Consider the following 57671-nt stretch of genomic DNA (forward strand, 5'->3'; position numbering starts at 1 on the left):
CTTGCCCTGGTCGTAGAATACCTGGTAGTCCTGGCCTTCGGTGAGCAGCGTCGAGCCCGAGTACACGCGCACCGAGCCCTCGGGAATGCGGATGCCCGGCAGGCTGATTTCGTCGGTGGCGGTGGCGGCGTAGCGGCCCTTCAGGAAGAACTTGTCCTTTTCCTGCCGCTGCTGCGCGTCGCTCTGCACCTGCACGTAGAGCTCCGGGTACACGTACTTCTGAATCAGCGCCTGCTCGGTGGCCGCGTCGAAGCGGGCCTGCAGGTAGCTGCCGAAAGGTTCGAGCACCGGGAAGATGATCTTGCCCAGCTCCGGGTCGATGGTCAGGCCCGTCAGAAAGTCGAAGTTGCCGTCGGAGGGCCGGTCGTTGTTCGGGTTGACGTTGTCCAGGTTCAGCACCTGCGTCAGCGGCACGTTCTGCAGGTTGCGGCCTTCCTTCAAGGAAAGCAGGTCCACGCCCGTCGCGTCGTCCTTGTAGACGATATCCATGCGGAACTGGTCGCGGCTGAGCTGCGAGGCGTTCAACGCGTAGATGTTTTTCATCATCAGGTCGAACACTGGCAGATTGGTCGTCGCCAGGCGGTTGTTCTGCGGGTTCTGGGTGGGGTCGGCCAAGCCCACGCCGGGGTTGGTGCCGCGCAGCAGCTTCAGGTACACCACGCCCGTCTCGGGCACGTTGGAGTAGTCTTCCTGGGCCAGCTCGCCCACGCTGTAGGGCTTGCCGTTGAACGTGTACTGAAACGACACGGCCAGCACCTGCTCGGGCAGCAGCGGCGTGTTCAGCGAGATGTAGCCCAACTGGGGGTTGATGGTAAACTCGCGCGGATCGAGCCGGCGCGCCCGCACCCGTTCGTAATCCACGGTCTTCTCCAGCCGCAGGCCGGCCGAGTTCTGCAGGTAGTCATCGACCTGCTGCACGTCGCGGGCCCGCGACGTGCCGGTGGTGCCCAGCGGCAGCACGGTTTCCAGCAGCGCGTTGACTTCGTTGTCGGCGGGCTGGCGCTGGCGGCCGGGCTTCAGGAAACGCTCCCGGTACGTGCGCAGCGGCTCGCCCACGTCCTGCAGGGCCACCACGTTGCGCAGCGCCTCGGGCGAGCGGTTGTCGTTGGTGATGTACACCTCCACCCGGCGCACCTCGATGCCGCTCTGCACGGTGGGCAGGTTGCGGAGCACCTGGTCGTACCGGTCGCGGAAAAACTGCGAGAGGAAGAAGTGGCGGTTGGCTTCGTACTGCGAGGCCTTGATTTCGAAGTTGCGGCTTTGGGCGCCGTTCTGCACGCGCACCTCGTCGGCCGTGCCGCGCAGCTGAGCCGCCACGCTGGTCACGCTCAGGCGCCCAAACTGCATCTGCGTCTTCACGCCGAAGAGGTTCTGGCCGCCCTGCACCAGGGAGTTGTTCAGCGGCAGCGACACGTTGCCCATCTCCACCTTGCGGATGATGTCCGTGTCGTAGCCCGTGAAGTCGGCCTTGATCTGGTTTTCAAAATCGAAGGCTGCCCGCGTGTCGTAGTTGAACAGGATTTTCAGCTTGTCGCCGATCTGCCCGTTCAAGTTCAGGTTGAAATTCTGCTGGAAGTTGAAGTCGCCATTGCGGCGCTGCCGCAGCGTGAGCGAGGGGTTGTCGTTGAAGTTCTGCCGCCAGCCCAGCGCCACCGTAGCCGAGCCGTTGGGCCGGATGTCGATGAATTCGCCGCCGAAGATGCGCCCCAGGCCCGGCGCCAGGTAGATCTTCGGAATCAGGCGCTTGGCCGTGGCCTCGCCGCCGGGCGCGCCCGCCACGCCGCCTTCCGCCTTGTTGCGGAAGTAGTTGCGGATGGCCTGCTGCTCCTGCAGGCGCTGAAACTCGCTGTAGGAGAGGCGGGCCGGGTCTCGGAAATCGATGTCCGTACCAACGTTTTCCTCCACGTCCACGTAATCCAGGGAGTCGCTCAGCGTCACTTGCGGCTTCACGTTGGAGGGCAGGGGCAGCACCAGCGGCGAGCGGCGGCGCCGCTCGGAGAGGAAATTGCCCGACCGGTCCTGCGGGGCTACGCGCGGCCGCCGGCTGGGCCGGTAGCGCGTCGTGTCGCCGGCTACCGGGCGCGTGGTGTCCGGCGGCGTGAGCAGCGGCATGTGGGGCCGAGTCTCCAGCCAGCTCCACAGCGACGAAAACGCGAACGTATGGCCACCGACCGGCTCCGCCTGTGACCACCAGGTCAGCAGCGACGCAACAACGACGGAGGAAAGGGTGGTGAGGGACTTAGTACCGGTGGTCAAGCAAGCAGAAAGCGAAAGGGCCCGAAGGCCCGCGAAAACCTAATTCGACTTAAGAGCAAATTTAATTAATTCCTCCACGCTCAGGTCGTTGCCGTGTTTCTGCTGAATACCATCCAGCGTCTTCTCGGCGGCAGCCCGCGCAAAGCCCAGTGTCACTAGCGCGGCTAACGCTTCCGCCCGGTTGGTATTGTGCTGGCGGGCCAGCGGCACGGTCTCCACGCCCGCTTTGGCCAGCAACTCGTCCTTGCGCAGCCGGTCGCGCAGGTCCAGCACGATGCGCTGGGCGGTTTTGGGCCCCACGCCCTTGATGGCCTGAATCGAGCGCACGTCTTCCTGCACGATGGCCTGCCGGATTTCGCCCACCGACATCGACGAGACGATGACAATGCCCGTGCCCGGCCCGATGCCCGACACCGAAATCAGGTGCATGAACAGCGCCTTTTCGTTCGGGTCGAGGAAGCCGTAGAGCGCCTGCGCGTCCTCCTTGATGTGCTGGTAGGTGTAAAGCTTGGCCTTTTCGCCTTCGGCCGGCAGCTTGGCGTACGTGGCCAGCGAGATTTTCACTTCGTAGCCCACGCCCTGCACATCAATGATGGCTTGTGCCGGGTCTTTGTAGGCCAGTTTACCGTCGAGGTATGCAATCATACGCTTGCTAAAGAAGTTAGGAAGTAAGGGCCGGCAGCTGGGAAAAATAGCTGCCCGGACTGCCGGCCGTAACTCGCAACGCAGGTATTGCAGCGAGAAATTCCTTGACGCAATACCTTTTTCAGGACGCTAAAAAAAGTAGCCATGGGCTGAGCGGAACGTCCTTTCAGCCGCTTGAGCAGCAACTGGTTACAGCGGCTGGTTATAGGTCTGCGCGTCCGATACGGCAATGGCCGTCATGTTCACGATGTCGCGCACCGACGCACCGAGCTGCAGGATGTGCACCGGCTTGCGCATGCCCATCAGCACCGGCCCGATGACCTCGGCCCCGCCGATTTCCTGCAGCACCTTGTAGGCGATGTTGCCGGACGTGACACCGGGGAAAATCAGCGTGTTGGCGCCTTTCTCGGCCAGCTCCGAGAAGGGGTAGTGCTCCTTCAGCAGCTGGTGGTTCAGGGCCGTGTTGGCCTGCATCTCGCCGTCGAGCAGCAGGTCGGGGAAGCGGCGCTTGGCCAGCTCCGTAGCCCGGCGCATCTTGTCGGGCAGCGGGCCCACGTTCGAGCCGAAGTTGGAGTAGCTCAGCACCGCGATGCGCGGCTCCGTGTCGAAAAAGCGCACCGCGCGGGCCGTCAGGCCGATGATGTCCACCAGCTGCTCGGCCGTCGGGTCGATGTTTACGGTGGTGTCGGCGAAGAAGAACGGGCCCTTCTTGTGGAGCACGATGTACATGCCGGCGGCGCGCTGCACGCCGTCTTCCACCCCGATGATCTGCAGCGCGGGCAGGATGCTCTTGCCGTAATCCTTGGTGAGGCCGGTGATGTAGGCGTCGGCTTCGTTGTTGTCGAGCATCATGGCCCCGAAGTAGTTCCGCTCGCGCATCAGGCGCTTGCCTTCGTAGAGCGTGATGCCCTTGCGCTGGCGCTTGCGGAACAGCAGCTCGGCGTACTCGTTGCGCTTCTGCTCGTCCTGCAGGATATCGATAATCTCGCAGCCCTCCAGGTCCAGGGAGTTCTGGCGGGCAATCTGCTCGATTTTTTCGCGGTTGCCGAGCAGGATGGGGTGGGCAATGCCCTCGTCGTGCACGATCTGGGCGGCCTTGAGGATCTTGTAGTTGTCGGCCTCGGGGTATACCACGCGCTTGGGGGCCGAGCGGGCCCGCGAGGTGATGCGGTTCATCAGCTTCTGGTTGACTCCCAGGCGCGCGCGCAGCTCGTCTTCGTAGGCGTGCCAGTCGGTGATGTCGCGGCGCGCCACGCCGCTTTCCATGGCCGCCTTAGCTACCGCGAGGCTCACGGTGGTAATCAGGCGCGGGTCCAGCGGCTTCGGAATCAGGTAGGTGCGGCCGAAGCTCAGCGTGTTGTCGCCGTAGGCCTTGTTCACGATGTCGGGCACGGGCTCCTTGGCCAGCTCGGCCAGGGCGTGCACGGCGGCCAGCTTCATGGCCTCGTTGATTTCGGTGGCGCGCACGTCCAGGGCCCCGCGGAAGATGTAGGGGAAGCCCAGCACGTTGTTGACCTGGTTCGGGTGGTCGGAACGGCCGGTGGCCATGATGATGTCCTCGCGGGTGGCCAGGGCCAGCTCGTAGGCAATTTCCGGATCGGGGTTGGCCAGGGCGAAGACGATGGGGTTCGGGGCCATCTTCAGCAGCAGCTCGGGCGCCAGCACGTTGCCGGCGGAAAGGCCCAGGAAGAAGTCGGCGCCCTCCAAGGCTTCGGCCAGCGAGGTAATGGGCCGCTGGGTGGCAAACTGCATCTGCAGCTCGGCCAGGTTGGTGCGCTCTGCGTTGATGATGCCGTCTTTGTCGAACACCACCACGTTTTCGCGCTTCAGGCCCAGCTCCAGGTACAGGCGCAGGCAGCTGATGGCCGCCGCGCCGGCGCCGCTGACGACCACCTGAATTTCGTCGATTTTCTTGCCGACCACCTCCAAGGCGCTCAGCAGGGCTGCCGACGAGATGATGGCCGTGCCGTGCTGGTCGTCGTGCATCAGCGGAATGTTCATCTGCTCACGCAGGGCCTTCTCGATGACGAAGCACTCCGGGGCCTTGATGTCTTCCAGGTTGATGCCGCCGAACGTGGGCTCCAGCGCCTTCACCACGCGGATAAACTCGTCGGGGTCGGTGGCGTCGATTTCGATGTCGAAGCAGTCGATGCCGGCAAATTTCTTGAACAGTACGCCCTTGCCTTCCATCACGGGCTTGGAGGCGGCGGGGCCGATGTTGCCGAGGCCGAGCACGGCCGTGCCGTTGCTGATAACGGCCACGAGGTTGCCCTTGGCGGTGTACTTATAGACGTCGTCGGGGTTGGCGGCAATGGCCTTGCAGGGCTCGGCTACACCCGGCGAGTACGCCAGGGCCAGGTCCAGCTGGGTGCTGACGGGCTTGGTGGGCACCACCTCAATCTTGCCGGCGGGGTTTTGCAGGTGGTAGTTAAGCGCGTCTTCCTTGTTTATTTTCAGCATAGGGGCAAATCAAAAGCAAAACGGCGCCACCCGCTGAAGGCAGCGCCGTTAAGCAAGTTGGGGCGAAATTAAGCGGAATCAAAACCCCGGCCATTGTTGAACGGGCTATATAGCGCCATCCGCCTGCTTGGCCCGCGGGCCGCACCGCCCCGCGCGCGGCCCTAGCGCAGCACCAGGTTTTCGAAGCTGCCGCTCACCGTGATGCGGCAGCGGGCCTTGCCCTGATCGACGGGAGCGGAATTGAGCGGGTCGGCCACGTCGGGCACGAGCACGCGGTAGGAGCCGCTGATCAGGCGTTGGGCCGCGTCGTACTGGCTGATGGTGAGCGTGCCCTCCAGATCGGTAAAGCTGCTGGCGTACGTGCGGCCCCAAGCCGTGCTGCCCGCGCGGCCGGTGAAGGCGTAGCGCACCTGCGCCGTGCCGCCCGGCACGCTGGTCGATTGCAGCGTGTAGGCGTGAGTAAGGCCGGGACGCAGCTGCCCCGCTTCGATGGTGAAAAACAGCATATCCTGCTGCGCGTTGCCGTCCTGGGTAAACTCCAGGCTGAGGTTTTCGCGCAGCAGGCCGCTGCCGCGCAGCTCCGCCGGGGCGTAGCTGATGGCGCTGGTCATCGTCGAAGCGGGGTAGTGGAAGGAGCGGTTAAGGGCGTAAGCCGGGGCCGGGGGCAGTGCCGGGGCGGGCTGGGGCTCGGTGGCGGGGTCAGAGCTGCAGGCCGAGCCGAGCAGCAGGAGCAGGGTGCCGGCGGTGCCGAGCAGAGGGGCGGAGAAGCGTTGTTTCATAGTTCAGACGGGCAGAAAAGTGCGTGGCGGGCACTTTCAATCGGTGTGCCACGGCTGGGGTCCCGGTGATGCTTTGCTGCGGATAAATATTAACGCGCTGATTACTAGACTTTACAAAAGATGTGATTGATCCGGAGCCGTGGAACGCTTACGGAAGCCGTTGAAGCTGCCGGTGCCAAGCAGATCCTGGGGCCAAAAAAGAAGTGTGTTGACCACTCCGGATAGCTTCCGAAGCTGCCAACACACTTGTAGGGGACTAGCCGCGCCCGGGCGGGGCTTAATCGGCGGATGTTACTTGACGATGGTCAACCGCTGGGTCAGCGTCCGGCCGTTCTGGCTAAGGCGGCAGGTGTAGAGACCCGCCGGCAACGGGCGTCCGTCCAGCGTCAGCTCGTATTGCCGTCCGGCCTCAGCCACTTGGTCGTAGAGCGTGGCCACCAGCTGGCCCATGGCGTTGTAGACGACCATGCGGGCCGCGCCCGACTCCTTGGAGCGGAAGCGCACCGTCGCCCGCTCGCCCACCGGGTTCGGGTAAGCCATCAGCTGCAGCTGCTCCGAGGCCGTGCCGCCCGCTGCCACGCTGGCGCGGGCAGCGCCCGTCGGGGCACAGCTGCCGAGCTGGTCGCCGGAGTGGTTGCCCAGGTGTGCCGGCACGGCGCTCGGGGCGATGCACAGCAGCTGGCCGTTGTGGCACACCAGCACCTTGTCGTTTTTATTGCCGCAACGCGCGTCCACCACGGTCAGCGTTACCTGGGCCGTGGCGGTGCAGCCGGTGGGGCTAGTCGCCGTCACGGTGTAGGTGTACGTGCCGGGGGCCGTGGCCTGGAAGACTGGGTTGGCAATGGCCGCGTTGCTGAGGCCCGCGGCCGGGCTCCAGCGGTAGGAGGCGCCGTCGGTGGCGGTGAGCGTCAGGCTCTGCGGGCCGTAGCCCAGGTAGAGCATGGCGGCCACGCCGCCGGTATACACCGCGCTGGCCGGCGTCACGCCGATGGTCGGCTGCGGAATGCTGCCCAGCACCGTCACGGTGGCCGGGGCGCTGGCCGTGTTGCCGTGGTTATCGGTGGCGGTGAGCGTCACCACTTGGTCGCCGATGCTGGTGCAGTCGAACGTGCTGCGGTCGAGGGTGAGCGAGGCCAGGCCGTAGGCGTCCGAGCTGCCGTTGTCCACGTCGGCGGGCGCGATGGTGGCCACGCCGCCGGCCAGGGTCACGGTAATGTTCCGGGTCAGCACCGTCGGCGGCAGCTGATCCCGGGCCTGAAACGACCATACCGCGCCGGTGGCTACTTCCCCGTCGCGCACGGTGTCGCCGTCTTTCACGGCATCTACGCGCCAGTAGTAGGTGCCCAGGGCCGTGGTGCCGGCCAGCGTGTACTCCGAGGGCGTGATGCCTTCGGCCACCAGCTGCAGGGTGCCGGGCGAGGTGCCCACAAACACGTTGTAGCGTTCGGCCGCGCCCTCCCAGTCGAGGCGGATGTCGTCGGCGTGCACGCCCGCGCCGTTGCCGGGGGCCACATTGGCGACTTGGTTCACCCAAGGCGCCGCCACGGCGCTGGTCAGCGTGATGTTGTACGTGGGAGCCGTCATGCCTTCGCCCAGGTAGAAGCTGGGGTGCGGCGGCTGGTTGTAGGCCGAGTTTTGCAGGGCCACCTGCGCGCGGTACTGCGCGTCGTGCATGAGCGTGGGCAGGCGCACGCCCGTGGGAATGGTGGTGGTGTAAATTAGCAGGCTGCGGTTGTCGGCCGAGCGCAGCACGAATTCCTCGCGCCAGTCGCCGAGCAGGTCGGCGGTGATGCACGCATTGGCTTTGGTGGTGTTGTTGGTCTGGCCGCCGCCGTTTTCGGGCAGGCTGGGCGTGAGCAGGCGGTCCGAGCGGTTGGCGGCGTAGTTCCACTTATCCAGGCGCACGGTGCTGAAGTCGGAGGTGGCGTTGTACGACGACTCCAGCAGCTCGCGCTGCAGGTCGCCGTCCCACCACAGGCCGAAGTTGACGCTGGGCCGGGTCGTGCCGATCTGCTGGCCGGTGCAGGTGTACAGCCCGCCGGTGGAGCCCCACATTTCGTAGCCGGGGAAGCGCGGGTCGATGTCGGCGGCCATGGCCCGGCCGATGTCGCCGGTGGAGGCCACGCCCCAGATCAGCTGCCCGGTTTGCGCGTCGCGCAGCTGGAGCCCGCCGCCGCGGGTGGTGTACTTGGCGGGTTCTTCTTGGCACTGCCACACTTCCTGGCCGGGGCGGGTGGGGTCCATGTCGGTCATGTGCAGCGCGTCGCCGTGGCCGGAGCCGTTCGCGTACAGCCCGCGCCCGTCGTCGTCGATGGCGCTGGTCCCGTTGCAGACCTCGTCTTTGCCGTCGCCGTCCACGTCGCCCACGGTGAGCTGGTGGTTGCCCTGGCCGGCGTAGGCGCTGTTGCCGGGCGCGTTGCTGTCAAACACCCAGCGGTTGGTAAGCTGGCCGTTGCGCCAGTCCCAGGCCACGCGCACCAGGCGGGTGTAGTAGCCCCGGCCCATCACCAGGCTGGGGCGCTGCCCGTCGAGGTAAGCAATGGCCGACACGAAGCGGTCGACGCGGTTCCCGTACGAATCGCCCCAGCTCGACACCGCGCCGCGCTCGGGCAGAAAGTTCGTAGTGGCCATGGCCGCCCCGGTCTGCCCGTTGAAAATGGTCAGGAATTCCGGCCCCGACAGCACGTAGCCCAGGCTGGTGCCCGACGTGGTCACGCGGTAGTCGGCGGCCGGGTTGCCGATGACGGCTCCAGTACCGTCCACCGTGCCATCGGCGGTTTTTACGGCTACTTCGGCTTTGCCGTCGCTGTCCAGGTCATACACCATCAGCTGGGTATAATGCGCCCCGGCCCGGATGTTGCGGCCCAGGTCGATGCGCCACAGCCGGGTGCCGTTCAGCTTGTAGGCGTCGATGTACACGTTGCCGGTATAGCCGGCCTGGGAGTTGTCGCGCGCGTTCGACGGGTCCCACTTCAGCACGATTTCGTATTCCCCGTCGCCGTCGAGGTCGGCCACCGACGCGTCGTTGGGCGAGTAGGTATAGGCCTGCCCGTTGGGGTAGTCCTCCACCACGCGGTTGTTGGTGACGCGGTACGGGGCCGTCACGCCCGGGGCCGGCACCTGCAGCGGAATGCTCCTAAACTGCCGGGCCCACGTAGAGGCCGAGGCCGAGGCAGCCTGCTCCACGCCGCCTACCACGGGCCGCACGGTGTACACCGCATCGGCCGCGGCCTGGTCGACGAAGTTGGTGGCGCCCGTCAGCGGTGCCGGGGTGACTTTTTGCCCGTTGCGGTACACGTTGAAGGCAATGCCCGCCGGGTCGGTGCCGAACAGGCGCCAACCTACGTACACCTCGCCCGGGTTGGTGCGCACGGCTACCACGCCGCGGTTGAGCTTTTCCAGGTGTTTCTGCGCGTGCGCCGGGGCGGCGAGCAGCAGAGCGGCAATACCGCTTACTAAGAGCGGACGAATACGCGGTAAGCTTGTAAGCATACAGGATGAATTGGAAGTGGGGGTGCATCCAGCGCTGCAGTCTGCAGGCGCCGGCTCGGGGGCTCCAGAGCAGCGTAAGCTCCCACATCCCACAGGCGCAAGCGTCCTGTACCGTCCTGAATTATAGGTGAAAACCATTGGCAGCATCAGGTGTGGCCCGGATGCAGAAGAGCTGGGCGCCATCCAAAGGCCGCAGCGCAGCAAAAGCTACCCTGCAACAGGCTACTATACTGGCTCCGCCGCCGGTTTCGGCGGCCGCTGTGCGTGCCAGCAACTCTGGTGAAGCAAGTCGCCCAACCCTTGCCGGTTGCTGTGCTGCCCTGTCCTGTTGGCGGGTTGAAAACCGTCTGCCCGGCCTGAACGAGCGAATGGCCCATCAGCAAAACGGCTCCGCCTCTGCAGGCGGAGCCGTTTTGCTGATGGGCCAAAGGCGTTTAGCTAGCCACAATGAGTTTTTGTCCGGGCTTCACCTCGTCCGATTTGAGGTGGTTGAGCTTGCGGAGTTGCTCCACCGTCAGGCCCTGGTAGCGGCGCGAGATATTATAGAGCGTATCGCCGGGCTGCACGATGTGCACGCGCTGCTCAGGAAACGGCGCGGGCTTCTCTGCTTTCGGCTTCGGGGCCGGGCGGGACGCGGAGGTAGGCTTCACGGGCTCGGCGCTGGCAACGGCTTCCGCGTCGGCCGGCGGCGTGAGGCGCAGCTTCTGCCCAGGCGTGACCACCTCTGAGCGCAGCTTGTTCCAAGCCATCAGCTGTTCCACCGACAGGCCCTGCTCGCGGGCCAGCTTGGTGAGGTGGTCGCCCCGGCGCACCACGTAGTCCGTGGCTGCGGCTACGCGGGCGGTGGCTTGCTCCTTGGCCGTTTCCACGGCGCTTGGCTCATTGACCGGTGTCGTCGCTGCGTCCTTTTCCAGTCTGGCCGGGCGTGCGGTCGTGCGGGCTACGGCTCGGGGCTCGGGCGCCACTACGGGCTCCTCAGGGGCATTATCCACGGCAGCCAGCTCGGGCTGCGTTTCCACCGGCTTGGCTGCTACCGGGCGCTTGGTAACTCTCACGCCCATTTCGGCGGGCGTGCGCGGCGCGGCTGCCACGGCGGGCGCGGCGGCCGGGCGGGTTGCCACGGCGGTAGGGGTGGGGTCCGATTCCTTGGCGGGCAAGAACACCACCAGCTGTTGCTTGGGCTTCAGGACCCGGCCCTTGGCCAGGTTGTTCCAGCGGCGCAGCTGCGCTTGCGACACCCCGTACCAATCGGCCAGCTCGGCCAGCGTCTGTCCGCGCTTCACAGTATGCACCTTGCGACGCGTGCGCGGCGCTTCGGTGGCAGCCGCTGAGGTTGTTTCCGGGCGGGAGCGGCGGCTGGTGTTGGCTGCCATCAGCGCCGTGGGGAAGGGTTCCACGCCTTCCAGGCGGGGCGGCAGCGGCGCTATCGGCGTAGGCAGCGAGGCCTGGGGTAGGCAGTAGGTAAACAGGGTGCTGCGGTCGACTTCCTGCAGCTGCGGCCGCAGCGAAGCCGGAAACTTCACGGCGTAGGGGCGGTAACCCAGGGGTAGAAAAGTCCGGCGCAGTTCGGGGTTGAAGCGCCCGATGGCGGCCGAATCAAGGCTCAGCGCCTGGCTCAGGCGCATCACGTCGAAGGGCTGCCCGTTGAGCTGCAGCGTGTCCATGGGCTGCGCGTACTGGTACTTCAGCTCCGGCGAGTGCAGCTGGTGTTGCTGCGCGTACTTCATGGCGTACATGATGGCCGTGAAGGAGGGCACGTAGTTGCGGGTTTCCTTGGGCATGTACGGGTACATATCCCAGAAATTGCGCTTGCCGGTGCGCTTCATTACCCGCTGCACGTTGCCGCCGCCCCAGTTGTAGGCGGCCAGCACCAGCTCCCAGTCATGAAACATGCCGTAGAGGTAGCGCAGGTGCTTGCAGGCGGCTTCGGTGGCCTTTTCGGGGTCCATCCGCTCGTCCACCCACTCGTCGCGGCGCAGGCGCAGGTCGCCGGCCGTGGGGCCCATAAACTGCCACAGCCCGGTGGCGCCTACCCGCGACTTGGCCGTCGGAATCAGGGCCGACTCCACCACGGCTAGGTACTTCAGGTCCTGCGGCAGGTTGTACTTGGCCAGGTACTTCTCGAACAGCGGGAAGTACAGGTTTTCGCGCTCCAACACCCGCTGCATGTAGTTGCGGTTGCGCAGCGTGAAGTAGTTGATGTGGGCCAGCACCGTGCTATTGACCGCGTGTGGGGCCTCCGTATCGAAGCACGATACCCGGTCGCAGATCAGGTCGCGCACTTCGGGCGGGGCCTGCAGCCAGGCCAGCCGCACCGAGTCGATCTGCACCGGCTCGGCGGCCAGCGAATCGGGCAGCAGCTCCAGGCTCACGCGGCGGGTGGTGTCGTCGCTCGCGCCGGCCTCCGGCATCACCAGCGGCGGCAGCGTCGTCTGAGCAGCCGCGGAGCGGGCAAAGGCGGCTGCCATCAACAGGAATGCGGAGGCACGGAGCGTTTTTTTCATGCGACTACGGGGCTACGGGGGCGGCGGCTCCCACCGATTCGGTCAGGTGTTTGGCAAAGGCCAGCATCTGGGCTTCGCGGAACGCGCCGCTGAGCACCTGCAAGCCAATGGGCAAGCCCTGCTGATCGTGGCCCACGGGCACCGACACGGCCGGTACCCCTGCCAGGGAAGCCTGAACGGTAAAGATATCAGCAAGATACATAGCCAGCGGGTCTTTCGTATTCTCCCCGATGCGGAAGGCCGTCGACGGCGCCGTGGGCAGAATCAGGAAGTCGTACTGGCGCAGCAGCTCGTCGGTCTGCTCCTTGATGAGGCGCCGCACGCGCTGCGCCTTGGTGTAGTAGGCGTCGTAGTAGTCGGCCGACAGCACAAAGGTGCCCAGCAGAATACGGCGCTGCACCTCCTGGCCGAAGCCCTGGCTGCGCGATTTTTTGTAGAGTGACTCCAGATCGGTGGCGTCGCCGGCGCGGTAGCCGTACTTCACCCCGTCGTAGCGGCCCAGGTTCGAGGAGGCCTCGGCCGTGGTCAGGATGTAGTACGTGGGCACCATGAAGTCGAGGTAGGGAAAGTCCACCGCGTCCACCACGTGGCCCTGGCCGCGCAGCTGCTCGATGACGCCTTCCGTGGCCTGCTTGATGGCGGGCGCGAGGCCCGGGCGCTCCAGCGTGTCGCGGATGTAGCCGATGCGGTAATGCGCCTGGGGCTCCAGCAACTGCGAGTAGGCCGGCACCGGCTCCTGGCTTACCGTCGAGTCGAACTCGTCGGGCCCGGCCATTACTTCCAGCAGCAGGGCGGCGTCGTCCACCGAGCGGGTGATGGGCCCGATCTGGTCAAACGACGAGGCGTACGCCACCAGGCCGTAGCGCGACACGCGCGAGTACGTGGGCTTTAGGCCCACGACGCCGCAGAACGAGGCCGGCTGGCGTACCGAACCGCCGGTATCGGAGCCGATGGAGGCCAGGCACATATCGGCCTGCACGGCCACGGCCGAGCCCCCCGAGGAGCCGCCGGGCACGCGCTCCGGGTCGATTTCGTTGCGGGCCGGGCCGAAGTAGGACGTCTCGTTCGAAGCGCCCATGGCAAACTCGTCGCAGTTCTGGCGGCCGATCAGGATGGCGTCCTCGTCGAGCAGGCGCTGCACGGCCGTGCCGGTAAACAGCGACTTGAAGCCGTCGAGGATGTGCGAGCTGGACTGCAGGGCGTGGCCTTCGTAGGCCAGCACGTCCTTCAGGCCGATAACCATGCCGGCGAGCTTGCCGGCCGTGCCGGCCGCCAGCTTCGCGTCGACGGCGTCGGCCTGCTGCCGGGCTTCGTCGGGCCACACTTCCAAGAAGGCATTCAGGTGCGCCTTTCGGTCGATGTTATCCAGGTAATACTCAACGAGCTGACGGCAGGTAAGGGTACCGGCGGTCAGCTCGTTACGAACTTCCGTGAGGGAGTTAAAGCGTTTCATGTCGTAGGCCAAACAATCCGCGGCGCGCGGCAGGGCTGGAGGGAAAAGGCTAGGCCGCCGCGGGGTACGCGGCGGCCGTCAAAAGTCAGGAGGCGAAAGTTCGAAATTAAATCGACTTGGCCGAAGTATTCGATTCGTGGGGCAGGCCGGCGGGCGTGACCGTGGGCTGCTCGGGGGCAGCTACCGGGGCCGCATCGGGCTGATCGAGGCCGGTGGGCTGGTAGGCGATGGGGGCGGCCGCCGTGGGCGGCACCTGCGGCGCGGCCGGCTGCTGGTAGTTGTTTTGCGGCTGGAAGCCCGGCTGGCCGGCGCTTTCGATTTCGCTGCGGATTTCGCGGGAAGCATCCTTGAACTCGCGGATGCCCTTGCCCAGGCCCCGCGCCAGCTCCGGAATCTTGTTGGCCCCGAAGAAAATCAGGATGACGACCATGATGAGCATAATCTCACCACCTCCAAGGTCGCCTAGGAAAAGCAAAAAGGGTGTTTGCATGACAGACGAAGCTTAGCGGTTAGGAACGCGGCTGCTGCGGGTCGCGGTAGTCCGGGTTTTGGTCGCGGTACTCGGGTTTTTGCTCCTTGGAAGCGTCCTTGAACTCGCGCATGCCCTGGCCCATACCGCGGAACAACTCCGGAATGCGCTTGGCACCGAACAGCAAAATGATGATGAAAACGATCAGCAGAATCTCGGTCGTACCGAAGTTGCCGATCAGGAAAAGCGAATTGAGCATGGGAGTCCGCAGTGGGTGTTTGGCTATAACAGGCTTACGCGCTTGCCTGTCATAGGGATTGGTAAAGGTACCCGATAATTTTCAAAACCGGTCCGGGCAGGGCGGGCGGCCAAGGCCCGCACGCGGCCTGCGGCTGCTAAAACCGCCGCTGGCCGTTGGGAAGTTCACCCAGTAAAACAGTAAGTTTGGCTAGCAAAATTTATTATTCAACGCGAAAAACCGGTTAAAGGCAGGGCTGCGTAGGTACCCTTCGGCGCGCTTTTTCCGTTTGAAAGCATTGCACCTTCGTGCAAGCCTACTTGATCAAAATTCCGCTTGGTATGAACGTGCGTGCTCTTTACGTACCCCCCACCTCTGACGCTTTGATGACCAGCACCGAGGAACAGCGCTTGGATGCGCTTCGGGCTTACGACATCCTGGACACTGCGCCAGATGCTGATTTTGACGCCCTGACGCGGTTGGCCGCCTATATCTGCGGTACCCCCATTTCTCTCATCTCCCTGGTCGATGCCAACCGGCAGTGGTTCAAAGCCAACTACGGCCTGAATGGGGTAGCGGAGACGCCGCGGGAGCATTCATTTTGCCAGTATGCCATGGTATCGGGGGGCGTGTATGAAGTGGAAGACACAACCGTTAATCCCATCTTCATGGCCAATCCGCTGGTGACCCAGGACCCGAACATCCGGTTCTACGCCGGGGCACCGCTGGTGACCCCCGCAGGCGAACCGCTCGGTGCCTTGTGTACTTTGGATACCCGACCGCGGCACCTCAGCGAAGAGCAGCGCGACGCCCTGCGTACGTTGGCGCGCGAAGTCGTTTCGCACCTGGAGTTACGGCGGGCCCGCATTCAGTTGGAAAAAGAACGGGACAAGATGGATGGCCTGTTGCGCATGGCTAACGACAAGGCGGCTCACCTGTACTCGGCTGAGCGCGAAGAAATCTTCGTGAAGCAGGACCACAAGCTGGTGCGGCTGCACACGGCTCAGATTTCCTACTTGGAAGCTTTGGGCGACTACGTGAACATTCACGTAGGCAGCGAGCGGTACACGGTGTACACCACGATGAAGGACATGCTCACGCGCCTGCCCGCCCGCGACTTCGCACGGGTGCACCGCAAATACATCGTGCGCATCAGCAGCATCGTGGCCATTGATGGCGACTCGCTGATTGTCGATGGTGGCCGGGCCTCATCCGTGCCCATTGGCAATTCCTACAAAGCGGAACTGATGGGCCGCCTGAACCTAGTTTAATTCGGCTGGTCAGATCGGCACACTCAGATAGTAAAAGCCTCTCTTGGTCGACAAAATTCTGAATTTGGACGAAAACCGCATGACCTAAAACCGATAGACCTCGTATCTTTCGGCTGTTATCGGGGGATTAATCCTTTGGCGCCGGGGCTCAGGCCCTGCCAAGGAGGGATTAACTGATAGCTAAGTTTGTTTTCATAGCTCAGAAAGGCACCGTACGCTGTACGGTGTTTTTTTATTTCCGGGCCGGTCAAAATTGGCAGTTATCGTGTAGCAACAGCTATTTGCGGCCCAGCCACTGCTCCGGGTTGAGGTTGGTGCTGTTGCGCCACACCTGGAATTGCAGCTCGGTGGTGCCCTCGCCGTTGGTGTACACCGTGCCGATGGGCTGGCGCATTTTCACCTGCTGGCCTTCGCTTACGCTCACGGTGCGCAGCTTAGCGTAGACCGTGAAGTATTCGCCGTGCTGCACCATTACCACGTTGTTCATGCCGGCAATGTTGGCTACAGTCAGCACCTTGCCATCGAATATGGCGCGGGCCGATTCGCCGGCCGTGGTCTGAATATCCACGCCGCGGTTGTCCACCGTCACATGTTTGAGTACGGGGTGGGGGTGACGCCCGAAGCGCTGGGCAATGAAGCCGCGGGCCACCGGCCAGAGCAAGCGGCCGCGGTTATCGGCAAAGGACGACGACAGCTCGGCCGTTTCGGGCGTAAGCGGTACCCGGTCAACGCGGGTGGTGGCCGCTTCCTCGGCCGCTTCGGCCGCCACGGCGGCTTCGGTGGCTTCGCGCTTGGCCGTGGTGCGCTCGGCAGCCGTGGCGTCGGGGCGCTCGGCTCGCTCGGCGCTGGCCTTGGCGGCGGCTTTGGCGGCGGCGGCTTTGGCGGCGGCGGCACGGGCCGCGGCGCGGGCCGCCCGCGCAATTTCCTCGCGCACGCGCTGGGCAATCAGGTTGTCGAGCTTGCGTACGGCCTGCTGACGGGCGGCCAGCTCCTTTTGCAACTGCTGCTCCTGCTGGCTAAGCTGCCGCACCACCTGGTCTTGCTGGGTGCGCATGCTTTCCAGGTTGCGGTTTTCGTGCAGCTGATTGGTCAGCAATGAGCTTTTTTCCTGCTTTTTCTCGGTCAGGTCGGTGAGCTGGGCCGTGAGTTGCTGCTGGGTGCGCAGAATGCCGCTGACCTGCTGCCGCCGTACTTCCGAGTACTGGCGCACGTAGCGCAGGCGCAGCATGAACTCGTTGAACGACTCGGCCGCAAACAAAAACATGATGCGGTTGTAGGCATTGGCCGATTTCGAGGCCGCGTAGATCAGCCGGGCGTACTCCGCCTTCAGCCGCTCCAGCTCGGCCTTGGTCAGCTGCACGTGCGTGGTGGTCTGCTTGACCCCCGTTTCGATGTAGCGCAGCTGCGAAGAGGTCGATTTGATAACCTCCTTCTGCACGGTAATCTTTTCCTTGATGGCGTTGAGCTGGCCCAGGGAGCTTTGCTTTTTCTGTTGCGTCTGCTCCAAAATCTTGCTCGTTTCCTGAATGCGGCGCAGGTTGTTGCGCCGCTCTCGCTCCAGCTGGGCTTTGGTTTTGGGCGCTTCCTTGGCCGGCCGGCGGCGCTGCTGCGCGGGCGCCGCCGACAGGGCCAGCAGCAGTACCGCCGCCAGCAGCCAGGTCGGCCCCGACTTACTTGCGGTTCTTACGCCCATACTCGGCCGGCACGGAGAAGGGAAAGGAGAGTTGCTCCTTGTCCAGATCCACGTTGCGGTAATTAATCATTACGGTGGCGGGCTGCCGGCCCGGCTGCTGGGCCTGCACCAGAATACCATGGGCGAACGGTTGCTCACCCGGTTGCAGCGGCTGAAAGTCGTTGTAGGTAACGGTCAAGGTGCTTTGCGACTTGGGGTCGGCCACGTTCAGCTTTTGCAGGCGGGCCCGGCTCAGCTCGATGAACTGCTCGACCAGGATGCCGGTTTGGCGGTATTCCACCCGCTGCACCGGGCCCTCGGTGGTGGCAGTCAGCGCCGAGTCGCGGGCAGCGGGCACGTAGTCACCCAGAAGCATAGCCTGTAGCTGGGTGAAGGTCACGGGCACGTTAAACTGGCGCTGCAGATAGTCAAAATTGCCCGCGTAGTAGGTCTTCTCCAGCATGTTGACCACCTGCACCGAGTCGGGCGTAATCAGGGCGCGCACGCCCAGGCCCAATACCGAGGCCTGCAACCAGATGACGCTGTCCTTGCGCATGCGCACGTTCAGGTTGACGGAGTATTTCTCCCCGTTGGCGTCGATCTGCGCCTTGCCCTTGGCCGCGAGGTAGCGGAAATCCAAGTTGCGGGCGCGCACTTCGGGCGCCGGCGGACGGGCGGGGGTAGTGGCCGATTTGGCAGGAACGGCGCGGCGGGTACAGGCACCCAGGCTCAGGCTGCCGATGAGCACCAGCAGCAGAGGCCAGCGTCTATTCATAGAGTTTTCGTTCTTTGATTTTGCGGTCGATGAATGTGGAGGTACCGCCGGCCTTTTTGGCCTGCTGCCAGTGCTCCACGGCCGCAGTCGGGTCGCCCAGTTGAAACAGAACGTCGCCGTAGTGCTCCAGCACGGTGCCGTCTTTGGAGGTGCGTACGGCTTTTTCGAGGTATTGGCGGGCGCCGGAGTAATCTTTCAATTGATACAATACCCAGCCGTAAGTGTCGAGGTAGGTGCCGTTGTCGGGAAACAGCTTCACGAGCTTGGCGGCCATGTCGCGGGCCTTGGGCAGGTTTTTGCCGCGTAACGACAGGTAGTAGCTGTAATTGTTCAGGGCCTGCGCATTATTCGCGTCGAAGGTCAGCGCCGCCTCGTAGGCCGCATCCGACTTATCGTACTCTTTGAGCTCGTGGTAGGCATCGCCGAGTTGGGTGTCGAACTGCGCGGCCAGCTCCGGGTTGTCGGTGGTGAGCTTCTTGCCCTGCTCGAAGGCGCGTACGGCTTTCTGCGGCTGCTTGGCGAAGGTGTGGCCCACGCCGTTGTAGAACCAGAACACGGCTTGGTTCGGAAACAACTCCAAGGCCTGGTTGGTGTGCTTCAGAAGCGAATCGGCTTGGGCCAGCTCCGCGTCGATGAGCACCACCTGCTGCCAGATTTTGTAGTGCGAGTTGTCGATGCGCAGCGCGTGCAGGTAGTTGTCGCGGGCCTTGGGCTTCTGGTCCGAGAGCAGCTGCACGTCGCCGGCCACGGAGTAGGCCTTGGCTTCGCGCGGGTGCACGCGGGTGGTGATGTCGGCCAGTTCCAGGGCCGTCTGCTGCACGGCCGGGTTGGGCAGCTGCTTGAGGTAGTCCACCAGGATGCGCACCTTCTGGTCGATGCTCAGGCCGGGGCTTTCGAAGGCCTGCTTGATCTGCTTTTCCGACTCGGCCGCGTTGCCCTGCTGCCGGTACACGTCGGCCAGGATCATGTGTGCCTGCGGGTTGTCGGGTTCCTTTCGCAGGGCCTGCTGGGCTACCCGGATGGCATCGGGCAGGCGGTTGTTGGCCGCGTACATCTCCGCCTGCGCCAGCACGTAGCGCACCTCGTCGGGGTTGGCCGAAATCAGCGCTTCACCTTCCTGCAGCGCCTTGTCCAGGTTGTTCTGCTTCAGGTAGATCTGTTGTTTCTTGAACGACACCTCGTCCATAGGCCCAAACTCCTTTTCCGCCTGCTCGAAGGCGCTGAGCGCGTCCGTAAGCTTGCCCTGCGCCAAGTACAGCTCGGCCAGGTTGAAGAGGTAGGACTTAGATTCTGGAACGTCCTGAATCAGCTTGGTGTACACCTGCGCCGCCTCGGTGTACTGCTTTTGCGAAGCGTAGATCTGAGCCAGGATTAAGTAGTAATACGGGTTCTTGGCATCGAGGCGCAACGCGGCCTGCGCGAAGTTGCCGGCGTCCTTCAGGTTGCCGATCAGCAGGTTGTTTTCGGCAATCTTGTAGTTGATGGCTGCGTTGTTCGGGTCGAGCTGGTAGGCCTTCAGCAGCCGCTCCTGGGCTTTGGGGTAGTCTTCCAGCAGCATAAACTTCACGCCGTCCACGAAGTAGGCGGCGCTCAGCTCCCGGTCCTTCTCCGTGAGCTGAGTTTGCTGTTGGGCCTTGGCGGCCTCCAGGGCGGCCTGCCGCTGCATTTCCTTTCGTTCGCGGCGCGTGAGCTTGCGCGGCTTTTGCGGCTTCTCCGACGCGGCAGATTTGCCGGGCGCGGCTGGCTGCTGGGCGCACACAGGCCCGGCCATCAGCAGGCCCAGCGCAAGCAAGAGGGTAGAAGCGGAACGAATCATGCGGAACAGACGCGGCAACGGAAAAAAGGGTGGCTTCGGGGCTGCCGGCTCGTGAGAAAAGATACGGCATAACCCTGAAACCACCCCGTGCGCGCTACAGTTTCAAGGCGTTGTAATCCCCCACGCTCAGGTCGGCGGGCGTGCCCGTGAAGCTGGCGTGGCTGCCGATCATGGAGTTCTGCAGGTTGGCGTTCTGCACCGTAGCCGACTTCTGAATGATGCTGTTGGCCACTACCGAGTGCTTTACCGTGGAGCCGTCGCCCACCGACACGTGCGGGCCAATGATGCTGTGCTCGAGCACCACGTTCTCGCCGATGTACACCGGCGGAATGATAACGGAGTTGGTGAGCTTGGCGGTTTTCGAGACGGTGTCTTCGCCGGCTTCCTGCAGGTACTCCAGGTAGCGTTGGTTGGTGTACACGGTCGCGTCCTTGTTGCCGCAGTCCAGCCACTCGGTCACGCGGCCGGGGATAAACACGGCGCCCTGGTTTTTCATGTTCTCCAGGGCATTGGTGAGCTGGTACTCGCCTTTGTCCTTGATGTCGTTGTCGAGCAGGTACTGCAGCTCGCGCTTCAGGTATTCGCCGTCGCGGAAATAGTAAATGCCGATGATGGCGAGGTCCGAAACGAACTCCTGGGGCTTCTCAATGAGCTCCGTGATGTGGCCCTGCTCGTTGAGCTTCACCACGCCGAAAGGCTTCGGATCATCCACGCGCTGCACCCAGATGGTACCGTCGGTGGAGGTGTCGAGGGTGAAATCGGCTTTGAAGAGGGTATCGGCGAAGGCCACCACCACCGGGCCGTTCAGCGAGTCCTTGGCGCACATGATGGCGTGGGCCGTGCCCAGCGGCTCGTCCTGGTAATTGATGGTGCCCTTGGCACCCACCGATTCGGCAATCTTGAGCAGGCTTTGCTCCACTTCGGTCCCGAAGCGACCCACAATAAAGGCCACTTCCGACACGGGCTGCCCCACGACCTTGGCAATGTCTTCGACGAGGCGCTGCACGATGGGCTTGCCGGCAATCGGAATCAGCGGCTTCGGTACGGTAAGCGTGTGCGGGCGCATGCGCTTGCCCATGCCAGCCATCGGGACGATGATTTTCATAAACGGGTGAATTGGAAAGGTTGGTTTGGGGGCGTGTACGTATGCTCGGCACAGACCGCCGCGCAAAGTTGAAGTATAGAGTTAACGGATTTTACTGATTTCGCAGTTTTTTTTGTACGTCAGAATGATAGCGGTTTCAGAATAAAGGAGCTCAAGCGTTAATAGTCGCTCTCTACAGCTGCGAGTTAGACGGCTGCAACCGCCCACACGTCATGTACTCTCCTGCCGTCCGCCGCCACACGGGGCGTCTGCCAGCATTACTTCGTGCCGGTGCTGCCGTAACCGCCGGCACCACGGCCGGTGGCGCTGAGCTCGGCTACTTCCAGCCACTGAATGGCTTCGTAGCGGGCAAACACGAGCTGAGCAATTCGCTCCCCGTCCTGCACCACAAAGGGCTCGTTCGAGAGGTTGACCAGCAGCACTTTCACTTCGCCGCGGTAGTCCGCGTCGATGGTGCCGGGGCTGTTGACCAAGCCAATGCCGTGCTTGTAGGCTAGGCCGCTGCGGGGCCGCACCTGCGCTTCGTAGCCAACCGGAATTTCGAGGTACAGGCCGGTGGGGATGAGGGCGCGCTCCAGGGGACGAAGCGTAACCGGCTCGGCAAGGTGGGCGCGCACATCGAGGCCGGCGGCGTGTTCGGTTTGGTAAGCGGGCAGCGGGTGGTGCGAGCGGTTGATGACGGCAACTTGCATCGGGAGGAAAAGCAAAAAGTAAATCAGGCGGCCGTGGTGCGCAGGGCCCGTTCGGGGCGCTCCACCAGCCAGATAGCCGCCACGAAAGCCAGGGTCAGGCCGATGTGCACGGCGTAGCCCGTCCACTCGGCCAAGGGCGGCAGGCTCCAGTTCAGGGCTACCAAGGCCACGGCCGCCAGCAGCCACAGCAGCAAGCGGGCTACCGGGTAAGGCACCGGGAAATGGTGGTTGCCCAGGGCCCAGCACACCACCGCCATGGTGGCGTAGCAAACCAGCGTGGCAATGGCCGAGCCCATGTAGCCCAGCAGCGGAATCAGCAGGAAGTTCAAGGCTATGGTCAACACCGCGCCGCCGAAGCTGATGTAGGTGCCAAAGTAAGTTTTATCGGTGAGCTTAAACCACACCGAGAGGTTGTAGTAGACGCCCAGAAACAGGTTGGCCAGCAGCAGCACGGGTACCACCGCCAAGCCTTCGCGGTAGGCCGCGTTGCCCAAAAACAGCCGGCCCACCAGCTCCACATTCAGGCTCACGCCCACAAACAACACCGCGCAGCTGAGGGTAAACCACTTCAGCACCAGCGCGAAGGTGCGGGGGGAATTCTTGTCGGAGCTCTGAGCGAAGAAGAAGGGCTCGGCGGCGTAGCGGAACGCCTGAATCACGAGGCTCATCAGGATGCTCAGCTTGTAGCAGGCTCCATAGATGCCCACCGCCGCCAGGCTGCTGCGGCCGGGGTAAAAGCCTTCGGGCAGCCAGCGCGGCAGCAGGATGCGGTCCAGCGTTTCGTTGACCATGCCGGCCAGGCCCATGAGCATGATAGGGTAAGCGTACTGCCACAGCGGGCGCAACGGCTCCAGGTTCAGGCGCGGGCGGAAGTCCAGCAACTCCCGGCTCAGCAGCAGCAGCGTGAAGGCGCTGGCGGCCAGGTTGGAGAGGAACACGTAGCCTACGCCCATCGTCGGATCGTACACGCGCTCTACCACCGGGCGCAGCGCCGTCAGGTACTTGCCCGCCAGCACATCGGGACAGAGCACGATAAAGAACAGGTTCAGCCCGACGGTGAGCAGGATGCTGGCCAGACGGATGGCGGCGAACTTGATGGCCTTGTTTTCCAGGCGCAGGCGTGCGAAGGGAATAGCTGCCGCTGCGTCGAGGCCCAGAATCAAGGCAATCCAGACGGCGTACCGCTCGTGGCCCGGCGGAATACCCAGCAGGGCCACGAGCGTAGGCGCCAGGGCCATAAGTAGGGCCGTCAGCCCTACGGTGCTGAGGAGCAGCAGCGTCAGCACCCGGTTGTACAGCTCGCGGCGGTCGGTGCCGGGCCGGTTGGCGAAGCGGAAGTAGGCCGTTTCCATGCCGTAGGTGAACAGCACGTTCAGAAACGACACGTAGGCGTAGAGCCCCGTCACGATGCCAAAAGCCGCCGGGGCAAAGCGCCGCGTGTAAAACGGCGTCAGCAGAAAGTTGAGCACGCGCCCCACAATGCTGCTCACGCCGTACACGACGGTCTGGGAAGCCAGACGTTTGGCTATGCTCATAGAATTGAAGGAAGAAGGACGAATGAGGAAGAATTGGGGCCGGCCGGCTGTCTTCCTCAGTCGTCCTTCTTAATTAGTTACCAGTGAAGGCAGCCGGGCGTTTTTCCAGGAAAGCCTGCGTGCCCTCGCGGAAGTCGTCGGAGGTGAAGCAGCGGGCAAAGCCGTTGGCTTCGGTTTGGTAGCCCTGCCGCTCCTTGTCGAAGTAGGCGTTGACGCTTTCGATGACCAGGCCCACCGCCACCGGGGCTTTGGTGAGGATGCGGCTCAGCAGCTGGCGGGTGAAATCGAGCAGCTCGGCCTGCGGCACCACGTGGTTGACGAGGCCCAGGCGCAGGGCCTCGTCGGCCTTCACCATGTCGGCCGTCATCATCAGCTCCAGGGCTTTGCCCTTGCCCACCAGCTGCGTCAGGCGCTGGGTGCCGCCGTAGCCCGGAATCAGGCCCAGGTTTACCTCGGGCTGGCCAAAGCGGGCGTTGTCGGCGGCCACGCGGAAGTGGCAGGCCATGGCCAGCTCGCAGCCGCCACCCAGCGCAAAACCGTTGACGGCCGCAATGACGGGCTTGGTGCTTTCTTCGATCATGCAGAACACTTCCTGGCCGCGCTCGGCGGCGTGGCGCGCCAGTGGCTCGCTCAGGGCGGCCAGCTCGGCAATGTCGGCGCCGGCCACGAAGGCCTTGTCGCCCGCGCCGGTAAAGATGATGCCGCGCACCTGCCGGTCATCGAGCGCCACCTGCATGGCTTTGCCAATGTCCTCGATGGTAGCCGCATTCAGGGCGTTGAGCTTGCTGGGCCGGTTCAGGGTAATGGTCAGAATGCCGTTGTCGGCGAGGTCGAGAGCCAGATTTTCCAGTACGGGAAGCATGGGACGGATGAGTTGAGCGGAAACAGCGTGGCGACAAAGATAGAGACAATGCGCACCTGCCGCCGACCAGCTTCGGCGCAGTCGGCAACCAGCCAAGCGGGGCCGCGGCAGCCGGGAACGAAGGGCGCGGGGAGTTGTATCGGTTTGGCAAAAGCGCCCGTAACCCGTCAGTCAAATGGATGAAATGTAAAATGTTCTATATTACTCGCATTGAATCAATTTCTCACTTTCCTAAACCACACCGTTTACTATGGGCTTCGTTTCTGAGTTCAAGGAATTCATCTCCAAGGGCAATGTGCTCGATCTGGCCGTTGGGGTTATCATCGGGGCTTCGTTCGGCAAAATCGTCTCCTCCCTGACGGATGACATCATTATGCCCGTAGTCGGGATGGTGACCGGCAAAGTGGATTACTCGCGCATCATGCTGGGGCCCATGAAAGTGGGCAACTTCCTGAACGCAGTGCTGTACTTTCTCATCATTGCCTTTGTCATCTTCTGGGTGGTGAAACTGGCCAACCGCTTCAAGAAGCCCGCTCCGGTAGCCGTGGTGTCGGAGCCGACGCCCTCCAAAGAACAGGTGCTGCTGATGGAAATTCGTGACGCGCTGCGCAACCGCGTGTAAGAGGCCTGAACCTGCCAGCTCAACACCGGTCGCTTGGTCCCTTCGCGGAAAGATCAGGCGGGCGGGGTTGAGTTGGGGTAAGGCTTTAAGAGCGACGAGGAAAGTAATTGTAGGTCTGGGGATTGTCGGATCGGAGTATTTTCAGTAACCTTGACGTCAGCTACCAAGTACCTGACTTGGGATGAACTAACTTTCCTTACCACCCGTTGCGTCGGCGTAGTTGCCACCCTGCTTGTTCTCCGACGCGTACCTTACTTCCTCACCCATGAGAAAATACGTTGCTGCCGCGGCCCTGCTGGTCAGTGGGCTGATGACGACTGCGGCTGTGCAGGCCCAAACCGCCACGCCGTTTACTGGCGAGAAACCCAAGCGGGAAACGGCGCCCAAAAAGCGCAAGCAGCCCTCGGGAGAGGAACTAGCGCGCATGCAGCAGCGCATGAGCATGAACCCGGATGAGGTGAAGCGCGACCAACAGATGGAAGTGCTCGAAGCCCGGGCCGGCATCAGCAGCAGCACCCTGACCAACGGCTCTTCTTCGGCCCGCAGCTACGACCGGTCTTCCGGCGGCTTCACCGTCCGCGAGTTCCGCGACAAGCGCAACGCTGCCGTGCAGAAGCGCGGCCAGACGCGCCCGGCGCCCGGCATAGATCCGCCCGGCAAGCCGCTCAAGCACAAGAAAGCCAAACGCGGATTCCTGGGCCTCTAGGTTCTGTTCCGATCGGTTCAAAAAGAAAAAGCCCCGGCGCAACGCTCCGGGGCTTTCTGCTTCTTCAGAGTACGTATCAGAGCCACCGTTCGCCTCTGAGCGCTGAAGAAAGTCGGGATGAATGGAATAAGGAGTGTGCCGCCGTGCTTCAGCCGATGCTCAGCACCCAGCCCAGCAAGGCAGCCAGCAGCAGACCGGCGCAGCGCCTTAACAACACGTGGTTCATAGCAGCGGAAAGCACAGGCGTGAGGCAGCAAGCGGCGTTTATAATTTGACGAACTCCATACGCTGGTTGAGCGTGGCATACTCGTCGTCGGGCTCGGTGTACAGCGGCTGGGTGTTGCCCAGGCCTTTGGCCGAAAGACGGGTGCCGTCGATGCCCAGGCTGATGAGGGCGGCCCGCACCGCGTCGGCGCGCCGCTGCGAGAGGCGTTGGTTGGCCGCAGCTTCGCCGCCGAGGAGCATGTGTGCTTCAATGCGCAGGCGCACATCCGGATTGCGCCGGAGCATGTCGGCCATGCCCTTCACGAAGGGCTGAGAGTCGGCCAGCAGCGTGGCGGAGCCCTCTTCGAACTGCATGCTGTGCGACACGACACGGCCGTTTTCGAGCAGCTGCGAGTAATAGTCGCCGGTTTTCTCCGTGATTTTGCGCTCCACGGCTTCGCTGATTTTACGCTCGGCCACACGGTTGGCAGCGCGTTCCACGGCGCCGTGGAGCAGGCCAAACTGCGCGTGGCTGGCTATGGGCAGCAGGCACAGCAGGCTGCCGCAAAGGAGAAGGAATTTCATGATACAAAGCAGAACGGTGCGAAATGAGTAGTCTTGGGCCAGGGCGCTTACATCGCGGCCAGGCCACGCAAGTCCAGCGTTCGGGCCACGGCCTTCACCAACTTGGTGTCCTCCTGCCCGGTCGATTCGACGGAGACAAAGAACCGGTCGCCAACGCCCAGGGCTACGGCGGCGCGGTGTTCCATCTTCTGTACGGTTTCGTAGCCGCGCACACCAGGCAGACCCAGGTCGCAGCCGCGCATGAGCTGTTCGTCGCTTTCGTGCCAGATGTCGGCGCTCATCAGGGCCGTGGCGCCGGCAAACAGCGCTTCCGCGCCGTTGTAGTCCACGAGCTGCACCTTCAGGCGCTGGCTGCCTTTGCGGTAATACTGCTCGCAAGTAGAATAGCTGATGCCGCCCATCTGCACCGATTCACCCTGCGGGCCGCCTTCGCGCACAAAACCCGCCACCGATACCGGCAGAAACTTCTCCAACGCCTCGTAGTGCAAAGACGTGGTGTCGCCGCGTGAAACCCGCGCCGTTCGGTGGGCAGTGGCCAGGCTGCGCTCCGCCTTCGGCGCTACTGTTACGCTGGTGCTCAGCTCAGCACTGGAAGCTACTCCGGCGGTTTCGGGACGGCAGGCTCCCAGCAAAGGCAGCAGCAGGGCTAGGCCGGCTAAGGTGCGCAGGGCTTCCATGGCAGGAAAGGAGGACGTGGGTGGGTGGCGGAGGGAATTGTTGGCTAGAACCTAGCGGTGAGGCCGAGTTTTAGGTAAGACATGTCGTAACCCAATTCGCCGAAAGCGCCGAGGTTGTCCGTGAGCATGTACCGTGCGCCAAGGAAGACGCCCGAGGTGAGCGTGGCACCGCCGTAGTCGTTGCGGTACTGCTCGTTGCTCCAGTTGTCGGAGTACGACTCCACGCGTACGCCCAGGCTCAGGCCGGCGTAGGTATCCAGTTTCGGATTCTCGAGGATGTTGTAGTGGTAGGCGCCGCGGGCCGATACAATAAAGTTTTTCCAGGAGCCCTTGTAGCTACCCGACTTCCACGAGTAGCTTTTGTAGCCTACCAAACCGCCCACGCTGATAACGCCCGGACCGATGTTATCGATGATGCCACGCTCAACCGAGAGGCTCAGGGCCGGGGTGGAACGAACGCCCCCGAAAATGCCGTAGCCGTAGCCCAGGCCAAAGCCCACGCCCAGGTTGGCAGCTGTGCTCCCCACACCGAACTCGTGCCCCTGGCTGGTTGCCTTGGGCTTGGCGGTGGCTTTGGCGGGGGCAGCCGCGGCTGGTGCGGCGGGGGCGGTTTCTTCTACTGCCGGGGGTTGGGCAGCAGGGGCCGGCTTGGCGGCTACCGTTTTCGTAGTGGCCGGCTTGGCGGCAGTTTTGGCCGCGGTGGTGCTTTTGCCGACGGTAGCAGCCGGCTTGGCAGCCGTGGAACGGGCGGCGCTGGGAGCAGTGGTTCGGGTTTGCGCCGTGGCGGGCACAGCGGTCATCGCCGAAAGGGCAAGCAGGGCGGAGAGGCTAAGCGTTTTCATAGGTCGTGGGGGTGAACGGTGTTAAGGAACTGGAAGGATTACCCGGCCGGCTGCAAGGCCAATCGTCTGGGACAAAGCTACCGTCGGCGCCCCCCGCGGTCAATCGCATGATGATGTGACGATTTGCGTAATGAATTGAAATCCAGATTTGTGAATAAAAAAACCCATCTGGCCAGCTTCGGAAAGCTGGGCAGATGGGTGGTGACGTGTGCACCAAGAAACGCGCTGATCTGACGGCGGGCTTACCTAGCCAGTAGTCAGTGATAGGGCAGGAGCCGGGCTACCGCTCAGCAAACAAACGCTGAGCCAGCGTGCCCACCAAGGGCAGCGGCTCGTGCAGGCCGCTCATGGCTGCCATGACGCCCAGCATGCGCAGCATGAGCAGTAACCCCAGGCCCACACCTGCTACCACCAAGCTGCTCCAGCCTAGAAAAGGCAGCATGAGCAGTTGCGTGAGCAACAACACGGCCGACATGGCAATGACCAAGGTCATCTGGCGCAGATGGAAGCTGGTCAGGCTGCCGCGCTGGTGCCGGGGGCAACGGTAAGCCACCAGCCAGCCGAATACCGAGAGGTAACACATGATGGCCATTTTCCGGTCGAGTTGCGCCGAATCGGCACCGTGCATTTCGTGTGAAGCGAGGGGGGAAATCCCGACTTCCTCAAAGTCGCCTAACCAATTACCAAACCGGTTGCTGAAACGCCACACAATGTCAGCCGCCAAAAGTCTTTCCAAAGCAAGCATATCGGTGTGCAAAAGCTGATGAGTTACCTGAGGAGCCGCGCCTCCATCACGGAGACCTGGCGGCGGTAAGGGAAGGGGCAGCGCAAGGGCTACCCGGTTGGTCCCGTTCCGACGAATCAAAGGTGAGTCATTCGCCGCCCGAAGCGCTAACACGCATGTTTCAAATCATGACACGTATGTATCATTGGCTGTAAGTAATTGTTTGTCAGTGCTTTGATTTTGTAGTTATAGCTAATAGAATAGCACTGCGGTTCATTTTTGCCGATGAAAGTTCACACGAAAGTATTCATTCAGGACTCCAGCACCCCCGCGGCCGCGTACTCCGACGGCGACTGGTGGTACAGCTCACGGAAGCATTTGCTGAAATAGGAGAGGTTGCCAAAACCAACCTGCTCGGCTATTTCGGCGACGTTGCCGGCCTGCCCCTGCAGGAGCACGGCCGCCCGCCGCAGCCGTACCGTGCGCACAAACTCCGAAGTCGATTGATCCGTCAGCGCCTTGAGCTTACGGTGGAGCTGCACCCGGCTCATGGCCATATCATCGGCGAATTGCTCCACGCTGAAATTTGAATCGGCCATGCGCTCTTCCACGACCGCCAGGGCGCGGTTCAGGAAGCTTTCATCGGCCGAGGTAATGCTGATGTCGCGGGGCTGCAGCGTGACGGCGCGCCCGAAGCGCTGGCGCAACAGCTCGCGCTGCCGGATGAGGTTGTGCATGCGCACGCGCAGCTCCTCGGGGCGGAAGGGCTTGGTGAGGTACTCGTCGGCGCCCAGCCCAAAGCTGATCAGGCGGGCCTCGTCGCCGGCCCTGGCCGTGAGCAGGATGACAGGGATGTGGCTGGTGCGCTCGTCCTCGCGCAGGCGACTGCACAGTTCCAAGCCGTCCATCCGGGGCATCATCAGGTCCGACACAATCAGATCGGGCACCGCTGCCGTGCCGCGCGCCAGTCCATCCTCACCGTCGGCGGCAGTCAGCACCCGGAACTCCGCCGTCAGGCAGCTTTCGATGTAGGCGCGCATCTCAGGGTTGTCCTCGACCACCAACACCAGCGGCTTGGCCTCCTCGTTGCCGGTTTCCTCGGCCGCGTGGGAACTGGCCCAGGATGGCTCGACTTCGGGCCGCAGGACCGCGGGAGGCGCGGGCGAACTGGCCACTGGGTGTAACTCGTCGGGCTGCAGATGTGCCTTGCCCAGCGGCAGTTCCACCACGAAGGTGCTGCCCTGGCCCAGCACGCTGGAGGCGCGGATGTGGCCGTGGTGCAGGGCTACCAGCTCTTTGACTAGTGCCAAGCCGATGCCCGAGCCCTCGTGGTGCCGGGTATGGCTGTCATCGACCTGGTGGAAGCGGTCAAAAATAAGGGGCAGGTGCTCGGCCGGGATGCCCACGCCGGTGTCGCGGACACGCAGCAGGGCCCGGCCCGCCTGGCTTTCCACGCTTACCACCACGTGGCCCCCAGCCGGGGTAAACTTTAGCGCATTGCCCAGCAGGTTGTACAAAACCTTATCGAACTGATCGGCATCGAGGTAGACTTCCAGCGTTTCAAGGTCCGATTCAAAGCGCAGCTCCACCTCGTGGCTGACCGCCAGTGACTCAAAGGCTAGCACGTTGGTGCGCACGGTACGCACCAAGTCCACCGGCGCGGCGGCCAGCCGCGTCTGGCCGGCTTCCAGGCGGGCAATGTCGAGCAGTTGGTTGATGAGCTGCAACAGGCGGCGCGCGTTGCGCAGCATCAGGGCGTACTCCGGGTGAGCGGCTTCTTCCTGCCGCTGGCGGGCTTCGCTCAGCAGTTGCTCCAGCGGACTAATAATGAGCGTAAGCGGGGTGCGCAGCTCGTGCGAAATGTTGGTGAAGAATTTGGTTTTCAGCTCGTCGAGCTCCTGCAGCTGGTGCGAGGTCCGGATGCTGGCTTGCAGTTCCTGATAAGCGCGCTGCAATTCGGCCGCGCGTTCGGCCAGCTCGACGTTGGAGCGTTGCTGGATTTCTTCTTTCTCGCGCGACACCCGCAGCGCCTGCTCCTGTGCGGCCTGCGTGGTGCGCAGAGCGGCCAGCACCTGGCTTTGGGCCGCCTCTTTGGCCTCGAGGGCGCGCATGGCCTCCTGCTGAGCCATCTGTTTGTCTTTTTTGGCGAGGTTAATTCGATCCGCCAAGCCCAACGAAAGCAGAATCATCTCCAGCGCCGACGCGACGTGCACCCCGTGAGCATCCCAAAATCCGCCCCGCGGCATAATGCCCACCTGCCCGAGATAGTAGTTGACCACGGCCGCCAGCAGCAACGTCCAGCCCACCATGTAGTACCGGGCGGGGCGATACCCGGCGCGCAGGGCCAGCGTACCGGCTGTCAGCAGGACAATACTGGTCCAGAGCGCCACCGAAGCCTGCCACCAGACGGCCACCTGCGGCTCGGGCGTCAGAAAGCTCAGCAGGGGAATCCAAGCAATCAGCAGGGTCAGGCGCAGAAAGAAGTCGAAGCGCGGCAGCAGCCGCGGCGTTTCCAGAAAGGCGCGGGCCGTGAGGGCCCCAAAGAAAATGGTGCAGGCCAGCACTACGTTCTGGCGCAGATCAATAGCGAAACCCGGTAGCGAATCGGGCCAGAGCTGCCGCCAGTAGCCGGTCATATCCAGCTGCAAGGCCGTGAAAAACGCCACGTACAGCGAGTAATACAGGTAGCTGCTGTCGCGTACCGAAACAAACAGCAGCAGGTTGTAAGCCAGCAGCGCCAGCATGATGCCGAAGTAAGGCCCCATGGTCCAATCGCTGTTGCGGTAAAACTGCAGCACGGTGGCCTGCTCGGCTACCGCCAGGTACACCCGCTGATTGGCCGGGGCCCGCGCATACAGCGTCACGGCTTCGCCAGGAGGCAGGTTCAGGCGCACGTTGAAGCTGCGCACATTGAAGGCATGGGTTTGGGCGCGGGGTTGGGTGGAGCTCAGTTGGTGCGCCGTGACGGCGCCGTTGGCCCGCACGGCATACACGTCCACGCCGTCCATGTACTCGGTCACCACGCAGAGCAGCCAGCGCGTCGCCGTGCCGGTTTCCGAGCGCACCCGGCTCCGAATCCACTGGTCGGCGGCTGTAGTGGGCAGCTCGGTGGCATTGAATGGCCGGAAGCTGCTGGCCCAGCGGCCAGCCTGCACCTGCGCCAGCGTCAGGCCGGCGGGGGCGGCCAGCACGTCGGCTTCTTTGTAGAGGTAATGCCACTTGGAGGTATCCTGCAAGGCCATTACGGGGGCGGCGGCCCAGGCTCCCGTCGTTAGCACTAGCCAGCCCCAGATGCTGAGTAACAGGTATTTCATGCGGAACGGTGGGTTGAAAAGGCGCGCATCCTGAATATACAACACAATGCGCATATAGAGCCCCATTCGAGCGGTACGTTGCGCACGGGCCCAAAAAAAGCCCCGGCCGTGGTGGCCGGGGCTTGCTTGGGGCGCAGCAGCCGAAGCTTACAGCGTCCGTTTAACTTCTTTCTCTTCGAAGCCCTCGATGATGTCGCCTTCGCGCAGGTCATCGAAGTTCTTGATCGAAATACCGCATTCGTAGCCTTGGCGCACTTCCGAGACGTCGTCCTTGAAGCGCTTGAGGGCCTGAATGTTGCCGGTGTGCTGCACGATACCGTCGCGTACCACCCGCACCTTGGTGTTGCGGCTGATGGAGCCGTCCGTCACCATACAGCCGGCAATGGTGCCAACCTTGGTGATGTTGAACACCTGGCGTACTTCGATGGTAGCCACCGTTTCTTCCTTCACCGTGGGGGCGAGCATGCCTTCCATGGCGTCCTTCACCTCGTTGATGGCGTTGTAGATGATCGAGTAGAGGCGGATGTCAATCTGCTCCTGCTCGGCCAGCTTACGCGCACCCAGCGACGGACGCACCTGGAAGCCGATGATGATGGCGTCGGAAGCCGAGGCCAGCAGTACGTCCGACTCAGAAATGGCACCTACGCCTTTCGAGAGGATGTTCACGGCCACTTCCGGCGTGCTCAGCTTCAGCAAGGAGTCCGACAGGGCTTCCACCGAGCCGTCCACGTCGCCTTTCACGATGAGGTTCAGCTCTTTGAACGAAGCCAGCGCCAGGCGGCGGCCAATCTCGTCGAGCGTGATGTGCTTCTTGGTGCGCATCGACTGCTCGCGCTGCAGCTGCAGACGCTGGGTAGCAATTTCGCGGGCTTCGCGCTCCGTTTCCATCACCACCACTTTGTCGCCAGCTTGCGGGGCACCTTGCAGGCCCAGCAGCTGAACCGGCGTAGAAGGTCCGGCCGTCTTCATCTTCTTGCCGCGGTGGTCCGTCATGGCCTTCACGCGGCCGTGGTGCGGACCAGCCAGCACGATGTCGCCGACGTTCAGCGTACCCGTCTGCACCAGAATGGTGGTTACGTAGCCACGGCCCTTGTCGAGCGAGGCTTCGATAACCGAACCTACCGCCCGGCGGTCAGGATTGGCTTTCAGCTCCAGCAGTTCGGCTTCGAGCAGAACTTTTTCGAGCAGATCCTCAATGCCAGCACCCGTTTTGGCGGACACCTCCTGCGACTGGTACTTACCACCCCATTCTTCCACGAGAATGTTGATGGCCGACAGCTCCTCGCGGACCTTATCGGGGTTAGCCCCCGGCTTGTCGATCTTGTTCAGGGCAATAACGATGGGCACCCCAGCCGCTTGAGCGTGGTTGATGGCTTCCTTCGTCTGCGGCATCACCGAGTCGTCGGCTGCCACCACGATGATGGCAATGTCGGTGACCTTGGCACCACGGGCACGCATGGCGGTAAACGCTTCGTGACCCGGCGTATCCAGGAAGGTGATGCGCTTGCCTGACGCGGTTTTTACTTCGTAGGCACCGATGTGCTGGGTGATACCGCCGGCTTCGCCTTTGGCTACCTGCGCATTCCGGATGTAGTCAAGCAGCGAGGTTTTACCGTGGTCGACGTGGCCCATGATGGTCACGATCGGGGCACGGTCCTGCAGCGACTCCGGATCATCCTCGTCGACGATGGCCACGTCCTGCTCATCCTCAGCCGAGAGGAATTCCACGTCGTAGCCGAACTCGTCGGCAATAACGGTAATGGCTTCGGCGTCGAGGCGCTGGTTGATGGACACGAACATGCCCATGTTCAGGCAGACCTTGATAACCTCGTTCACCGACACGTTCATCAGCGAAGCCAGGTCGTTGGCCGAGATGAACTCGGTCAGCTTCAGGGTCTTCGAGGCCAGTTCGCTTTGCTGACGGGCCAGCTCCGTGGCTTCCGCAATACCGGCGCGCTTGTCGCGGCGGTACTTGGCACGGTTGCCCTGGTTGCCGCCGCGGCCACCGCTCAGGCGGGCCAGCGTAGCCTTGATCTGGTCCTGGATCTGCTTATCGTTCTGCTCGGGCGAACCGGGCTGAGCTGTGCCCTGGCCGGGGCGCTGACCACCACCCGGGCCACGATTGCCACCGGGGCCACCGCCGGGGCGGTTACCTTGGTAGCCACCGCCACCACCCGGGCCGCGGTTGCCACCGGGGCCACCGGGGCGGTTGTTGCCCTGGTAGCCGGTGCCCAGCGGACGGTCGCCGCCCTGCGGCTGGCCCTGGCCACCCTGCTGGGGGCCGCTGCCAGGCACGGCAATGCGCTGACGCTTTTTCTTGTCGCCGATACCGGCTTTGCGCACATCCGAAGAAGCCACCGGACGGGCACCACGGCCACCGCCACGGCGCGAAGCGTCGACGGGCAGCTCGATCTTGCCGAGTACCGTCAACCCCTTCAGCTGCTCGCCGCGGGCTACGATAGTGCCTTGGTCGCCGGCTTCGCCCGAAGGGGCAGCCGGTGCTTCCGGGGCAGCGGGAGCTGCCGGAGGCGTGGCCACCGGTGCTGCTGGTTTAGCCTCGGCTGCGGGAGTCGCTGCCGGAGCCGCTTGCGCCGGCTTTTCGGCTACGGGCGCCGCAGCAGGAGCAGGTGCCGGGGCGACCGGGCGCTCTTCCGCTACGGGAGCCGGCTTGGGAGCAGGAGCCGGGGTCGGAGCCGGCGCAGGTTGTGCGGGCTTCTCCTGCACGGGCTTTTCTGCGACCGGAGCCGGTTGCGGGGCCGGGGTAGGTGCCGGAGCGGGCTGGGGAGCCGGTGCTACCGGCTTCGCCTCAGCGGCCGGGGCCGGTGCGGGTGCCGGTGCCGATTGGGCAGGGCGCGGCGGTACCGGACGGCCTTTGGCGTCGAGTTCAATTTTGCCCAGCACTTTCAGGCCGGGCACGGTGCGGCCGTTGTCCGCGGCGGGCGCGGGCGGGGCTGCGGGTTGCGGCGCGGCTGGTTGGGCCGCGGCGGCAGGAGCCGGGGCCGGCTGCGGGGCAGCGGGCTTTGCGGGCTCCGTGGGTTTGGGCGAGGGCGCTACCACCTTAGCGGCCTCTTTGGCCTGAGCAGCCTGCTCAAGCTCGGTGTGGCGCAGCGTCTGGCCGCGTCGTGCGGCTTCGGCCTTGTCTTGGGCCGATGAGGCAAACTCCTTGTTCAGCAACGCAACCTGATCGGCCGAGAGCTTAGTGGTGGGTTTATTTTCAACAGAAATGCCCTTCGTCGCGAGAAAGTCCACAATAGTGTGGGTCCCGACGTTCAGGTCCGTGGCCGCTTGTTTCAGTCGTTTGCTTGCTGCTTCCGCCATTCTTGGGTTGCGCTCGATACTCGTAGTTGGGTGCAAAAGTACGATTTAATTATTGCCAAACGGCGGAAAACCCGCCTAATCAGGCAGGTCTTCCGCCGGGACTATGCCACGCAGGTTCCGGCCCTTACGAAAAGGGCCGGCCTGCGGGTTACTCTTGGGCTTCGGTAGGTTCGCCTTCGGCAGGCGTTTCTTCCTCTGCTTCGCCGTCAAATTCGGCTTGGATGACACGGAAAACCTCGTCCACGTTCTCTTCTTCCAGTTCGGTGCGGCGCACGATATCAGCTTTGTTTACGGCCAAGACCGCACGACCCGTATCCAAACCGATTTTCTTCAGCTCGTCGATGATCCACTGGTCGATTTCGTCGCTGAACTCTTCCAGCGTGATGTCTTCCTCGTAGGAGTCGGCTTCGCGGAACACGTCGATTTCCATGCCCACGAGGCGGGAAGCCAGCTTGATGTTGGCGCCGCCCCGGCCAATGGCCAGCGAAACCTGGTCCGGCTTTAAGAACACCGAAACCCGACCGGTTTGTTCATTTATTTTCATCGACGACAACCGGGCCGGTGACAAGGCCCGCTGAATGTACAGCTCCAGGTTGTCGGTGTAGTTGATGATGTCGATGTTCTCGTTTTCCAGCTCGCGCACCACGGCGTGAATGCGGCTGCCCTTCATGCCCACGCAGGCGCCCACTGGGTCGATGCGGTCGTCATAGCTTTCCACGGCCACTTTGGCCCGCTCGCCCGGCTCGCGTACGATGTTCTTGATGGTGATAAGTCCATCGGCAATTTCCGGTACTTCCTGCTCCATCAGGCGCTCCAGGAAGGCCGGGGCGGCGCGGGACAGGATGATTTTCGGGGCGCCGTTGATGACGTCCACGCGGTGCACGACGGCGCGGATGGTGTCGCCCTTGCGGTAACGGTCTTTGGGAATCTGCTCCGGCTTGGGCAAGCTCAGCTCGTTTTCTTCCTGGTCGAGCACCAGCGTTTCGCGGCCCCACACCTGGTACACTTCGCCGGCAATGATTTCGCCGACCATGTCCTTGTACTTCTGGTAAAGGTTGTCGCGCTCCAGGTCCTTCACGCGCTGAATCAACGTCTGGCGGGCCATGAGCACGGCGCGGCGGCCAAAATCCTCCAGCTTCACCTGCTCCGATACTTCCTCGCCTACCTCGAAGTCCGGCTCGATCTTGCGGGCGTCGGTCAGGGCAATTTTGTCGTGGTCCCAGATGTCCTCGGAGTCGTCGTCCACGATTTCACGGTTGCGCCAGATTTCCAAGTCACCGTTGTCGGGGTTGATGATGACGTCGAAGTTCGAGTCGTCGTCGAACTTTTTCCGGATCATCGTGCGGAACACCTCTTCCAAGATGCTCATCATCGTGGGGCGGTCGATGTTCTTGAACTTGGCAAACTCCGAGAAGGACTCGATGAGGTTGAGCGTGTTCATTGGGTTGGGAGTTGATTGTTAATTGTTGATTGTTAATTGTTAACCGTTGGGGGGTTCGGGGCAGAACGTCCAACAATCAACTATCAGCAATCAACCATCACCTTATTTAAACGAAATAACCACCCGGGCTTCGCTGATATCCGCAAACGGAATCAACACGGTGGGCAGGGTTTTCTTCTTGTTCTTTTCCTTTACTACTTCCGTGAGCAGGAGGCCTTCCGCAGTGGCCTCTTCCAGGGTGCCTTCCTTTTCGGAACCGTCGGTGAGCTTCAGAGCCAGGGTGCGGCCGGCGTGGCGGGCGTACTGGCGCGGGTCTACCAGGGGCTGGTCGGCGCCGGGCGAGGTCACCTCCAGGTTGTAGGCAGCCTCTTCGCCGTAGGCCTCGTCGATCTGGCGGGTCAGGCGGCGCGTGGTGCTGCTCAGCTCGTCGATGCCGATGCCCTGCTCCCCGTCGATGGTGGCGGTGATTTTGGGGCGGGTAGCCGTGTTGCTCACCGTCAGGCTCACCACGAAGTACTCGGGGCCCGGCAGGCTGGCGTCCAGCATCTGCTGAATGCGGTTGCGGTCGAAGCTCATGGGGTGGGATGGGTGGGAAAAGAAAGAGGGGACTAGCGTCCCCTCTCCTTGATTACTGATTTAAGTACGGCAAAGATACAACTTTGGCCGGGCCGGCGCAAGTCCTGCCGCCTTGCGGGGTAAGGGGCGGCTGATCAGCGCCTAATCTCGAGCCAGCCTTTGGCCTTGCGGCCTTCCGTGTCGGTGAGGTGGTAATAGTACACGCCATCAGGCAGCCCGCCTCCCGTGGTCGGCTCGGAAATGCCGCCGTTCCAGTCGTTTTTGTAGTCTTTGTTCTCGTACACCTGATTGCCCCAACGCGAAAACACTTTCAGCGTTACGGGGAGGCAGCTTAAGCGCTGCTCGAAGAAATCATTCTTGCCGTCGCCGTTGGGCGTGATGATGTTCGGAATGAACGGGTCGCCTACGTACACCGGCGCAAAAACCGTCTTCGACACGCAGGAACTGTTGTAGCGGGCCGTCAGGCTCACGTTGTACATGCCCGGCTTGGTGTACAGGTGCGTCGGAAACTGCTCGGTGCTGGTGTTGCTGGCCCCCGACGACGGGTCGCCAAAATCCCATTCGTAGCTGCTGGCGAACAGCAGGTCGTGGTCGAAGGTGTGCGTAAACGGCGCCATGCCGGTGTAAGAAGGAATGCCTTCTTCAAGGCGCGGCTTCAGCGGGCAAGTGGGCAGGTTCAGGGGGTTGTTGGTGCGGTCGTCGGGCACCAGCATCACGCGCCGGGCAGCCGTTTGGGTGCAGCCGTTGCCGTCGGTATAGCTGTAAGTGAGCGTCATAGGGCCGCTGCCGCCGGCCGGGGGCGTGAAAAAGCCCGTCGGCGTACAACCCGGGCCGCTCCAGGTACCGCCCGTCGGGGAGAAGCCCCGCAGTTGGTAGGCGGCGCGCTGAAAGGCGCAGAGGGCCGTGTCGCGGCCAGCCACCACGGTGGGCGGCGGCAGCACGCGCACGACCTGGGTAGCCTGCCCGCACTGGTCGGTGGGCAGGGTGTAGGTAATGGTGTGGGTGCCCGGGCCGGCTAACGAAGGCGAAAAATCCTGCCCCGAAACGCCCGGCCCGCTGAACGTGCCGCCCGCGGGGGTAGCCAGCAGGCGCATGGTGCCGCTTGCGTTGGAGCAGGTTTGGGCCAGGGGCGTGAACGTTACGGGCGTGATGGGGCGCACCGTCATGGTGAGGGTGCTGGTGGTGACGCAGGTGCCGGTGCTGGCCACGGAATACGTCAGCGCGTGCGTGCCTACCAGGGCCGGCGACGGCGTGAAGGAGTAGCCGGTGGCGACCGAGCCCGTTACGCCGGTGCCCGTCCAGGTGCCGCCGGCGGGCGAGCCGGTCAGGCGCAGCACGCTGGCATCGGCGCAGACGCTCTGGTTCGGGCCGGCCACGGCCGCATTGATGCCGAAGTCAATTTTGAAGGCCGCGTTGTTGCAGTTCGCCGCGTTGTTGCGGGTGGAGTAAGAGCCCGCGCCCGGCGGTACGGGAAAGTTGGAAGAGCCGCCGCAGCCGCCGCAGACGGCCTGGTACACGAAGCCCCGGCGGTCGAAGCGCGACGTGCCCCCGTCGACGTGCTCGGAGCTGCTGCTGCCGAAGAACGTAGCGTACTCCAGCGCCGCGGCGTAGGGCGTCAGCTGCATCAGGTAGAAGTCGTTGCCGTCGGTGTTGCGTTGCATGGCGTTGGCGGTGGTGGGCAAGCCGCGCACGTCCTCGTTGCCGTAAGGGCTGGGCTGGTTGATGTCGCCGCCCCAGCCACACACGTATATCCGCTCGCACTGGTCCACTAGAAACGCCGTGGGCGAAATGTCCGGGTTGCTGCGGCCCGTGCCGAAGGCGGTGCTCAGCAACACGGTGCTCAAATCGGGCGTCAGCTTCTCAATAAACTGCCGGCCGTTCGGGTTGCGGTACACGTTGCCGACGATGGGCCACGTGCCGCGGGTCTGCCCCAGGGCATACACGCCGCCCTGGCCGTCCACTTGCAGGAAATACACTTGGTCGTATTGGCCGGTGCCCAGATAGGTGACGCGCGCCGCCTGGTAAGAAGCGCCGCCGTTGGTCGGCGTCAGACGCAGGATGAAGCCTTCTACCCCGCCAACGTTCGTGGGCTGATGCGCCCCGGCAGTCGGGGTCAGATCGGTGCTGGTACTGCCCCCGCCAATGTAAACGTCGCCGGCGGCGTTAAGCTGAACGGAGTAGGCCGCGTCGGCGCCGCCCCCGCCAAAGTAACTCGACCACGTCAGGGCGCTCAGCGTGGGGGAAAAGCGGGCCACCACCGCATCGAAAATGCCGCCGCGGAAGCCGCCCTGCACGGCCCCGACGGTGGGAAAGTTGTTGGAGGACGTGCTGCTGGTCACGTACACGTTGTCGGCCGCGTCCACCGTAATGTCGCCGCGAAACTGGTCGCCGTAGTTGTGCACCAGCTGGTTGAAGTTGCCGGTATTGGTAAGCAGGCCGTCGTTGCCGGTGCCGCCCAGGTAAGTGGAGCCCACCAGGCCGTTGCCGTTGGCGGTCAGCCGCGTCACCACCAGGTCGGAGCCGTTGCGGTACGTAATGCCGCTGAGGGGGGTGAAATTGCTGCTGCCGCCGTTGAAGCTGGCGTCGTGGCTGCCGCCCAGGGCCGGATAGTTCAGCGAAGACGTGGTGCCGAGCACCAGCAGGTCGCCCTGGCTGTTCACGACCAGCGAGTGGGGTACGTCAACTTCAGCGCCGCCGATGTAGGTAGCCCACAGGCGCGCTGCAGAACCGGTCGTGGCAGTGTTGTACTTGATGATGCCCATGTCGACCACGCCCCCAAAGGAGGTATCGAACGCCCCGGGGCTGGTGGGGTAGCCCGCCGCGAAGACGATGCCGCCGGAGTACATGTGGCCTTGCTGGTCGTAGGTGGCGGTGAAGCCCCAGTTGTCGGCCGAAGAGCCGGTGAAGGAGGAGAAGACGACGGTCGGGTCGATGACCAAGGGGCGCTGGCGGTCGTAGCGGCCCAGGGCGAAGGTGACGTCGCGGCCGCGCAGCACGTAGCTGCAGGCCACGGGCTGGCGCCGCCCGCCGCCGTCGAGCTGGTACGCCCGCGGCGCCAGCTCCGTCACCTGCCCCACCGATGTGCTGATTTCCAGCGCGCCGTCGGGGCGCAGGCGCAGGTTGTTTACCCCGTCGTAGCGCAGCCGGATGCGGTCGGCGTCGGCGCGGGCGGCCACTTCGAAGTCGTATTCCAGGTAGCCCTGCTGGTTTTCGTAGAGGTGCGCATCAATGCCGCTCCACAAGCCCTGATAGCGAAGCTGGCGGTAGCCGCCCACATTCTGGGCCCAGTGCTTCGGGTCGTTGCCGAGCAGGTAGTTACGCACCTCGCCCGTCGCTTCATCGGGCTGCAGGGCGACGCCGCTGCGGCTGCCCACGAAGCGCATGGTGTAGGCGTGGCCGTTGAGCTTATCGGTGGAGGGTGGGGCGGGTTCGGGATGGCCTTCCTTACCGCCGTGGTGGTGCGCCGCGAGCTGCTGCGGATCCACGAAGGTGTACGTCAGGCCGCCGGCTTCCACGAACAAGCGCCCGGCCGGCAGCGGGGCCGCGTAGCGGGCCCGCTTGTCCCACTGACCTTTGTTCTCGATGAATTCCAAACTCCGGGCGGGCGGCGCAGGCAGCGCCTGGGCCCCGAGCGGGAGGGAAAGAAGGCCTAACAGGCCAGCGACGCGGCCGAGAGTAGAAAGCACCATGGGAAGTAGATAATCTAGTACTCCGAAGGTACGACGAAACCCGCGCCTTATTGTAGCCGTCACCCCATCATGTGGTCGGCGCCGAAATGCGTCGTAGGTTTGCGTATTCAAGGTTTGGTTGGTTTCCGGTGCGTCGTTCATTTGCTTTTAAGCTCACGCTGCTGACCCTCGCGTGGGTGCTGCTGGCCATAGGGTGCATGCAAGTGCCAACAAGGTTGCTTTGGGCCGCCGCTTTCGGGGCGCTTACTTTGCCGGTAGCCTTGGCAATCAATGCACTATGGCTGGTGTACTGGGCTATGCGGCGTTGGCCGGTGGCCCTGCTGCCGCTGGCCGCCCTGCTGCTCACCTGGCCTCACCTGCAGCGCGGCCTGGCCTTGCACCCAGTGAAAACCTCTCCGGCTGCCAGCAGCCTGCGCGTGCTGAGTGCCAACGTGCGCATCTTCAATGTGTACCCGCAGCTGCGCGACCCGGACTTGCACTCGTCCAAAACCATGATCCGCTGGCTGGCCGAGCACCCGGCCGATGTGCTTTGCCTACAAGAGTTTTACACCGAACCCCGTCCCACGCACGACGGCACCGTGTTCAATACCGAGCGGCGGCTAGGGCGGCTCAGCGGCCGCCAGGGCTTCGTTTCCACCACGCTCACCAACGGCGTCGGCGCCAAGTTCGGGCTGGCCATCTTTTCCCGCTTTCCCATCCTGCGCCGCGGCGTACTACACTTTGGCGAGAAGCTGACCCAAAACCACGCCATGTGGGCCGATCTGCGCCTGCCCGAGGGCGACACGGTGCGCGTGTTTAACGTGCACTTGCAGAGCATGAGCATGGCCGAGCAGGACATCGTCGACAGCTACTCCAGCAAGGCCGGCTTCCAGGCCAAGAGCGTGGGGCTGCTGCGCCGCTTCAAGCGCGGCTTGGTGGCCCGCAGCGTGCAGGTGGATACGCTGGTGCGCCGCATCGAGGCCAGCCGCTACCCGGTGGTGCTCTGCGCCGACCTCAACGACCTGCCCTATAGCTACAGCTACGACCAGCTGGCCGACCACCTGCAGAATGCCTGGGCCGAGGCCGGGCTGGGCGTGGGGGCCACCTACAACGGCAAGCTGCCGCTGCTGCGCATCGACAACCAATTCGCCAGCCCGCGGTTTGAGGTGCTCGGCTGCCGCGTCCGCCGCGATATTCCCTTCTCCGACCATTTTCCGATAGAAGCGGAGTACGAGCTGCGCCCGCGCTAAGATGGTGAACTGGTGAGTGCTGTTCAGGTCACGAGAACATCAAAATCACCGTCTCACCATCTCACCATCTCACTACCTTTGCCCCATGCAACACCCCCTGTCGCTCCACAATACGCTCACGCGCCGCAAAGAACCCTTCGTCCCCGTGCACGCGCCCTTCGTGGGCGTGTACCTCTGCGGCCCGACGGTGTACTCCGAGGCGCACGTGGGCAACGCCCGCGGCCCGGTGGTGTTCGACGTGCTGACGCGCTACCTGCGGCACCTCGGCTACACGGTGCGCTACGTGCGCAACATCACCGACGTGGGGCACCTGGTGGGCGACGCCGACGAGGGCGAGGACAAGATCAGCAAGATGGCCCGTGCTCAGAAGCTCGAGCCCATGCAGGTGGCCCAGGAGTACGCCAACCGCTACCGCCGCCACATGGACGCGCTGGGTTGCCTTTCGCCCGACATCGAGCCGCTGGCCACCGGCCACATCATCGAGCAGATTCAGATGATTGAGGAAATCATCGAAAATGGCTTCGCCTACGAGGCCAACGGCTCGGTGTACTTCGACGTGCCCAAGTACAACGCCAACGGCAATAACTACGGCAAGCTCTCGGGCCGCGTGCCGGAGGAACTGCTGGCCGGCTCGCGCGACAACCTCGCCGGCCAGGAGGAGAAGCGCAGCTCGCTGGACTTTGCCCTGTGGAAAAAGGCCGATGAGCGCCACCTCATGCGCTGGCCCTCGCCCTGGAGCGAAGGTTTCCCCGGCTGGCACCTGGAGTGCTCGGCCATGAGCCGCAAGTACCTCGGGCAGGTGTCCGACATCCACGGGGGCGGGCTGGATTTGATGTTTCCGCACCACGAGTGCGAAATAGCCCAGAGCCAGGCCAGCCACTCGCACACCGACGAGGCGCGGGTGTGGCTGCACAACAACATGATTACGGTGAACGGCCAGAAGATGAGCAAGTCGTTCGGCAACTTTATCACCATCTCCGAGCTGTTCAGCGGGCGGCACGCCTCTCTCTCGCAGGCGTACTCGCCCATGGTCGTGCGCTTCTTCCTGCTCCAGGCCCACTACCGCAGCACCGTCGATATTTCCGATGAAGGGCTGAAAGCGGCCAGCAAGGGCTACCGTAAGCTCATGAACGGCCTGCGCCAGATTGAGCGGCTGCAACTGCCCGAGGGCACCGAGCGCGCCGCCGACACCGCCGCGGCCGACGCGGAGCTGCGCAAGCTGGTGGCCGAGTGCTACGTGGGCCTGAACGACGACCTGAACACGGCCCGGGCCATTGCCTCGCTCTTCAACCTGCTGCGCAAGTTCAACGGCTACTACAACCAGCCAGTCACGCTGGCGCAGGTGGGGGAAGAAGCCCTGGCCGAGGCCACGGCGGCCTACCGCACGCTGGTCGTGGACATCTTGGGCCTGCGCGACGAGCCGCGCGCCAACGCCGAGGAACTGCTGGGCCTCACGCTGCAGTTCTACGCCGAAGCCAAGTCGGCCAAGGACTACGCCAAGGTAGACGTCATCCGGGCCGCGCTCAAGGAGCAGGGCATTCTGGTGAAGGATACCAAGGCCGGCGTCGACTGGGCCTACGAAGAGTAAGAGGCCAGCTGACGGCGCCTTATATCGAACGTCATGCTGAGCTTGCCGAAGCATTTCTACCGCTTCAATCGGACGAAACCGTGCGGTAGAGATGCTTCGGCAAGCTCAGCATGACGTTCCTACTTAAATTTGATTTCCGATTTTCCTCCCCCCATGATTCGCAACCCCCTGCGCCTGCTGTGGCGCCCCGCCGCTTTGCTCGCCGCTACGGTGCTGCTCACGGCCTGCCCCGATAACAAGCCGGCCGCTACCGAAACCGCCGAGGCTCCGGCCGCCGAGGAGGCGCTGCGCAAAGCCCCGGCCTTCGATGCCGATTCGGCCTACGCTTTTACCGCCAAGCAGGTGAGCTTCGGGCCCCGCGTGCCCAACTCCAAGGCGCACGCGCAGTGCGGCGACTGGCTGGTGCAGAAGTTCCGCAGCCTCGGCTGGCAGGTGCAGGAACAGCCTTTCACCGCGACGGCCTTTGATGGCACGATGCTGCGCGGGCGCAACATCGTGGCGCGCTTCGCACCGCAGGCCGCCCGCCGCGTGGCCCTGTTTGCGCACTGGGATACGCGCCCCTTCGCCGATAAAGACAAGACCAAGCCCAACGCCCCGCTCGACGGGGCCAACGACGGCGCCTCGGGCGTGGCCGTGGCCCTGGAAATTGCCCGGCAGCTGTCCGCCCAGCCCGATTCGCTGACGCCCGCCGTGGGGGTGGACGTGATTCTCTTCGACGCCGAAGACTACGGCTACGATTCCTCCACGCAGGCCGACAAGGAAAACAAGCTGGCAGGCGCGGGCGTGGAAAGCTGGTGCCTCGGCTCGCAGCACTGGATGCGCAACAAGCTGCCCGTCAACTACAAGGCCGAGTACGGCATCCTCTTCGATATGGTGGGCGCCAAGGGGGCGCGGTTCTCGCGCGAGGAGCTCTCGCGCCAGCAGGCCAACGACGTGGTGGGCAAGGTGTGGTACCACGCCAGCCGCCTCGGCTATTCCGATTACTTCATTGCTCAGGATATGCCCGGCATCACCGACGACCACGTGTTTACCAACCAGGCCGGCGTGCGCACCATCGACATTATCGACCACGTGCCCTACGGCGACGAATTCTTCCCGCCCTACCACCATACCACTCAGGACAACATGAGCATCATCGACCGCAACACCCTGAAGGCGGTGGGGCAGACGGTGCTGCAGACCCTGTACCAGGAGTAAGCCGCGTGCTAAGTCAGCAAAAAGCCGCCCGGATGATCATCCGGGCGGCTTTTTGCTTTTCTGAGGTGCCGTTTGCTGAGCGCACTCAGATGACGGGCTAAGAAGTTGCCTCCAGCAACTTGTAGTACACCACGGTGGCCTGCCGCTCGCCCGCTTCGTTGCACACGTACTCCGGAATGGCCCCGACGCGGGTGTAGCCCTGGCCCTGGTACAACTGCTCCGATGCGTCGCCGAGGCGGGTATCGAGAACCAGCGTGGTGCGGCCCAGCGCGCGGGCCGCTGCTTCGGCGGCCTGCAGCAGCTGGCGGGCAACGCCTTGGCGGCGGTGGGCCGAATGCACCAGCAGCTTGCACACTTCGGCCCGGTGCGGGGCGTTGGGCTTGGTGGCCGGGTCGAGCTGCACGGTGCCGAGCAGCTGGCCGGCCGCTTCGGCCACCAGCAGCAGGCGCGGCCCCGTCTCCAGCGCCTCTATTACGCTGTGCCAGTAGTTCTGGGCTTCGGCGGGAGCCAGCGGCCGCAGAAATCCTACCGACGAGCCGTGGTCGACGGAATCAATGAGCAGGTCGGTGAGAGCCGGCAGCAGGGCACGGGCTTCGGCGGCGGAGAGGCGTTTGATGGTCATCGGGGGCGGCGGCTCGAAGTCGGCGAAACAAGTTGGCGGTGCAAAGTAAGGCGGACCGCCGCAACCCCACCTCGGCCCGCGCCGGTAAACGTTACCTTATAACCCGAACCGTACGCTGCCCGACGATGAAGCACTTCTTCCTGTTCCTGAGCCTGCTGGTGAATGGTCTGGCGCTGCCGGCCGCTGCTCAGCTAGATACTACCGGCGGCAAGTTCTTCCAGCCCCTGTACCGCGACCCGGCCCCGAGCGTGACCACCGACGTGGCCTACGGCAGCGTAGCGGTGGGCACCGGCACGCAGGTGTTGCTCCTGGACGTGTACCAACCCGTGGGCGCCCCCGCCACGCCGCGGCCGCTGATTATCCTGGCCCACGGCGGCGCCTTCCTGGGCGGCAATAAGGCCGATTACGACGTGTCGGAGCTATGCCGGCGCTTCGCGCGCCTGGGCTACGTCACGGCCAGCATCTACTACCGGCTGGAGTCGTTTTTTACGTTCAACGGGGCGCGGGCCGTCGTCAACGCTACCCATGACCTGCGGGCCGCGGTGCGGTTTTTTCGGCAGGATGCAGCCAACGCCAATCAGTACAACATCAACCCGCAGTACATCTTCGTGGGGGGCTCCTCGGCCGGCGCCATCACGGCCGTGCACCTGGCTTACCTCGATCAAGAAGCCGAGCTGGCTTCCTTGAATGCGCCCGGTGTCGCGCCGGGGCTGGAAGGCGCCAGCGGCAATCCGGGCTACAGCAGCGCCGCGGTGGCGGCCATCAACCTCTGCGGCGCCCTTGGCAACCTGAACTGGCTGGAGCCCGGCGACGAACCGCTGGTGAGCGTGCACGGCACCAACGACGCGGTGGTGCCCTATGCTACCGGCCTCACCTTCACCGGCGACGTGGTCAACGGCAGCGGGGCCATCAAGCTCCGCGCCGATGCCGTGGGCGTACCCAATACGCTTTACACGTTTCGCGGGGCCGGCCACGTTCCTTACAACGGACTGAGTGCCACGCAGCAAGCCTATATGGATACCACGTTCCGCACCGTGCGCGACTTTCTGCGGCCGCTGCTGGCGGGGGCGTCGCCCTTGCCGGTGCGGCTGGTGCGCTTCGAGGCGCAGCGCCAGGGGAAACAGGCGCTGCTGCGCTGGGAAACAGCCCAGGAACAGAACAGCGCGGGCTACGAGGTGGAAGAGTCGGCCGACGGCGTCGCATTCCGGCGCATCGGCTTTGTGGCCAGCGCAGTTCCCAATACCTCCGACGCCCGGCAGTACCGGTTTCGCACGGCGGAGCCCACGGCCCCGGGCTGGCGCTATTACCGCCTGCGCCAGGTGGACCTGGACGGCAGCAGCAGCTACTACGGGCCGCGGGCGGTGCTTTTTGGCGCGGAACAAAGCCGCATCACGCTGGCCGCCGTGCCCAACCCGGCAACAAGTCAGGATAACGCGGCCGTCATCAGCAGCGCAACCGCCCTGCCGGCCGCTCAGCTGGAGCTGCGCGACGCCCAGGGCCGCTTGGTGGGGCAGCGGCAGCTGAGCCTGCCGGCCGGCACCACGCGGGTGCCGCTACCGGAACTGGCTGGCCGCCCCGCGGGGCTCTACACTCTGGAACTGCGCACCGCCGGCCAGCGGCAGCACGTTAAGCTTGTGCGGCAGTAGGCTGCTCGGCGGCAGTTACGGTTGGGTAGCTGAGCCGCGTGCCGGCCGCGCCGACTTCCAGCCGCGCCCGGCGCCCGCAGATCAGGGCCAGGTTGGCCGGCTCGTGGCCGACCGGGAAGCCGTACGCCACCGGGAAGCCGTACTTGGCGGCGTAGCTATCGATGATTTCGTAGCTGGTCTGCCCGAAGGGCACGGCGTTGTCCTGCGGATTGGTGAAGTGCCCGACGATGAGCCCCGCCAGGTCGCGCAGCTTGCCGGCCCGGTCCAGGTGCACCATCATGCGGTCCACGTTGTAGAGGTACTCATCGATGTCCTCCAGAAACAGAATCCGCCCGGCGGTGGAGCAGTCCGAAGCCGTGCCGCTCAGCGTTTGCAGCAGGCTCAAATTGCCGCCGATGATTTCGCCCTCGGCTGTGCCGGGGCGGTTCATCGCGTGCGGCGCCACCGCGTAGCTTACCGGCTCCCCAAACAAGGCTCGGCGCAGGCTTTCCAGCGCATCGGCGCCGCCTTCCTGCGTGAAAATGAAGGGCATTACGCCGTGGATGCTTTCGTGGCCGAGCCGGAGCAGGTGGCAATTGAGCGTGGTGATGTCGGAGAAGCCGGCAATCCACTTCGGGGCCTGGGCGAAGCCGGAAAAGTCAATCTGGTCGATGATGCGGGTGGTGCCGTAGCCGCCCCGGGCCACCAAGATAGCCCGGATGGCGGGGTTGCCGAGCTGGTGCTGAAAGTCGCGGACCCGCACCTCGTCGCTGCCCCCGAACTGGTGGTGCTCGGCCGCCACGCTTTCGCCCAGCACTACCTGCAGCCCCCAGCCTTCCAGCACCGCGATGCCCGGCGCCAGATCCTCGCGCGAGACTTTGCGGGCAGTACATACAATGGCGACTTGGTCACCGAAACGGAGGGGGGGAGGCGTGGTGGGCATGAGCGAAGCAGTTATCAGCCGCAAACCTACAGCACCGCCCGCACCTGCGCCACGGGCCGCCGGCGGGGACAGTCAAATTATTCCTGCACTTTCGTTTCAAGGCCTTATGGATTATTGGGGCATTCCACATCAGCTATTGCGTATGCGCCTTATATCCATCCTTGCCTGCACCGCCCAGCTGCTGACCAGCTGCGCCGCTACGCGCCCGGAGCTCCTGCCCGGTACCTACATCGAGACGCGGCCTAACGCTGTTCTGTTTTCCAGCAAAGAGCTGCGCCTCTACCCCGGTCATCGGTTTCGCTATTTTCAGCACGAAGACGTGCTGGCTATGGCCCGCACCGGTGCGGGCACCTACCGCCTGCGCGGCCAGCAGCTGGAATTGCGTTTCGACGGGCTGCCGGATACCGCCGCCTCCCGGGCTAGCGCGCAGCCCGTGCCTTTCGTGACCGACAAGCCGGAAGTGCAGGTGCTGGTGACCACCTTGGAAGAAACCGGCCAGCAGGCGGCCGTAGGGGGCGTCACGGTGTTGCTGCGCGACGCAGCAGGTCAGATCATTGGTGGAACCTCTACCGGGGCAGACGGCTACGCTGCTTTGCCATTGGCCCAGGCCACCGCGCCCGGCACCCTGGAGGTTACCGGAATCGGGTTTGCGACCTGGCGGCAGGCATGGCCCGCCCAAGCCGTGCGCTACCACGTGGCATTGGCCCTGCAACCGTATCAACCCTACGCAGCCGGCACCCGCAAGTCGTTCAAAATACTGTCGCAGGCGCCGGGGCGGCTGGTACTGCAAGCCCGCGACACCATCACGCTAGCGGCCCAGCCTGAGCTTAAATAGGAAGCTAGGTAAATGGTAAGCCGCGCCCCCGTTCCACAAACGCTGTTTGCGAAACGGAGGCGCGGCTTGCCGAAGCCGAAAGATACTTTACTCGGCTGTTACCGCGGCTTCCGGGGTGGCCGCTGAAACCAATTCCTGCTCCGGCACCGGCCGCGTGCGGCCCGTACGGGCCACAAAGGCGCCGGCTGTCCGCAGCGCGTCGCGGTGGCGGTGCAGCTGGCTCAGGCGCACGTAGCCCACGGCGGAATCGTAGCCGAAGCCCGGTGCGCTGAGCGCCTCCGAGGTGCCGACGAAGCCCAGCTCTTCGCGCAGTCCTTTGGGGGCGTGGCGCAGGTACACTTCCAGCTCCAGATCGGCAGCGGGGGCGGGCGCGTCGGCTCCCAGTTTATTATAGGTGTAGCGGCTTCCGTTGCGCAGAGCCACCAAGTCGGCCAGCACGGCCGAGCCGGTGGGGTGGCCGCCGGCGCCGCGGCCGCGCCAGAAGTGCTGCCCAGCAAACTCAGCATCCACCACCACGCCGTTGAACTCCCGCTCCACGGCATACAGCGGCGAATCGGCGCCCACCAGCTGCGGCGTCACGAATACCGTGGCGCCGCCCCCGGGCAGGGGCTGCAGGCTGGCCACCACCTTGATTTTTTGCCCACGCTCAGCCGCAAAGCGAATATCCGCCGACGACACGTTTTCGATGCCGAGGTTGAGCACCTCGTCGGGGTCGAGCAGCAGCCCGTAGGCGTGCGCGGCCAGAATGACGGCCTTGGAGCGTGGGTCGAAGGCGGCCATGTCCAGCGTGGGGTCGGTTTCGGCGAAGCCCTGCGCCTGCGCTTCGGCCAGGGCCTCGGCGTAGTCGGAGCCGCCCTCGGTCATGCGCGTCAGCACGTAGTTGGAGGAGCCGTTGAAGATGCCGCTTACGCCCAGCAGCGGCTCCTGCGCGAAGTAGCCGTCGATGGTACGGATCACCGGGATGCTGCCGCACACGGCCGCTTCGTAGAGCAGCGTCCCGCCGAAGGCCTGCTGTAGCTGCAGCAGCTCGGGCAGGTGCCGCGCCACCATGGCTTTGTTAGCCGTCACCACGCGCCGGCCGCGGCGCAGCGCCTCGCTCACCAGCCGGAAGGCTTCGTCGGCGTCGTCGATGACCTCCACCAGCAGGTCCAGGCTCGCATCGTCGAGCAGGTCGTCGGCGTGGAACTCAAACCGCTCGGCGGGCAGGGGGCGCAGCTTGGTGGGGTTCTTCACCGCAATGCGCGCCACCGCAAACGCCGTTTCGGGGCGCTTCTGCAGAATATCGTACAGCCCTTGCCCCACGCAGCCGAAGCCGATCAGGCCGATGCGGGTGGGGTTAGTGGGCGAAGGTCTGGACATAGAATCGTTCGAGAAAATGCGCTATTTGCGCGGTTTCGATCAGGAAGCCGTCGTGGCCGTAGGGCGAGTCCATTTCGGCGTACATGGCCCCCGGAATGTGGCGGGCCAGCAACTGCTGCTCGCCAGGCGGAAACAGCACGTCCGACGAAATGCCGAGCACCAACGTCCGAGCCTGCACTCCGGCCAAAGCCGTGGCCACGCCCCCGCGCCCACGACCCACGTGGTGCGAGTCCATGATGTAGGAGAGCGTAACGTAGCTGTACGCGTTGAAGCGGGCCGTGAGCTTGTCGCCCTGGTACTGCTGGTAAGAGCTGGCCCGGTAGAACGCCGGCAAGGTGTCGTGGTCAGGCTCCACCTGGGTACGGCCGTAGGCGTCGTAGCTGCGGTAGCTGAGCAGGGCCACGGCGCGGGCCGCGCGCAGGCCCTGCTTGCCGCCGTCGGGGCCGCCGCCCTCGTAGGTGCAGTCGGCCTGAATGGCCAGGCGCTGGGCCTCGTTGAAGGCAATGCCCCACGGCGAATGCTGCGCGTTGGTAGCCAGCAGCACGAGGTGCTCAAACACCTTCGGCTGCTGAATGGCCCATTCCACCGCCTGCTGCCCGCCCAGCGAGCCGCCGATGACGGTGTGAATGCGTTGCAGCCCGAGGTGCTGCCGCAGCTGCTCGTGCGCGGCCACCAGGTCGCGCACCGTCAGGCGCGGAAAAGCCTGGTACAGCGGCCGGTGATGGGGCGGCACGGGCGAGGCCGGCCCGGTGCTGCCGTAGCAGGAGCCGAGCACGTTGGCGCACACAATAAACCAGTCGGCCGGGTCGAAATAATGGCCCGCGCCGAACAGGCCCGGCCACCAGCTCAGCACGTCGGCGTTGGCCGTCAGGGCGTGGCACACCCACACCACATTGTCGCCGGCCGCGTTCAGGGTGCCGTAGGTGTGGTAGGCAATCTGCACACCGTCGAGCCGCCCGCCGCATTCCAGCGGCAGCGGCTCGGGCAGGCTCAGCACTTGGGGGTTGCTCATAGCGGCTTCCTCTCGGAGGTGAAAGGATGTAGAATAGACCGCGGCCGAAGCCGCAGCCGGAAAAACAATTCTTTGCTTCCGGCCCCTCCCGCTACGGAAGAGGCCGGAAAGCAAAGAGGCCGGGGCAGAGACGACGCGCTTTCTCCCGAAACGCGCCGCCCGCGCCCCGCTGCTGGACGGGAAGCCGGGCCATGGCAGCGGACCAGCTTCCCCAGGTTCCCTCCCTTGTTAAACTTCCAGCGTAGCGGGGTGCCCGGCTTGTTGTTCGAGGAGGATTTCGCCGTCTTCCTCGGTGGGGCGGTCGGCGCTCTGCCGCACCGCGTCGAACGCGCGCTGCAGGTCGCCCTTGATGTCGTCGATGTGCTCCAGGCCCAGCGAAATGCGCAGCAGCGTGGGCGCCACGCCGGCGGCGCGCTGCTCGTCGTCCGACAGCTGCTGGTGCGTGGTGGCCGAGGGCTGAATGATGAGCGTCTTGGCGTCGCCAACGTTGGCCAGGTGGCTGATCAGCTGCAGGTTATCAATGAACTGCGTGGCCGTTTCCTTGGAGCCTTTGATGGCGAAGGTGAGCACGCCGCCGAAGCCGCGTTTCAGGTACTTGGTGGCCAGCTGGTGGTAGGGGCTGCTTTTCAGGCCGGGGTAGTTCACGGCTTCCACCTGCGGGTGCTGCTCCAGCCATTCGGCCAGCTTCTGGGCGTTTTCCACGGTGCGGTCCACGCGCAGGCTCAGCGTTTCGAGGCCAATGAGCAGCTGCCAGGAGTTGAACGGGCTGATGGAGGGGCCGAAGTCGCGCAGGCCTTCCACCCGGGCCCGGATGATGAAGGCGATGTTGCCGAATGGGCCGTTCTTGCCGAATACGTCGTTGAACACCAGCCCGTGGTAGCCCTCCGAGGGCTCCGTAAACTGCGGAAACTTGCCGTTGCCGAAGTCGTAGGTGCCGCCGTCCACAATCACGCCGCCGATGCTGGTGCCGTGCCCGCCGATCCACTTCGTGGCCGACTGCACCACGATGTGCGCGCCGTGCTCCAGCGGCCGGAACAGGTAACCGCCCGCCCCGAAGGTGTTGTCGACGATCAGCGGAATGTCATACTTGCGGGCCAGGTCCGCAATGGCCTCGAAATCCGGAATGTTGAAGCCCGGGTTGCCGATGGTTTCCAGGTACAGCGCCTTGGTGTTCTCGTCGATCAGGCTTTCGAAGCTCGCGGGGTTGTCGCCGTCGGCAAAGCGCACTTCGATGCCGAGGCGCTTAAACGCTACCTTGAACTGGTTGTAGGTGCCCCCGTAGAGGAAGGAGGTCGAAACGAAGTTGTCGCCGGCCTGCAGGATGTTGTTCAGCGCCAGAAACTGGGCCGCCTGCCCCGAACCCGTGGCCAGGGCGGCCACGCCGCCTTCGAGTGCCGCCACGCGCTGCTCGAATACGTCGGTGGTGGGGTTCATCAGGCGGGTGTAGATGTTGCCGAACTCCTTCAGGGCAAAGAGGTTGGCGCCATGTTCCGCGTTCTTGAATACGTAGGAAGTCGTCTGGTACAGCGGCACGGCGCGGGCCCCGGTGGTGGGGTCGGGCTGCTGGCCGGCGTGCAGTTGCAGGGTCTCGAAGTGCAGGTTTTGAGCGGACATACGTAGGCTGAAAAGAGGGTTGTGGATGACAGAATCGATGCGGGAAGGCAGCTACGCGCTGCCCAAAGCAGCGGCGTATGCCAGCGTGCGGCTCAGCGCCCGGAGTAGCTCAACGGGTGCGGCTAAGCCACGTGCCGCCCGGAAGCCCGGCGGCCAATAAAAAACGAGGAAGGGTAGGAGCGGGCATCAGCGGCCCGCACGTGACACTACCAACAACAGCAACAACACAGGTCAGCAGCGCGCATCGGGTGCGGCTGCGTGCGGGCACCGGCGGGGGCGCCAAGCATTACGGGCAAAGCCGTAACGGGCGCCGCGGCGGTGCGCGGAGACGGGAAGTTGTCGGGTGTAGGGAGGTAAGTGTTCATAGCACGCGGTTTATTTGCCCCCGGTCTGATAGTCAGCGGGGCAGGATTTGGCACCTGCCAGCTTGTGCATTGCTGGTGGTTGCCAGAGGGTCGTGGAGCCTGTTCTCTCGCCTCTTCGGAATAAATGCGTCAAAAAAAGCCTGCGCCGGAAGCACGGGTGGCACAAAGGTAGTACCGGATGCATAAAACGCAAATCCGGCAAAAAGTTTTCCGCCACTTGCAGAAAATGCTTTTCAGGACCGAATAAGGTGCATTAGGCCTCTGAAACAGGCTGCTACGGCGAGTATAATGTGCGGTTGGCGTCCGGCAAAAAGGCTGGTCTTCCCCGCACAACCTAGCTCCCGGCAAACAAAAAGCCGCCCCGGGGTCGGACCGGGGCGGCTCAATAATCAGAGGCGATGGAAGCGTCTTACAGCTTCGGCAGCTTCAGTACCTGGCCCACTTCGATGTGGTCGGGGTTGGAGCCGATGGTGGACTTATTGGCGTCGTAGATCTGGTGCCATTTGGAGGCGTCGCCGTAGTGGTTCTTGGCGATTTTCGACAGCGAGTCGCCGCTTACCACGGTGTAGCTCTCGCCCTGCGCCGCGGCCGGCTGTGCGGCCGCCGGCTGCGCCTTGTTGCCGAAGAAATCGGTAGCGCTGCCGGTTTGGGGCTGGGTAGGTTGTACGGGCTTCTTCTCGCCCTTATCGCTCAGGAAATCAAAGAGTCCCATAGTGTGGTCTTGGTTGAGGTGTGGGGAACGAAGGCCGCCATACCGGGTACAGCGGATTCGAGGTGCTTTACGCGGCCGCTTGGGAATAGGTTCGGCTTAACCCTTTGGCCGACTGCCCGTAAGAAACGCCCAACGGCAACCAACCCGACGGTAGCCGCGAAGCGCACCCCCTACATCCATTCTCCATTCCAGACACTCCCCATGAAACGACCATTCAACACCCCCCTGCACTACTTAGCCAGCCTGCTCATGCTGCTGACCCTTGTGACCTACGCTTGCGGCAGCAAGGAAGGCAAAGTAGAAGGTGTCAACATGCTCTACGGTACCGAAAGCAAGGTGTGGAAAACCCGCAAAGAGGAAGATGCCACCGGCGACAAGGTCAAGCAAACGTCCGAGCAGAAGCAGGAAGAAATCCGCTTTTTTGCCAACGGCCAGTACGTAATGACCTCGCCCACGCAGTCGATCAATGGTAAATACACCTTTGACCAAGCCGGTAAGAAAATCACTATGACGCCCGACAACGGCAACGCCAGCAACACTTTTGACGTGGCCACGCTGACCGACGACCGCCTCACGCTGCGCAGCCCCGACGGCGCGGAGCTGCAGCTGGAAGCGGAGTAAGTACGCCGTTGATATGATACTATAAAAAGGCCCTGCCAGAGCTGGCAGGGCCTTTTTTGCGCGTGCTTACCCACTGTACAAAATTGATTGCATCCACTAGCTTGCGGAACTTTAACTGCTAGTGTGATGCATCATCGTCTGCCTTGGCGCTTATTCGGGTTATTCGCCCTCGGCCTGTTCCTACTGAGCGCGCCCGTTCGGGCCCAAATGGCCGAGCCGCTGCCTGTGCAGCCGGTTCGCACCATCAGCCCCACCGACCCTGATTTTCGGGACCTGGCGTTTTTGCAGCGCGAAATTGGCGCGGCCCGGGTGGTGATGCTGGGCGAGCCTACCCACGGTGAGGGCAACGTATTCGAAGCCAAAATTCGCCTTGTTCGGTTCTTGCAGCAGCGCATGGGTTTTACCACCGTCGCCTTTGAAAGCGGCTTCTACGAGCTGGACCGTGGGCAACGCGCCATTGAAGCCGGTGTGCTGGTGCCCGAAGCCGTAGCGGGCGGGGTGTTTCCGGTCTGGACGAGCACCCGGGAGTTTCAGGCGCTGCTGCCGCTGCTGGGCCGCGGCGGCCTGCGCGTGGCGGGCTTCGACAACCAGCTGACCGGGCCGTACCAGGACGAGCTGCTGGAGGAGCTGGAAGCCTTTCTCAAACCCGAAAAAGGCGCCGACGCCATTGCTTACAACTACCTGGACGAGTGCCTGGGCGTGATGGGGGAAATGTATTTGTTTCCGCCCACGCACCAGCCGGCCCTGTTTCAGTTGCAGCTCGGCAAAGCGCGCAAGCTGCTGGAAAAGGTAGCCGTCGGCCCCGACGCCCGGCGGCGCGAGCGGGCGGCCTTCTGGCTGCAAACGCTGCGCAGCCTGCATTCCCTGGCCCACGATTACGCCACCAACGACCCCAGCGCCAAAACGGAGCAGGAATTCAAAGCTCCCGACAGCAACCCACGCGACGCGCAGATGGCCGACAACCTGCTGTGGTACCTGCGCCAGCGCCCTCAGGAAAAAGTCATCTGCTGGGGCGCCCTGCCGCACTTGGCCAACAAGGTGGAGGCCCTGGACGACGCCGAAATGAAAGCCTACCACCCGATGGGCCGGGCCGTGAAAGCAGCCCTGGGCCCCGACGCGGTGTACGTGCTCGGCACGCTGGCCGGTGGCGGCACCCACGGCTTTCTGGGCATGGGCGGCTACCAGCCCGTGCCGCCGCCCGCTCCGGGCACGCTCGAAGCCGAGCTGCTGGCCACGGGGCACGAGTACGGCTTTGTGAGCCTCAAACACGCCGCTGCGGGCCGGCGTCTGACTACGTACGCCTTCGAGTACCAGCCGCTGAGCGGGCCCTGGAGCGAGGTAGTAGACGGCTTTTTGTTTCTGCGCGCGGTAAATCCACCGCACGGCGCCGGCGCTGCTTCGGCGGCCGAAGCGGTGGCCGACAGCAAGCCGTATCACGAAAACCGCCCCGCCTCCACTCGTCTGAACCCGGCCGTTCGGGCCAAAGCGGTAGCCAACGCCAAGGCGGCTCGCCGGAGCCTGCAAGGCGTGGTGCTGGATGCCCGCACCGGGCAGCCCGTCCCGTTTGCTTCCGTTGCGGTGCCCGCCCGGGCCGCTGGCACGGTCTCCGATGCCGAAGGAAGGTTCACGCTGGCCGTGCACGCCGGGGAGCTGGTGCAGGTGAGCTGCCTGGGCTACGAGTCGGCTAGCCTGGCCGCGGCGGGAAAACCGGGCCTGACGGTGCGCCTACGGCCTACGGCTTACGCCCTGGGCGCGGTGCGCGTCAGCGCCGCTTCGCAAAATCCCAAACACATTATGCGACGGGTTATTAAGGCTACGGCGGTCAACTACGAGCAGCGCGACTACCGCACCCAGACCTACACCCACCGGCGCGTCAGCAACTACGACTCGCTGCGCGGTGCAATGGAGTCCGTGAGCGAAATGCGTGTGCCGGCCGGGGCCCGGCGCTGGGGCGGCGGCTTTTTGATGCTGGGGGCCAAGCCAACCAGCCGGACGCTGGAAAAGCATGAGATAGTGCCCCTGCCCGCAGCCCAGCCCGGGAGTGGCGAGGAATTCAGCTACGTCGAAGGCGGCCACGGCTTCAGCGGCGGCTTTGACCCGGTGCGCATCTCGCCGCTGTTTAAGCTGGGTACGCTCGGTAAGTACGATGTGCGTCTCGACAGTATTGAGCAGCGCGGCGACGAAACCTACTACCTCATCAGTTTCGCCGCCAAGCGCGCGACGCACCGCACCACCGACCAGTACCTGATAACTGGCTACTCCGGCCGGGTACGCATTCGGCAGCGCGACTACGCCGTGGTGCACTACGAGGCCCTGTGGCAGTACGATACCCTGTTTCACAACGCCGTGGCTCGCAAATACCGGGGCGGCAATAACCTGTCGGCCCGGCTCTACAACCAACAGTACACGGACAAGCGCACCAGCCACGTGGTACGCTACGTGCAGGACGCCAACGGGCGTTACCGGGTCAGTAGCAGCGTCGCGCAAAGCTTGAGCATCGGGCGCAGGCTCACAGGGCAGCCATTTTACGTGCAGAAATACTGCGAAATGTACCCGGGCGTACCTGTGGTGGAAGCGCTGCCGACCGAGCAGCCCGGGCCGGCAGTGCTTCCGGAAAGCAGCCCGGTGCCCTACCGGCCCGAGTTCTGGCAAACCTACCAGCGCCCGGTGCCGGCTGCGCCCGCGCCGGAGCTGCGAGCTACGAAGCCATAACCTCCTTGACGGCTTGCCGACCGAACACCCGGCCCACCCAGCGCGGCAGGAAAATGGTGCCCAGGATGAGGTAGAGGTAATAAGTCACGATGCGGTAGAGCAACAGGATGAAGTTGGTCATCGTGGCCGAGCCGGCAAACGTGCGGAAAAACATGGGGAAAGCCCCTTCCGCAAAGCCTGCGCCGCCGGGCGTAATGGCAATCAGCAGCACTACCTTGTAGACGAGGTTGCGGGCGAAGATGGTCCCAAAGTCGCCCCACGACACATCGATGAAAGCCGCAATCAGGCAGCCGATAACCAAGTAGCGGGCCGTCCAGACGAAGGCCGTGCTCAGGGCTGCTTCGGCCCAGTAACGGAAGCTGTTGCCGCGCAGCTCGGCGGAGGCGTGCACCATTTCCAAGCTGTGGTGGTAGGCCCGGCGGCGCCAGCGGTGCAGGCCTTTCAGGGAAAACAGGCGCACCAGGAACCGCTTTACCGAGTGCGGATTCACGAACAGCGCGTACGCCATCAGCCCG

The 57671-nt window shown here is 63.9% G+C and carries 42 protein-coding genes and 1 riboswitch (2 of these 43 only partly in view); of the genes, 10 read left to right on the plus strand and 32 right to left on the minus strand.

The features are described from left to right. The 9 genes from sov to tatA form a co-directional block, all read right to left on the minus strand. Nucleotides 1-2256, minus strand: partial view of a T9SS outer membrane translocon Sov/SprA gene (gene sov / locus ACYVKQ_RS18570; protein ID WP_460676849.1) — the start only. It extends 5265 nt beyond the left edge of the window; only the first 2256 of its 7521 coding nucleotides appear in the window; the start codon lies at nucleotides 2254-2256; its stop codon lies beyond the left edge, outside the window. Nucleotides 2257-2295: 39 nt separating this feature from the next. Next, nucleotides 2296-2901, minus strand: coding sequence for a Holliday junction branch migration protein RuvA (gene ruvA / locus ACYVKQ_RS18575; RefSeq protein ID WP_460676850.1), 606 nt, complete (start codon nucleotides 2899-2901; stop codon nucleotides 2296-2298). A 189-nt stretch (nucleotides 2902-3090) separates the two neighbouring features. After that, complete coding sequence (locus ACYVKQ_RS18580; RefSeq protein ID WP_460676851.1) at nucleotides 3091-5361, minus strand: NADP-dependent malic enzyme; 2271 nt, start codon at nucleotides 5359-5361, stop codon at nucleotides 3091-3093. Nucleotides 5362-5522: 161 nt separating this feature from the next. Beyond that, nucleotides 5523-6140, minus strand: coding sequence for a hypothetical protein (locus ACYVKQ_RS18585; RefSeq protein WP_460676852.1), 618 nt, complete (start codon nucleotides 6138-6140; stop codon nucleotides 5523-5525). A gap of 291 nt (nucleotides 6141-6431) precedes the next feature. Beyond that, nucleotides 6432-9632: a rhamnogalacturonan lyase family protein gene (locus ACYVKQ_RS18590; RefSeq protein ID WP_460676853.1), complete on the minus strand. Its 3201-nt coding sequence runs from the start codon at nucleotides 9630-9632 to the stop codon at nucleotides 6432-6434. Between the two features lie 434 nt (nucleotides 9633-10066). Beyond that, complete coding sequence (locus ACYVKQ_RS18595; protein ID WP_460676854.1) at nucleotides 10067-12136, minus strand: LysM peptidoglycan-binding domain-containing protein; 2070 nt, start codon at nucleotides 12134-12136, stop codon at nucleotides 10067-10069. A 4-nt stretch (nucleotides 12137-12140) separates the two neighbouring features. Next, nucleotides 12141-13589, minus strand: a complete 1449-nt coding sequence (gatA, locus tag ACYVKQ_RS18600) for an Asp-tRNA(Asn)/Glu-tRNA(Gln) amidotransferase subunit GatA (RefSeq protein ID WP_460676855.1) — start codon at nucleotides 13587-13589, stop codon at nucleotides 12141-12143. Nucleotides 13590-13695: 106 nt separating this feature from the next. Next, nucleotides 13696-14079 (minus strand): Sec-independent protein translocase subunit TatA/TatB, encoded by a 384-nt coding sequence (locus tag ACYVKQ_RS18605; protein ID WP_460676856.1) that lies wholly within the window; start codon nucleotides 14077-14079, stop codon nucleotides 13696-13698. Between the two features lie 19 nt (nucleotides 14080-14098). Beyond that, a complete protein-coding gene (gene tatA, locus ACYVKQ_RS18610) occupies nucleotides 14099-14317 on the minus strand; it encodes a twin-arginine translocase TatA/TatE family subunit (protein ID WP_460676857.1) in 219 nt (72 codons plus the stop codon). A 365-nt stretch (nucleotides 14318-14682) separates the two neighbouring features. On the opposite strand from tatA, the gene ACYVKQ_RS18615 reads away from it, so the two are divergent. After that, nucleotides 14683-15567, plus strand: coding sequence for a LytTR family transcriptional regulator DNA-binding domain-containing protein (locus ACYVKQ_RS18615; protein WP_460676917.1), 885 nt, complete (start codon nucleotides 14683-14685; stop codon nucleotides 15565-15567). A 277-nt stretch (nucleotides 15568-15844) separates the two neighbouring features. Here the strand turns inward: ACYVKQ_RS18615 and ACYVKQ_RS18620 are convergent, their stop codons facing one another. The 7 genes from ACYVKQ_RS18620 to ACYVKQ_RS18650 all read right to left on the minus strand — a co-directional run bounded on the left by ACYVKQ_RS18620 (nucleotide 15845) and on the right by ACYVKQ_RS18650 (nucleotide 24024). Further along, nucleotides 15845-17260 carry a murein hydrolase activator EnvC family protein gene (locus tag ACYVKQ_RS18620; protein ID WP_460676858.1) on the minus strand — a complete coding sequence of 472 codons (1416 nt, stop codon included), beginning with the start codon at nucleotides 17258-17260 and terminating at the stop codon, nucleotides 15845-15847. Next, nucleotides 17238-18014: a DUF4292 domain-containing protein gene (locus ACYVKQ_RS18625; RefSeq protein ID WP_460676859.1), complete on the minus strand. Its 777-nt coding sequence runs from the start codon at nucleotides 18012-18014 to the stop codon at nucleotides 17238-17240. The genes ACYVKQ_RS18620 and ACYVKQ_RS18625 overlap by 23 nt, the downstream gene beginning before the upstream one ends. Further along, nucleotides 18007-19830 (minus strand): tetratricopeptide repeat protein, encoded by a 1824-nt coding sequence (locus ACYVKQ_RS18630; RefSeq protein ID WP_460676860.1) that lies wholly within the window; start codon nucleotides 19828-19830, stop codon nucleotides 18007-18009. Before ACYVKQ_RS18630 ends, ACYVKQ_RS18625 begins: the two co-directional genes overlap by 8 nt. Before the next feature lie 94 nt (nucleotides 19831-19924). Further along, a complete protein-coding gene (locus ACYVKQ_RS18635; protein ID WP_460676861.1) occupies nucleotides 19925-20935 on the minus strand; it encodes a sugar phosphate nucleotidyltransferase in 1011 nt (336 codons plus the stop codon). A gap of 257 nt (nucleotides 20936-21192) precedes the next feature. Next, nucleotides 21193-21627 carry a dUTP diphosphatase gene (dut, locus tag ACYVKQ_RS18640; protein WP_460676862.1) on the minus strand — a complete coding sequence of 145 codons (435 nt, stop codon included), beginning with the start codon at nucleotides 21625-21627 and terminating at the stop codon, nucleotides 21193-21195. A gap of 23 nt (nucleotides 21628-21650) precedes the next feature. After that, nucleotides 21651-23162, minus strand: coding sequence for a lipopolysaccharide biosynthesis protein (locus ACYVKQ_RS18645; protein WP_460676863.1), 1512 nt, complete (start codon nucleotides 23160-23162; stop codon nucleotides 21651-21653). Between the two features lie 73 nt (nucleotides 23163-23235). Further along, entirely contained in the window at nucleotides 23236-24024 is a 789-nt protein-coding gene (locus ACYVKQ_RS18650) for an enoyl-CoA hydratase/isomerase family protein (RefSeq protein ID WP_460676864.1), read from the minus strand. A 250-nt stretch (nucleotides 24025-24274) separates the two neighbouring features. Here ACYVKQ_RS18650 and mscL point away from each other — a divergent pair, with 250 nt between their 5' ends. After that, complete coding sequence (gene mscL, locus ACYVKQ_RS18655) at nucleotides 24275-24646, plus strand: large conductance mechanosensitive channel protein MscL (protein ID WP_460676865.1); 372 nt, start codon at nucleotides 24275-24277, stop codon at nucleotides 24644-24646. Between the two features lie 265 nt (nucleotides 24647-24911). Next, a complete protein-coding gene (locus ACYVKQ_RS18660; protein WP_460676866.1) occupies nucleotides 24912-25352 on the plus strand; it encodes a hypothetical protein in 441 nt (146 codons plus the stop codon). Between the two features lie 264 nt (nucleotides 25353-25616). Here ACYVKQ_RS18660 and ACYVKQ_RS18665 read toward each other — a convergent pair whose 3' ends face one another. The 9 genes from ACYVKQ_RS18665 to ACYVKQ_RS18705 all read right to left on the minus strand — a co-directional run bounded on the left by ACYVKQ_RS18665 (nucleotide 25617) and on the right by ACYVKQ_RS18705 (nucleotide 40722). Further along, nucleotides 25617-26141 carry an OmpA family protein gene (locus ACYVKQ_RS18665; protein ID WP_460676867.1) on the minus strand — a complete coding sequence of 175 codons (525 nt, stop codon included), beginning with the start codon at nucleotides 26139-26141 and terminating at the stop codon, nucleotides 25617-25619. Nucleotides 26142-26188: 47 nt separating this feature from the next. Next, nucleotides 26189-26818: a hypothetical protein gene (locus tag ACYVKQ_RS18670; protein WP_460676868.1), complete on the minus strand. Its 630-nt coding sequence runs from the start codon at nucleotides 26816-26818 to the stop codon at nucleotides 26189-26191. A gap of 44 nt (nucleotides 26819-26862) precedes the next feature. Then, nucleotides 26863-27660, minus strand: a complete 798-nt coding sequence (locus ACYVKQ_RS18675) for a hypothetical protein (RefSeq protein WP_460676869.1) — start codon at nucleotides 27658-27660, stop codon at nucleotides 26863-26865. Between the two features lie 280 nt (nucleotides 27661-27940). After that, nucleotides 27941-28288 carry a hypothetical protein gene (locus ACYVKQ_RS18680; RefSeq protein ID WP_460676870.1) on the minus strand — a complete coding sequence of 116 codons (348 nt, stop codon included), beginning with the start codon at nucleotides 28286-28288 and terminating at the stop codon, nucleotides 27941-27943. 407 nt (nucleotides 28289-28695) lie between these two features. Further along, nucleotides 28696-31698: a 7TM diverse intracellular signaling domain-containing protein gene (locus ACYVKQ_RS18685; RefSeq protein ID WP_460676871.1), complete on the minus strand. Its 3003-nt coding sequence runs from the start codon at nucleotides 31696-31698 to the stop codon at nucleotides 28696-28698. 147 nt (nucleotides 31699-31845) lie between these two features. Beyond that, on the minus strand, nucleotides 31846-35016 hold the full coding sequence (gene infB, locus ACYVKQ_RS18690; RefSeq protein WP_460676872.1) for a translation initiation factor IF-2: 3171 nt from the start codon (nucleotides 35014-35016) through the stop codon (nucleotides 31846-31848). Nucleotides 35017-35164: 148 nt separating this feature from the next. Beyond that, nucleotides 35165-36457 carry a transcription termination factor NusA gene (gene nusA / locus ACYVKQ_RS18695; RefSeq protein WP_460676873.1) on the minus strand — a complete coding sequence of 431 codons (1293 nt, stop codon included), beginning with the start codon at nucleotides 36455-36457 and terminating at the stop codon, nucleotides 35165-35167. Nucleotides 36458-36559: 102 nt separating this feature from the next. Beyond that, complete coding sequence (locus tag ACYVKQ_RS18700; RefSeq protein WP_460676874.1) at nucleotides 36560-37033, minus strand: ribosome maturation factor RimP; 474 nt, start codon at nucleotides 37031-37033, stop codon at nucleotides 36560-36562. 134 nt (nucleotides 37034-37167) lie between these two features. Further along, complete coding sequence (locus tag ACYVKQ_RS18705) at nucleotides 37168-40722, minus strand: DUF7948 domain-containing protein (RefSeq protein ID WP_460676875.1); 3555 nt, start codon at nucleotides 40720-40722, stop codon at nucleotides 37168-37170. Between the two features lie 260 nt (nucleotides 40723-40982). On the opposite strand from ACYVKQ_RS18705, the gene ACYVKQ_RS18710 reads away from it, so the two are divergent. The 3 genes from ACYVKQ_RS18710 (at nucleotide 40983) to ACYVKQ_RS18720 (ending at nucleotide 44736) form a co-directional block, all read left to right on the plus strand. Then, nucleotides 40983-41951, plus strand: a complete 969-nt coding sequence (locus ACYVKQ_RS18710) for an endonuclease/exonuclease/phosphatase family protein (protein WP_460676876.1) — start codon at nucleotides 40983-40985, stop codon at nucleotides 41949-41951. Between the two features lie 85 nt (nucleotides 41952-42036). Then, nucleotides 42037-43539, plus strand: a complete 1503-nt coding sequence (cysS, locus tag ACYVKQ_RS18715; protein ID WP_460676877.1) for a cysteine--tRNA ligase — start codon at nucleotides 42037-42039, stop codon at nucleotides 43537-43539. A 153-nt stretch (nucleotides 43540-43692) separates the two neighbouring features. Further along, nucleotides 43693-44736, plus strand: a complete 1044-nt coding sequence (locus ACYVKQ_RS18720; protein WP_460676878.1) for a M28 family peptidase — start codon at nucleotides 43693-43695, stop codon at nucleotides 44734-44736. A gap of 97 nt (nucleotides 44737-44833) precedes the next feature. Here the strand turns inward: ACYVKQ_RS18720 and ACYVKQ_RS18725 are convergent, their stop codons facing one another. Next, nucleotides 44834-45358 (minus strand): GNAT family N-acetyltransferase, encoded by a 525-nt coding sequence (locus tag ACYVKQ_RS18725; RefSeq protein WP_460676879.1) that lies wholly within the window; start codon nucleotides 45356-45358, stop codon nucleotides 44834-44836. Nucleotides 45359-45483: 125 nt separating this feature from the next. On the opposite strand from ACYVKQ_RS18725, the gene ACYVKQ_RS18730 reads away from it, so the two are divergent. Next, nucleotides 45484-47004 carry a carboxylesterase family protein gene (locus tag ACYVKQ_RS18730; RefSeq protein WP_460676880.1) on the plus strand — a complete coding sequence of 507 codons (1521 nt, stop codon included), beginning with the start codon at nucleotides 45484-45486 and terminating at the stop codon, nucleotides 47002-47004. On the opposite strand, the gene ACYVKQ_RS18735 is transcribed toward ACYVKQ_RS18730, so the two are convergent. Beyond that, complete coding sequence (locus ACYVKQ_RS18735; protein ID WP_460676881.1) at nucleotides 46985-47926, minus strand: S66 peptidase family protein; 942 nt, start codon at nucleotides 47924-47926, stop codon at nucleotides 46985-46987. The two genes, ACYVKQ_RS18730 and ACYVKQ_RS18735, sit on opposite strands and share 20 nt — an antisense overlap. A 142-nt stretch (nucleotides 47927-48068) precedes the next feature. On the opposite strand from ACYVKQ_RS18735, the gene ACYVKQ_RS18740 reads away from it, so the two are divergent. After that, nucleotides 48069-48761, plus strand: coding sequence for a carboxypeptidase-like regulatory domain-containing protein (locus ACYVKQ_RS18740; RefSeq protein WP_460676882.1), 693 nt, complete (start codon nucleotides 48069-48071; stop codon nucleotides 48759-48761). An 87-nt stretch (nucleotides 48762-48848) separates the two neighbouring features. Here the strand turns inward: ACYVKQ_RS18740 and ACYVKQ_RS18745 are convergent, their stop codons facing one another. The 4 genes from ACYVKQ_RS18745 to ACYVKQ_RS18760 all read right to left on the minus strand — a co-directional run bounded on the left by ACYVKQ_RS18745 (nucleotide 48849) and on the right by ACYVKQ_RS18760 (nucleotide 53823). Further along, a complete protein-coding gene (locus tag ACYVKQ_RS18745) occupies nucleotides 48849-50120 on the minus strand; it encodes a homoserine dehydrogenase (RefSeq protein WP_460676883.1) in 1272 nt (423 codons plus the stop codon). Continuing rightward, nucleotides 50098-51132, minus strand: coding sequence for a homoserine O-acetyltransferase family protein (locus ACYVKQ_RS18750; RefSeq protein ID WP_460676884.1), 1035 nt, complete (start codon nucleotides 51130-51132; stop codon nucleotides 50098-50100). Before ACYVKQ_RS18750 ends, ACYVKQ_RS18745 begins: the two co-directional genes overlap by 23 nt. Nucleotides 51133-51360: 228 nt before the next feature. Beyond that, complete coding sequence (locus ACYVKQ_RS18755; RefSeq protein WP_460676885.1) at nucleotides 51361-52746, minus strand: O-acetylhomoserine aminocarboxypropyltransferase/cysteine synthase family protein; 1386 nt, start codon at nucleotides 52744-52746, stop codon at nucleotides 51361-51363. A 372-nt stretch (nucleotides 52747-53118) separates the two neighbouring features. Next, a riboswitch (SAM riboswitch) is annotated at nucleotides 53119-53238 on the minus strand. Nucleotides 53239-53520: 282 nt separating this feature from the next. Further along, nucleotides 53521-53823 carry a LysM peptidoglycan-binding domain-containing protein gene (locus ACYVKQ_RS18760; protein ID WP_460676886.1) on the minus strand — a complete coding sequence of 101 codons (303 nt, stop codon included), beginning with the start codon at nucleotides 53821-53823 and terminating at the stop codon, nucleotides 53521-53523. 201 nt (nucleotides 53824-54024) lie between these two features. Between ACYVKQ_RS18760 and ACYVKQ_RS18765 the strand changes: the two genes are divergently transcribed. Next, nucleotides 54025-54444: a lipocalin family protein gene (locus ACYVKQ_RS18765; RefSeq protein ID WP_460676887.1), complete on the plus strand. Its 420-nt coding sequence runs from the start codon at nucleotides 54025-54027 to the stop codon at nucleotides 54442-54444. Between the two features lie 126 nt (nucleotides 54445-54570). After that, entirely contained in the window at nucleotides 54571-57156 is a 2586-nt protein-coding gene (locus tag ACYVKQ_RS18770; RefSeq protein ID WP_460676888.1) for an erythromycin esterase family protein, read from the plus strand. Here the strand turns inward: ACYVKQ_RS18770 and ACYVKQ_RS18775 are convergent. Next, nucleotides 57143-57671: the 3' portion of a lysylphosphatidylglycerol synthase transmembrane domain-containing protein gene (locus ACYVKQ_RS18775; RefSeq protein WP_460676889.1), read on the minus strand. 545 nt of this gene lie beyond the right edge of the window; only the last 529 of its 1074 coding nucleotides appear in the window; its start codon lies off the right edge, out of view; its stop codon occupies nucleotides 57143-57145. The two genes, ACYVKQ_RS18770 and ACYVKQ_RS18775, sit on opposite strands and share 14 nt — an antisense overlap.

The organism is Hymenobacter coalescens, from assembly GCF_054783195.1.

Excerpts from the sequence above, each read along its gene's own strand:
- ruvA (WP_460676850.1), bottom strand. The coding sequence starts at position 2,901 with ATGATTGCATACCTCGACGGTAAACTGGCCTACAAAGACCCGGCACAA.
- ACYVKQ_RS18580 (WP_460676851.1), bottom strand. The coding sequence starts at position 5,361 with ATGCTGAAAATAAACAAGGAAGACGCGCTTAACTACCACCTGCAAAAC.
- ACYVKQ_RS18585 (WP_460676852.1), bottom strand. The coding sequence starts at position 6,140 with ATGAAACAACGCTTCTCCGCCCCTCTGCTCGGCACCGCCGGCACCCTG.
- ACYVKQ_RS18590 (WP_460676853.1), bottom strand. The coding sequence starts at position 9,632 with ATGCTTACAAGCTTACCGCGTATTCGTCCGCTCTTAGTAAGCGGTATT.
- ACYVKQ_RS18595 (WP_460676854.1), bottom strand. The coding sequence starts at position 12,136 with ATGAAAAAAACGCTCCGTGCCTCCGCATTCCTGTTGATGGCAGCCGCC.
- gatA (WP_460676855.1), bottom strand. The coding sequence starts at position 13,589 with ATGAAACGCTTTAACTCCCTCACGGAAGTTCGTAACGAGCTGACCGCC.
- ACYVKQ_RS18605 (WP_460676856.1), bottom strand. The coding sequence starts at position 14,079 with ATGCAAACACCCTTTTTGCTTTTCCTAGGCGACCTTGGAGGTGGTGAG.
- tatA (WP_460676857.1), bottom strand. The coding sequence starts at position 14,317 with ATGCTCAATTCGCTTTTCCTGATCGGCAACTTCGGTACGACCGAGATT.
- ACYVKQ_RS18615 (WP_460676917.1), top strand. The coding sequence starts at position 14,683 with ATGACCAGCACCGAGGAACAGCGCTTGGATGCGCTTCGGGCTTACGAC.
- ACYVKQ_RS18620 (WP_460676858.1), bottom strand. The coding sequence starts at position 17,260 with ATGGGCGTAAGAACCGCAAGTAAGTCGGGGCCGACCTGGCTGCTGGCG.
- ACYVKQ_RS18625 (WP_460676859.1), bottom strand. The coding sequence starts at position 18,014 with ATGAATAGACGCTGGCCTCTGCTGCTGGTGCTCATCGGCAGCCTGAGC.
- ACYVKQ_RS18630 (WP_460676860.1), bottom strand. The coding sequence starts at position 19,830 with ATGATTCGTTCCGCTTCTACCCTCTTGCTTGCGCTGGGCCTGCTGATG.
- ACYVKQ_RS18635 (WP_460676861.1), bottom strand. The coding sequence starts at position 20,935 with ATGAAAATCATCGTCCCGATGGCTGGCATGGGCAAGCGCATGCGCCCG.
- dut (WP_460676862.1), bottom strand. The coding sequence starts at position 21,627 with ATGCAAGTTGCCGTCATCAACCGCTCGCACCACCCGCTGCCCGCTTAC.
- ACYVKQ_RS18645 (WP_460676863.1), bottom strand. The coding sequence starts at position 23,162 with ATGAGCATAGCCAAACGTCTGGCTTCCCAGACCGTCGTGTACGGCGTG.
- ACYVKQ_RS18650 (WP_460676864.1), bottom strand. The coding sequence starts at position 24,024 with ATGCTTCCCGTACTGGAAAATCTGGCTCTCGACCTCGCCGACAACGGC.
- mscL (WP_460676865.1), top strand. The coding sequence starts at position 24,275 with ATGGGCTTCGTTTCTGAGTTCAAGGAATTCATCTCCAAGGGCAATGTG.
- ACYVKQ_RS18660 (WP_460676866.1), top strand. The coding sequence starts at position 24,912 with ATGAGAAAATACGTTGCTGCCGCGGCCCTGCTGGTCAGTGGGCTGATG.
- ACYVKQ_RS18665 (WP_460676867.1), bottom strand. The coding sequence starts at position 26,141 with ATGAAATTCCTTCTCCTTTGCGGCAGCCTGCTGTGCCTGCTGCCCATA.
- ACYVKQ_RS18670 (WP_460676868.1), bottom strand. The coding sequence starts at position 26,818 with ATGGAAGCCCTGCGCACCTTAGCCGGCCTAGCCCTGCTGCTGCCTTTG.
- ACYVKQ_RS18675 (WP_460676869.1), bottom strand. The coding sequence starts at position 27,660 with ATGAAAACGCTTAGCCTCTCCGCCCTGCTTGCCCTTTCGGCGATGACC.
- ACYVKQ_RS18680 (WP_460676870.1), bottom strand. The coding sequence starts at position 28,288 with ATGCACGGTGCCGATTCGGCGCAACTCGACCGGAAAATGGCCATCATG.
- ACYVKQ_RS18685 (WP_460676871.1), bottom strand. The coding sequence starts at position 31,698 with ATGAAATACCTGTTACTCAGCATCTGGGGCTGGCTAGTGCTAACGACG.
- infB (WP_460676872.1), bottom strand. The coding sequence starts at position 35,016 with ATGGCGGAAGCAGCAAGCAAACGACTGAAACAAGCGGCCACGGACCTG.
- nusA (WP_460676873.1), bottom strand. The coding sequence starts at position 36,457 with ATGAACACGCTCAACCTCATCGAGTCCTTCTCGGAGTTTGCCAAGTTC.
- ACYVKQ_RS18700 (WP_460676874.1), bottom strand. The coding sequence starts at position 37,033 with ATGAGCTTCGACCGCAACCGCATTCAGCAGATGCTGGACGCCAGCCTG.
- ACYVKQ_RS18705 (WP_460676875.1), bottom strand. The coding sequence starts at position 40,722 with ATGGTGCTTTCTACTCTCGGCCGCGTCGCTGGCCTGTTAGGCCTTCTT.
- cysS (WP_460676877.1), top strand. The coding sequence starts at position 42,037 with ATGCAACACCCCCTGTCGCTCCACAATACGCTCACGCGCCGCAAAGAA.
- ACYVKQ_RS18720 (WP_460676878.1), top strand. The coding sequence starts at position 43,693 with ATGATTCGCAACCCCCTGCGCCTGCTGTGGCGCCCCGCCGCTTTGCTC.
- ACYVKQ_RS18725 (WP_460676879.1), bottom strand. The coding sequence starts at position 45,358 with ATGACCATCAAACGCCTCTCCGCCGCCGAAGCCCGTGCCCTGCTGCCG.
- ACYVKQ_RS18730 (WP_460676880.1), top strand. The coding sequence starts at position 45,484 with ATGAAGCACTTCTTCCTGTTCCTGAGCCTGCTGGTGAATGGTCTGGCG.
- ACYVKQ_RS18735 (WP_460676881.1), bottom strand. The coding sequence starts at position 47,926 with ATGCCCACCACGCCTCCCCCCCTCCGTTTCGGTGACCAAGTCGCCATT.
- ACYVKQ_RS18740 (WP_460676882.1), top strand. The coding sequence starts at position 48,069 with ATGCGCCTTATATCCATCCTTGCCTGCACCGCCCAGCTGCTGACCAGC.
- ACYVKQ_RS18745 (WP_460676883.1), bottom strand. The coding sequence starts at position 50,120 with ATGTCCAGACCTTCGCCCACTAACCCCACCCGCATCGGCCTGATCGGC.
- ACYVKQ_RS18750 (WP_460676884.1), bottom strand. The coding sequence starts at position 51,132 with ATGAGCAACCCCCAAGTGCTGAGCCTGCCCGAGCCGCTGCCGCTGGAA.
- ACYVKQ_RS18755 (WP_460676885.1), bottom strand. The coding sequence starts at position 52,746 with ATGTCCGCTCAAAACCTGCACTTCGAGACCCTGCAACTGCACGCCGGC.
- ACYVKQ_RS18760 (WP_460676886.1), bottom strand. The coding sequence starts at position 53,823 with ATGGGACTCTTTGATTTCCTGAGCGATAAGGGCGAGAAGAAGCCCGTA.
- ACYVKQ_RS18765 (WP_460676887.1), top strand. The coding sequence starts at position 54,025 with ATGAAACGACCATTCAACACCCCCCTGCACTACTTAGCCAGCCTGCTC.
- ACYVKQ_RS18770 (WP_460676888.1), top strand. The coding sequence starts at position 54,571 with ATGCATCATCGTCTGCCTTGGCGCTTATTCGGGTTATTCGCCCTCGGC.